Raw genomic sequence first — 55,333 nt, forward strand, 5'->3', positions numbered from 1 at the left:
CATCGTCGGCTACCAGGGCCCGGCCGGTACGGGCAAGGAAGCCTTCGTGGCGCGGGCGCGTGAGCTGGCGGCCAAGTACGGCGACCGCTTCCTGCCGCCGAAGTCGCTGACGTAGGGCCCACGACCAGACGCGGAATCGCATTGCAAAGGCCTTCGCAATGCGATTCCGCGTCTGCTCGCGCGCGTCGCGACAAAGAGCCGACCGCTCACGTGTGCCAGATCGTCCTCGGAGAACCCGCTGCGCAGCGGTCAAACGTCGGCTCCGGTGTAATCGGGCACCGGCATCGAGTCGTACAGTCGCACACCCTTGGTGTTCAGCTTCGCCACCGCCCGGGACAGCGAGCCGGGCATCAGTGAAACCAGCTGCGCCCCACGGGTCAACGCCCAGACCCCGGCTCTGGAACCGGGGATGATGCCCTTGGCGGCGCCGCGCGCAAACGCCCGGCTGAGATGCACGGGCTCGCGCATCTGCAGCTCGTAGGCGGCGAAGGCCCGCAGATGATCGCCGTCGGCCCGGGCCAGCTCCCCGGCCAACACGTAGGCGCCGAGGACCGCCAGGCTGGTGCTGCCGCCGACCGCGGGGCCGGGGCAGTACCCGGCGTCGCCGACGAGGGTGACCCGTCGGCGCGACCAGATGTCCAGCCGCAGTTGACTGATCGCATCGAAGTAGAACGCGGGCGTCCGGTCGATTTCCCCGATCCAGCGGTCCACCTGAGGGTGCATGCCCTCGAATGCGTTGCGCAGCAATCCCTTCTGACGCAACGAATCTCGATGATCATAATCGAGTTCCTGCTTGCTGCGAAAGAGGAACACGGCCCGCGCGTCATCCAGATGCCGCGCGGTGTAGATGGCCGCGACGCGTCCGACACCGACGTGGCCGACCATCTCGGCGTCGTTGACCAGCGCCTTGGGCGCGGACACCACCGCCAGGTATCCGCCGATGAAGCGGGTGAGTCCGGCCTCGTCGCCGAAGACGAGGCGCCGGACGTTGGAGTGCAGCCCGTCGGCGCCGACGATGACGTCGAACCGACGGGCCGGCGCGCGCTCGAATGTCACCTCGCCGCCGTGATCGATCGCCGTGATCGAATCGCCGAACAGGTACTCGACGTCGTCGCGGGCTGCGTCATAGTAGATCTCGCTGAGGTCGTCGCGCATGATCTCCACGTGCCGGTCAGAGCTGGCGCCGTAGATCTTGGTGAGGTCGATCTCGGTGGGCCGCGGCCGGCCTTCCCGGTACATCGTGAGGCGGCTGGTGCCGGTCGCGAGCGCCTCGATGCGCGGCAAGACGCCCATCTTCGCCGAGATTTCCATGGCCGGACGGAACAAGTCGACGGCGTGGCCCCCGGTTTTGCGCAGCGTCGGTGCGCGTTCGACGACGGTGACGTCGAAGCCGTGGCGGGTCAGCCAGTACGCCAGCACCGGCCCGGCGATGCTGGCGCCGGAGACGAGAATCCGCACGGCGACTCCCTCCTGCTTACTTAACGTTCGGTAAGCCTAACACGGGGTTTACCTATCGGTAAGTCAGTTAAACTCGGGGGGTGAGCCGGCCCCGGTCAGACACCCGACAGCGCATCCAAGAGGTCGCTCGGGACCTGTTTCTGCAGCAGGGCGTGCAGCGCACCAGCCTCCAGGACATCGCGGACAAACTGGGGATCACCAAACCCGCGCTGTACTACCACTTCGCCTCGCGGGAAGAATTGGTGCGCAGCATCCTGGTGCCGTTGATCGACGAGGGTGAGCAGTTCATCGACGACCAGGAAAGCCGCGGCGACACCGATGCCCGCGAATTGCTCGAGGGCTATTTCGATTTCCACTACCGGCACCGGCACGACCTGATGTTGGTGCTGGCCGAAATTGCGATGCTGGCCGACCTTGGCCTCATCGACAAGGTGCTGGCCTGGCGTGACCGGCTCGGCAAGCTGGTGTTCGGCCCGCGGCCGACGCTGGAGCAATCCACCCGCGCGGTCGTCGCGTTCGGCGGCCTGCAGGACTGCTGCCTGCAATTCCCCGACACCCCCTACGACGTGTTGCGCGCGACCTCGGTAAAGGCCGCGCTCGACGCGCTGGGTGTGTGAGGGTGAGCGGGCCCGCATCGCCGCCGGGCGTGGTCTGATCGCCCGGTTCCTCCTCGGCCCGTTCCGGCCCGCATCGTCGCCGGGCTAAAGTCCCAAGCTATGCGCTTTGGCCTCTTCATCCCGCAGGGCTGGCGGATGGATCTCGTCGACATCGAACCGGAGCAACACTGGGCGGTGATGCGCGACCTGGCCACCTACGCCGACGGCGGCGCGTGGGACTCGCTGTGGGTCTACGACCACTTCCACACCGTCCCGATGCCGACGGGCGAAGCCACCCACGAGGCGTGGTCGCTGATGGCCGCATACGCGGCGACCACGTCGCGGATCAAGCTCGGCCAGATGTGCACAGCGATGAGCTACCGCAATCCCGTCTACCTGGCCAAGGTCGCGGCCACCGCCGACATCATCTCGGGCGGCCGGATTCAGATGGGCATCGGGGGCGGCTGGTACGAACATGAGTGGCGCGCTTACGGTTACGGGTTTCCGTCGGCAGCGGTGCGGTTGGCGCGGCTGGACGAGGGCGTGCAGATCATGCGTGACGCCTGGCGCGACGGCAAAGTCAGCTTCGACGGCAAGCACTATCAGGTCGACGGCGCGATCGTCGCACCGAAGCCGTTACAGGACAAGGGGATTCCGCTGTGGATCGCCGGCGGCGGTGAAAAGGTGACGTTGCGCATCGCCGCGAAATACGCGCAATACACCAACTTCACATCGGAGCCCACGGCATTCGCGCACAAGTCGGAGGTGCTGGCGCGGCACTGTCGCGACGTGGGAACCGACTTCGACGCCATCGTGCGCTCGTCGAATTTCACCGCGATCGTTGGCGCGTCGGACGCCGACGTCAAGGACCGGCTGCAACGGGTGCGTGACCGCATGGTCCGCTATGTGCCTGAGGCCGTGGCCGATTCGATGATCGCCGGGGGCAGCGGGTCGGACTCGGCGACGGGCACGCCCCAACAGGTGATCGAGCGGATGGCCAAGCTGCGCGATCTCGGCTGCGAGTACGCGATCTGCTACTTCCCGGAGGCCGCCTACGACCGCTCCGGCATCGAGTTGTTCGAACGCGAAGTGATCCCCGCTTTGAGCTAGTGGTCTCGCCCGTACTGCCAGGTCGCCCACGGCGCAGGAAAGGCCCACAACCCCCGACGACGTGACGGGGTCTCTATGCACCCCAGTGCAAAACAATCCCCAACGGCTTTACCTGAAGGTCGAAACCACGCGCCGGGCTCTTGGCATCAGCTAAGGCGTGTCGCCCTATCAGGTTTCGGCGCCAAGAACGACCGCGTTGCCGACACGCTTTAGACGCGCACAATGATCAAACCGGCGACTCCGTCGAGCGCATCGAAGTCAGCGTCTTGCGTAACCACCGGCAGTCCCCGAGAAGCCGCGATGGCCGCGATCCAAAGGTCATTGATGCGGACTCGGTGGCCGGTCTCTGCCAGGTGGATTCGAAGTCGCGCCCACATACGCGCTGCGACGTCATCGACCGGAAATGCGAATATGTCGGCAATCGCGTCCAGGGTTGCCAGTCGTTGCGCACGAACGTCCGACGAGGCGGCTGCGAGTACGCCAAGGTTGAGTTCGGCCACTGTGACCACGGTGGTCGCCACTTCGTCAGGAAACCGTGATGCATTGAGGCGGCGACCGCTTTCCTGTGCGATGAATACTGATGTGTCGAGCACGCCGGTGGAGGTCACGGAAGCGGCCCAAGGTCGTCGGTGGTGTCGCCTGCCAGCTCAGCGAGTTCCTGACGCAACGCAGGATCCGCTTGCGCGCGGTCAAGCCTCCGTAGCAGTTCGTCTCGGCCTAGCCATCTGCACCGGGTCGGCTGCAGAGCGGTGAGAAGGGCGACCGCCTTGCCGTTGACGGTGACGGTGATGTCTTCGCCCGCCTGGACGCGCCGTAGTAGCCCGGCGGTGTCATTGCGCAGTTCTCGGGAAGCCGCTACAGCCATGCTACGACTGTAGCATGGCTGTAGCAACGCTGCTGCCGGTTAGCTGACAGCGGCTCGATTACCTGAGGTCGCCCGCGGCGGTGCGGGAGAGCGGCCCGTTGCCCGCGCGGTTGTCTATTGGGGGAGTGCTGGTGAGTACACGGGCGACGGCCCATAGGGGAGGTATAGCGCGCCAGCGATCAAGCAGTGACCACGCGGTCCTGATCCGCGACGAGCATTCGGCCGGGTGGGCGGTCAGCAGCCGCGACGGTGGTGCCGAGCGGCTCAGTTGGGGCCACGTTGCGCCTACCGTGGTCCGCAGCCAGGTAAGATTTGTTAGCTTTGATACCGCGCCGGCGTCCCAGCGCACGACTAGGCCGTCGGTGGCCAGGTGGCCCCACTGCGCGGTCGGCAAAATGTGGCGGCGCCGGCCGGTGGGCAGTACCACCGCGTGCGTGGTGGGCAGCTCGCCGACGGTCAACACGTCAGCAAGAGCGGCGCCATCGAGGTATGAGGTGACGCTGTGTGTGGTGATCAGCAGCGCGGGCTCGGTAGTGGGTTGGCGGCTGAAAGCCCAAGCGCACGGTATGCATAACCGGCGCGACCCAAACGACCAGGCTTCAAAGCCGGTGAATTTCTCGGAGATGATGCGCCCACTGCTGACCGTCGGTCCGTGCTCGCCGCAGCGCCCGCAGCGGCCATCAACCGGTGAGGGCGCGTGTACGCAGGGTCGGCCGGCGACGACCCACGCTGCGGCGGCGGGATCAGACAGCATCGAGCGCCACGATAGGTCCGAAACCACTGCCACCATTGGCTGAGAAAATCCGAAGAACGCGCGTAGACAGGGTAAGGGCTACCGAGCTAAGCGCGCTGATGGCAATGTTCTTCAATACCCCAATATAGGGTTTGACTAGGAACGAGCGAGCTGTGCAGGCACGTCTGCAATGATTTTCTTGCACTAAGAAGGGCCCTTGGCCGCGACTCGTGAAAGATTTTTCGTATTGAAACACAACCAACGACCAAATGTGTTTGCCATAATAGTCTATTATGCGGTATGATCAGTATTGTTGTATGTATGTCGGATTGCTCTATTCAATTACGATAGAACGATGTTTCAGTTATGGCGGCCAAAGCAGCCATTTCTTATGGTTTTCTCAGCTTGTGTTACCCGCGCCCGGAGCTGCGTCTTTTCGTGCGTCGAGATTGACGCCAGCGCGACGCCTTCTCGGGAGTTTCTCGCGCTAACGCCGATCTCGGCGCGCCGTGGGCGACAGGGCGGCCTCGAGTAACCCGCACAAACGCAACAATGGTCACACGAGAACCGGACGTATCGTTGGTCACGAGCCTCAGGGCAGTGATGCTGTCTGAGATTTGATGGCGTATGTGCCAGCACGTTGGGGATGAGGCATAAGGAAGTTTCGGCGGTGCTGGTGCGGTGCTGGTGTGGCCCCGGAGGGAAGATGGCCTTGCTAAGCGGCAGACTGACGTCGCAGGTGGCCAGAGGTGCTGACCATGCACATCAAAGACAGCGCGGTCGTTGACCTTCGGCTCTTGGGGCGCAGCGGTCACCGCGTGGAACTTCTGCGCGATCCGCCAGGCAAGGGGTCATGCAGGGCCAGGCCACATCCACAGGAACGCCTACGAGGCCGAGCGCGTCGGAGGTGAGAGTGTCGAAGTGGTCGGCGTTGCCCGCTTCGACGGTTGAGACCTCGATCGGAATGGACGCGAAGGGCTGGCCCCGGTAGCTCCGATGGCCGTGCGTAGCTCCGCCACCTTCCCGCGACGACGGGTTCTGGCAGTTCCGGCTCGATCGATCGCGGCTTGTAACTGATATGGATCGGTGTCCGCCAGTGCGTGGCGATGAACCTGGTACAGCTCACCGCCCGCCGCCCGCGGATGGTTGTCGCGCGGCACAGCCAGATGGATACGCGAAGGATTGACGTCCGGCAAGAGAGACGATAGCAATCTCATTAAATATGATAATATAGGTATTGAGCGCTGAAAACTACGCTGCATCTGTAGGTCTGCAACGATCTGGCTTCTCCGCGAACGGCCCCTCGGGACGACTTCGGAATAATTTTCGACTTGAACTAAAATCGCCGGTAAATGAGTTTGCTATCACTATCATGTAACCGATTTGAACAGCGCTTAGTTACATCTAGCGATTTGCGTTAATCGAATGCTATAGAACACGGTTGCACTCCGTTCGCCGAAAACGCCGGCACTCAGCTTCTTCTTAGGTAGGTTTTGCCTCGTCCGCATTGAGCGCCATAAAGGAGACGTCGTGCAGCTCACCGCTCGCCCCTACATCACCGCAGGTGTCGCCCTCGCCGGCGCCAGCATGATCGCCTTCACTCCGGTGACAGCATCCCCTCCAGACATCCACTTACCCAGCATCCAGGTGCCCGCCATCAACCTGACCAGCGCCGAGGACCTCGCCGCGGCAGCCTTCGACCCAACCTTCGGCTGGGGGTCGGTCGTCGAGAACACCTACAACAACCTGTCGACGCTTGGCCAGGAATTCTCCGCTGCCCCGTTTCCGCTCCTGCAGCAGGTGATCGCCAACCAGGAGGGCTACGTCAATACGTACCGCACCGCGATCCAGGGCGCCGCCACCGGCTTGTATAACTTCGTCACAGGGACGGGCTTGTATAACCTTCAGGGCCTATTCGCTACGGGGTTCCACGACCTGTTCGTGGGTAATCCCAACGGGACGTTCGGAGCCCTCGGGTCGATCTATTTCACTGGAGTGCTCTCGCTCCTCCAACCGCTGGAGGGTGCCATCGGCGTCCCTATCGACGAGGCAAAGAACTTTTCGAACCTGGTCGCTGAAGCATTCAGCTTTGGTGGGCCGGTGGAGTCACTCGCCCTGAACGTGTTAGGACTACCGACCAATATATTCGGTGTGTTGGGTAATAGCTCCCAGGCGTTCGTCAACGCGGTAGGCGACGGGAACCTGCTGGGGGCGCTCACCGCCGTTCTGGATACTCCTGCCGACCTGACGAACGCCCTGCTCAACTCATTCACAAATGGATTCGGCAGCGGTACTTACTTGGGCATTCTCGCTCCAAATGAACTTATGACAATGTTGTTGGTCACCGCACCCCAGGCGTTGGCGACGTCCATAGGTTGGCAAGGGCCGACCGCCGCCACGGCCGCTGCGGTGGGCAGCCTGCCAGGCCTGTCGGTCGATGTGCTCAAGGGCTTTGACCCGGCGATGGTGACCGGTATCGCCGGTGCGCTCGGTCCGTCGTTGGCGACCGACATCGGGGGAGCGCTGACAACCGTTGCGGCAACGTTGTCCGCCAAGATACCAACGATCGCGCTCAGCATCCTCGCTGCATTGTGAGCCCCAGCAAGGCCTGCCACTGCCGCAGGTGACAATATCGACAATCGGCCCCCTCACCTGAGGGGGCCGATTGTTTCTCGTGTGTGGCTTCGCCACGCGGGAAACTGGTGGGCGAGGCCTGTTGACGACGCAGCAGGCCGCGGGAATCGTGTTATGGATCCGACGTGGCGCGCGGGTTCATCTCCACCATCCGACACGCCTATGGAATTGCTCACCCCTTGCGCGATCAGCCGAACGAACCGCTCCTGCTTCTCCACGATCATCCCACCGCGCCGGGTCTTCCGCTTGGCTCCCACCACAACCTCCGCATAACCTCCTCCGCATAACCTCGGTGTTGCGACGTTCACTGGAATCCGCGCCCCCCGCGATATTCCAGTCCGACGTAGCACAGACGTGGCGGTAAGCGAATGAAGGATGGCTGTTTGTTAGCTAACAGCCGCTGATGTTGATCAATGTCGTGCCTGCGGGCACCGTCGTCGGCGAGGCCCACGCAGACACTCGGATCTCACGGCGGATGGGAACCGACGCCGCTGGTGCGATATGCATGATCATGATGCTCTGGCTAACTTGTCATCCGATGGAGGCCGATCGAATTGCGGGCTGGTTTTGGCGCCGCATTCGCTCGCTGGCAGACCCTGTCGCGTGAGGGGCGGCGGCGAACACGGCCACGGTAGACGCAGTAGATCGCGAGTTTGCCCGGGACTCGCCTGAGTGACGTCGATATGATCCCGATCGATCAGCACCGAGGTGTCGATCAGCGTGTCGCAGGCCGAGCATGGGGCGGCGATCACCGCAGAGACGTCATAGCCTCTGCACGCCCAGGCGTGCAGAGGCTATGACGTCTACTGGACTATCAGCCGGCGGGTGGGGTGTATGCCGCACCGTTGGCGCCGGGCGTACCCGGCTGCCCGGAGAGCCCGCCGATGCCGAAAGTACCGCCGGCACCGCCAGCGCCCCCGGCACCAGTGCTCACGGGGGGACCGCCGGTACCGCCGGCACCACCATTACCGCCGTTACCGATCAGTACCCCACCTATACCACCGGTACCGCCGGCACCACCGCGGCCGCCGTTATGGATAAATGTGCCGCCAGTACCACCGTTGCCGCCGGCACCACCGCTGCCGCCGTTACCGAACAGCCAGCCACCGAATCCGCCGTTACCGCCCGTACCGCCGGTACCAGCTGTGGCGGCGCCGCCGCCGACACCGCCGACACCGCCGGCACCACCGTTACCCATCAGCCAGCCGCCGCCGCCGCCAACACCGCCATCACCGCCGCCGCTGGTGGTACCGGCCGCACCGGCTCCGCCCAGACCGCCATTGCCGATCATCCCGGCGAACCCGCCGGCAAAACCGTTGGTGTGGGCGGAGGTACCGGCCGCACCGGCCCCACCATCGCCGAACAAGAACCCGCCATCGCCGAGGTTGCCGAAGAACCCGGAACTGCCTATCGGCGAGGTGTTGGTGCCGGTGAATCCGTTGACGCCGTTGCCGATCAGATCGCGCCCGAACAAGTCGACGAACGGCGCGTTGATCACCCCGTCCACCTGTTGCCCGATCGGACTGGCAATCCACGACTCACCGGCCATGTGAATCGTGTTATAGAAGGTTTCGTATACCCCGTAAATGAATTGATTCGTCGTGGCCGCGGGGTGAGTGAGGACAGCAGCACCTGCGCCGCCGATATTGGCGGCAACCGTGCTCACGTTGAGGGTCTGGAGGGCGGGCAGGCTCGCGTTAATGCCCGCGAAGGCGGCCGAGTGAATGCCTTCGAGGGTGGGCAGGCTCGCACCAAGGCCCCCGAGGGCGGGCAGGCTCACATTGATACCCGCGAAGGCAGCTGAATGAATGCCTTCGAGGGCCGGGAGGCCCGCACCAAGACCCCCGAGGGCAACCGTGCCCACATTAATGCCCTCGATGGCAGCGGTGCTGGCGGCCGAGATCACGGGCTGGATGATGGGGTCGATGATCATGTCGAGCACGCCGGCGTGGGCGGTGGGCGCGGTTGCCACCGGGGTCATCGCGGCAGCGAAAAAAGCGCCGGCGACCGTGCCCAGGCCGACCACACGGCCGCGACGGTGCGCCTTCGCGTTGCGCGACCGACGATCCCGCCTCATGCTGTGCTGCTTACGTTTCATCTGCACGCCCTCCTGCGCTGGCCTAATAGAACAATGTTTCAGAAACGTACCTGAGGAGAACCTGAGTGCTGGCGGCTTTTGGTGGACGCGTTAGGACCCGACCTAAGATCTCGACTGCCCGCAACTCTGCATCCCCGCAAAATCGCTGGAAACCGGCTGACGATCAACCCAGTAGCAAACGTTGCATCGCAGCGGGATATTTCAAGTCGAAATCATACCGGGAGCTGTTGAAACGCTTTCACCTTGGAGCAACGTTAGCCGCGGGAGCGGCTTAACAGCCGTTCTGGCGGCTGAAAGGCGGGAAGGTTTGTTTGCTGCAGAGCGCGGATTGAGTAACCAACGTCGCGAGCGTGACGTGGCTGCGAGTTCCGGCGCAACTTTTCGCAATGGCGTCACGCTCGCGGTTCCGCGTGGTTCCGGCGAGATGGCTGCTGGTCGATGCCGGTGCGAATGAAAATCGTTAGACCCCGGCCTCAAGCCGACTTGGCGAGGCCGAGGTCATTCGACTAGAGCACCGACCCGAAGGCCATCCCCAACGCTGGTCCCGAAGCCGTTTGTTTCACCGGCCGCATCGGAGTGCACTTCAGCGACTGTAAAGGATTTACCCGCAATCGAGCGGTGGCCACACGCCGCCGCTGAATACTGTCGACCCTGGAGCAAGCCGGCCCGAGACTTGGACAAGAAACCGCACGTGCCACGGAGCGAGTCGTCCATTGTTCTGCAGCAGATACACGCTGCCACCGCTAGCTCGCACCTGTCGCGCGTAGTCGATAAGGAGGTCCGGCACCCACCCAGTCGGTGCCCCGTGTTGTGAGCAGCAGCGCCCGCGCGTTGGCCTCATTGCTGTCGTCATCGACGAGTGTAAGTGTGTCGCGTGCGCCAAGTGCGTTCGCAGCGGTCTCGGTACCGAATTGCCTTGTCGCATAACTAGTTCCACGCGCACCGGTGTGTCAAACGCCCGCGGTACTTTCGCCGGACCGCTTAGGCGGCGTCGATCCGGATCGTGAGTCGCCCTCCGCATGCGCGGGCGAGTCTTTCGAGAAGTGCGACTGTCGGTGTGCGGGCGCCCGCTTCGATCGCGGCTATCGCCGACTGCGTTGTTCCCATTCGCCGTGCCAGCTCTGTTTGAGTTAATCCAGCGGATTCGCGTGCGCGATAAACTGTTTCGGCGAGTTGCATCGCCGGTCCCGCTGTCGCATAGGCCTTATCGAATACTTGTCGGTCGTCAGGGCTGAGTTCGTCGATCAGCTGCTGGCGCCGCTGGTTGTAATCGCTCATCGGCTATCTCCTCGGTGTCGCCGCAGTACGTTGCGTGCGCGCTGGACCTCTTTGCGTTTGTTGTTGCGCTGCTTGCCGAATGTGGTGAGGGTGATGATGCGCCGTTTCGGCTCGACTGTGGAGGTGATGCGTTGATTCACTCGCTCGCAGCGAAACCGCAGCTCCCACAGCCGATCGGCTAGCTTTCGGCTGTGCGGCATTCCCAATTCTGTGCCCCGCTCGGAGAGGAGGTCGAGCGCCCGCACGGCTTGCGCCTTCGCTTTGAGGGGCAGCGTGTCGAGCCACTGGTCCACCTCCTTGCTCAGTTCGATGCGCCAGGGCTGAGCATCGCGGTCCGCCACGAGCCATAGTATAGCGCATTAGCTATATAGCGGAAGCGCTATTTGCTTCGGGTGTCCGCTACTACTGAGCCGCAATCAGCAGGCGCACGTCCAGTGACGCCTGGACCAGCACCCCTCCCCGCGCAGCAAGCGCGTGCTGCGCCGACCTGTTCCGCGAGGGCTACACCGACGTCGCGCAATTCACCCTCGCCAAGAGCTGACGGCGATCCTGGCCTCCGACCCCACACCCCTCACACCGCGAAAGTGCCACTGGTAACACACTTCTCGAGTGAGGCCGTAGCCAGTGGCACTTTCGTGTTGTTGCGCCAAGGACGTGATGCGACAATCGGGTCGGTATCAGCACCGCCGAAAGTTCCCTACGACTCAATCGTCAACGTGATAGCACATACGTCATCAAATTTTCAGACAGCATCACTACCCCACACGAGTAACCGACGGTGCCCCCGGTTTAATGTGGCCACGCCATGCCGCTCACAACACCGAAATCTGCTTTACTGCAACAAATGTCGACTGAAATCCAGAACCAGGCATGCGACCTGGTGCGCCTGATCACCGTTAAGCACATCGACGTCGTCGAAACGACCGAACAGGATCTGTTGTCCAGCATCTTGGACTACTTACGGACCGCCGTGCGCGCCTCGTACGTTAGCCCCGAGATGACCGTATTGACGCTGCAATTGACGCTATCTACCGAGCCTGCGGCGAAGGTGGCGATGCACCGGATGCTACACACGAACGTCGAGTTTTACGTCGCCTCGTCGAGATTGTTGCACCAGAAGAGCTTCCGCACGTCGCTTTCGGTATCAGCGCTGCGTTGACGGGTTCGCTCATTGGGTTACTCAACGGCAGAATGACTTTGGAGGCTTCGCTACGCCATGTCGAGTGGGTCGCGCCTGTCCTGCTCGGCGATGTACAGCCGCGCACGCGGAAGTAGGTTCACATTGCTTTCGCGCAAACCGAGAAATCGATGGAGTCCGAATACCGACAGTCAAGACTCCTGACCCGGGCGATAGACGAACGCGCCGATCAATGTCGCCAAGTTCGAAGCCGGTTGGCCGACCCCGACGTGATCGGCGGTGCCGGGATGCAGACCTTGTCGGCTAACCGCCTCGAGAGGCCAGTGTGAGCGGTCGACGTCATCAGCAGCACCAACTAGCTGCAGTAACACTATGACATCCGACTAATCTGCCGTATGATTCGACAAGCATTAGGAAACCTTCGGAGGGTATCCCGGTACTGGTCGTCGGGTCCGAAGTGGAGGTCGCATCGTCAAAAAGTCACCTTCGCGCATCTCGCCGCCACGCGATGCACCGCGTGAACGTTCCGACCGGGCCCAATCCGCTCCCTTGACAGAGATGACCAGCAGTCAGCTGAAACGGCGAGCCAAGATCGTCGATGCGGTTATCGACATGGTCACCGAGGCCGGCGCCGATACAGTGCAGATGCGCGACGTAGCCCAGCGGTCAGGAATGGCACTGGCCACCGTCTATAAGTACTTCAGCTCCAAGGAAGACCTCTTAGCGGCGGCCCTGGACAGCTGGCAGAACCGGGAGGCTGAGCCGATCCTAAGCGGCGACGAACCGCCTGATCAGGACCCTGTGTCTGGCATCGTGGACTACTTGTGGCGCTCGCAGCGCTCCGCCCATGCCAACCCCGAGTTGACCGCACTGACGCTGCAGTTGACGATATCCACTGAGCGTGGGGCGAAAGCGGCGATCGACCACCTGATATACACGAACACCATGGTTTTCAAGCACTTCCTCGCCGATGTTGCGCCGGAAGATCTTCGGCGGGTCGGCTTTGGTCTCGGCAGCGCGTTTACCAGTTCGCTGATCTGGTTGCTCACCGGCAGAATGACTTTGGAGGAATCGCAAAGCCATGTCGAGTGGGTCGTGCGTGTCTTGCTCGGCGAAACACAGCAGCGCGTGCAAAAGCAGGTTGACATCGCTTCGCGCAAGCTGAGAGATCGATGAGCACTTCTCAAGTGTGCTCTCAAGGTGCCCACAAGGGCGCCTGCCCTGTGATTGGCAAATCGCACCTGCACTGATGCACGCTGGCAGAGACCGCCGCGGCCAAATGATCGAAGCCCACCTGTGACTTAGCCTGGTTGGACTTCACGATCATCGGGTAGCGCGACTTCAACGTGGCGCGGATCAGCGTCGCGGTCGCGGGTCTGGGTGTGTATCGCGTCGGTGGTGACGGTACCTGCCGTGGCAGGAGCTTCAGAATTGCCCGCACACAGGGTATTTCATTGCTCTTATCGGCGACGGCGAGCTGGTGCAGCACCAGCCAGGCACGGTGGGCGGACACCGACACCCGAGGAAGTGCGGCGGACCCTTAGCCGACGACTTCGCCCCAAGCCCCTGCAATTCGTTCTGCGCGTTTATTTGCTTTTCGCTTCGACAATTCTTCTGCTGTCAGGGAATTGCCGAATAATGCACTGGCATTGGAGTCTAGCGTCACTCTCGAGCAATGAATGTCGGCGACCATTACACGAGGGCTGCCATAGGGCTATCATTCCGGTATTAAGAGTAGAACACGGTTTTACTAACTTAAAGCCTCTATCCGAGCTAGCTGCGGAAATGCTACGATCAATCAATCCGAAATGTTTCACTTCGTCATCAATCGCCGGGGCGTTTCGGGGCTTACCAGGGGGACTCACACGTCAACCGGCCACAAGATTTAGTGTGTACTTTTCTGTTCAAGTCGCATAAATATGCAGGTCAAAGGTTTACATAGTCCCGTTCGACTGCGGCAACGTGACGCAAGTCAGGTTTTGAACCGCAATTCAAACACCATAATTCGATCTCCGTGTTCATATGATTTGTAGCTTTGGCGATTCTTCTACCGCCAGAAAATTGACAAGTCACGCGCGTCATTGGAACGCACCGTCTCACTCGAACAATGAATGTTGGTCGCGATTACACGCGGGCAGCGATGGCCGCGACAAAATTGAAACACTGTTCTAGGTACGGGCCCGCCACAGTCCTGGCAAAATTGAATCGCGGTTCTACGCATTGTCATGCGTATTATTCGGCGAGCATCAAGAAGAACCTTCTCAGAGCATCCCGGTCCTCGTCGTCGGGTCCGCGTTGGAGGTCGCATCGTCAAAAAGTCACCTTCACATGCCTCGCCGCACGGTGCACCGCGTGAACGCGCCCAGGTCGACCGGGCCCAATCCGCTCCCTTGAGGGAGATGACCAGCGGTCAGCTGAAACGGCGAGCCAAGATCATCGATGCGGTAATAGCCCTGATCGCCGACGGCGGCGCCGATGCGGTGCAGATGCGAGACGTGGCCCAGCGATCGGGAGTGGCACTGGCTACCGTCTATAAGTACTTCAGCTCCAAGGAGGACCTCTTAGCGGCGGCCCTGGACACCTGGCACAAGCGTGTGACCGAGCCTATCCTCGGCGCCGACGAACCGCCTGCTCAGGACCAGGTGTCCGGCATTCTGGACTACTTATGGAGCTCCCAGCACTCCGCCCACGCCAACCCCGAGATGACCGCACTGACACTGCAGTTGACGATATCCACCGAGCCCGGGGCGAAAGTGGCAATCGACCAGTTGCTACGCACGAACGCCGAGATTTTCAATCGTCTCGTCGACATTGTTGCGCCAGAAGATCTTCCGCACCTCAGTTTCGGTCTCAGCGGCGTGTTGACCGGTGCGCTGATCTGGTTGCTCACTGGCAGAATGACTTTGGAGGAATCGCTAAGTCATGTCGAGTGGGTCGCGCGTGTCTTGCTTGGCGGAACACAGCCGCGCGTGCGAAAGTAGCCGGCAATGCAAAACTCGCGGTAACCGTCGCGCGGTCTCCCAATGGGATCGGTCTTCACCACCAGGCAAGTGGCTTCACGACGCAACAACCCGGGAACCGTGATCCCGTCTTCTGCGGCTCGTCGCACCAGGCCGGCGTACACCTCGTCATCGATGTCGCGAATCTGCACAGGCTTAGGGCGCGCAGTAGGTTCGTCGGGGTAGGCCCCTGGAGCCACAGCAGCCACGCCAGCACCGCCAGAACTTGTCTGCGACTCGTCAACGTGCCAGCACATACGCCATCAAATTCCAGACAGCATCACTGCCTTGGGGCTCGTGACCAACGGTGCGCCTGGTTTTCGTGCGCTACACCCTCGATGAACTCCTGTCACAGTGCGATGCCTCAGCCGACCTCACGGCTGAGGATCGGGTTTGGCTCGATACCGACCAAGGCCAGATCGAGGGCAACCGGGCTCATCCCGAGCGCCGCCGGCCCAGGCCCCCGTGAGACGGCGCGTCCTGGGGCGCCATCGCTGGAAAACTGATTTCGTCGTTGGCGATGAAAGGTATACTTCTCCGCGCCTGTGGCTTCTGTTACCGGCGTGGCGTCTAAGCCACAAGAGCTGACCCGGGTGGTCGTGAACCACGGTTGGGCACAGGCGCGCGAATTGCTATGCGTGGTGCAAGAAGTCGTCGAGCCAGCGCGCAATCTGGCGCATACATTCTGGTTCGACGCCGCCAGCGCGACCGGTGATTCGTGCGTGGCTGTTCGGTCATCGCCCATGTCGCTCGCGGCAGCCGTAGTCGCGGCCCGGCGAGCCGGACATGGTGTGCCCAATCGCGATTGCGCGTTTTACCAGGGTTCAGGAGGCCAGTCCGAGGAACACCATCACCGACCGTTCGATGTCGTCCATAACCATGGTGGATACCCGACCGACCCGCACCCCGAGGTTCGACCGCCGGACCGTCGTAATCTTGTCGATCATGGCGAAGCTGGGCTGAGCAATTCCGGTGGTCGTCGGTATCGCGACCCGCGCTATCGGCGCATCCGCCACCGTCGTGGTCAGCGGGATGACCACGACGGACTCCGTTGCGGAGAACAAATCATCCTGAATGATGAGCGTCGGACGAGGATGGACGCCTGAAACGGTCCATAGCTCGTCGCGGCTCACTCGTGGTCGACCAGTTCCGAGATCGCCTCCACAAAGTCCATGTCATCGTTGTGCCGGTCGGCTTCGACAAGCGCCAGCGCTTCGCGATGCGCTTCTGTGGCAAACCGCTCCGAGCGGACGTCGGGCACCCACACTTGGTCTAGCGGTCTCGCCCGGAGTTCGTCGGGGCGCTGTTCGCTGGGCGTCGAGTCTGCGGTGGTAGCGGCGCCTAAGGCGAAAAGCCAGCCGTGACCGCAGGCTCGATGCCTCCAGCGCAGACTCGGCGCCAGCGGCGCCTGGTCACAACCCTCGACGGACGTACGGGCCAGACCGCTAGATATCGGAAGTGATGTACCGCGTCTTGACGGGAGGCGCGGCCAGCAGCGGCGGGAGCTCGGTCAGTTTTCCCTCGCCGGCCCGAAACGCGCGGTAGGCCTCGTCGTGCTCGACCGTGTCCCACAGTTCGTAGATGATCCAGTGCGCTTCGTCGTCCTCGTCGACGAGCACGTCGGTTCGCAGGTTCCCGTCGAACGCGCGGGTGACTTGCAGCGCCCGGCCCATCACCTCGCGCGCCGCGGGCACCGATTCGGGCTTGAGTTTCAGTTCGAGTATCACCGTGACTGGCATAGTCGTCTCCTCGATTGCGACGGCGATCCCAAGATAGCCGCCATCGGGCCGGGAGGGCCGGGCGGATTCCCACTACACGATCTGCGAAGGTGATAGCACTTTGGAAGGTCGCCTTTCGGCCGGCGCGCGGCCAGCAGGCAGCGAGAACGCAATTTCCACTTTTATCGAACGCTGTTGTACCTTTCAGTGAGCGCATTATTGCGTTGCGGACTGTGATGATCGCTGGAGGACACCTATGCAGAAGGCACTCGCCCCCGACATCTGCACCTGGCCCGACGAAAACCCACAGCTGATCGGCAGTCGATGCGGCGACTGCGATGCCACGACGTTCCCGGCGCAGCAATGGTGTCCGCGCTGCAGCGGCGGTGAGATGGCCGAGCTGCTGTTGCCGCGGCGCGGCACCCTCGTGGCATGGACCACCCAGGGCTTCCCGCCCGGAGCCCCCTATGCCGGTCCGACCGGCAAGGATTTCGTGCCGTTCGGCGTGGGCCTGGTCCAGCTTGGCGACCTCATCCGAGTCGAGGGGCGGCTGACCGAAAACGACCCGGCCAAGCTGCAATTCGGTCAGGAGGTCGAGCTGACCATGGTGCCGTTGACCACCGACGAGGAGGGCGCCGAGGTCATGACCTTCGCGTTCCGCCCGGTCTAAGGGAGGGGCCTCAGATGACTAACGACGTGGCCATCATCGGCGTCGGCCTGCATCCGTTCGGCAGGTTCGAGAAGACCGCGATGCAAATGGGGGCCGAGGCCATCCAGTCCGCTTTGAATGACGCCGGCCTGGGTTGGAAGGACATCCAGTTCGGCTTCGGCGGCAGCCACGAGGTGTCCAACCCCGACGCGGTCACCCGCCTCGTCGGGCTGACCGGCATCACGTTCACCAACGTGTTCAACGCCTGCGCCACGGCGGCCAGCGCCATTCAGCAGACCGCCGACACCATCCGGCTGGGCAAGTACGACGTCGGCATCGCCATCGGCTTGGACAAGCACCCGCGCGGCGCCTTCACCGACGACCCCGCCAAGCTGGCGCTGCCGCAGTGGTACGCGCAGAACGGGCAGTTCGTCACCACCAAGTTCTTCGGCATGAAGGCCAACAAGTACCTGCACGACCACAACATCTCGCAGGCCACCTTGGCCAAGGTGGCGGCCAAGAACTTCCGCAACGGTGCGCTGAACCCGAATGCGTTCCGCCGCAAGCCGATTCCTGAGGAAGAGATTCTCAACTCACCGGTGCTCAACTACCCGCTGACGCAGTACATGTTCTGCGCGCCCGACGAGGGCGCCGCCGCCGTGATCATGTGCCGCGCCGACATGGCGCACAAGTACACCGACAAGCCGGTTTATGTGCGCGCCTGCGAAATCCGTACCCGGCGTTACGGCGCCTACGAAGTGCACGCCACCTTCGCTCCGCTGGATGAAGACGTCTCCCCGACGGTGTACGCGGCCAAGGCGGCCTACGAGGCCGCGGGCATCGGACCCGAGGACGTGGACATCGCCCAACTCCAGGACACCGACGCCGGCAACGAGGTCATCCACATGGCCGAGACGGGCCTGTGCGCCGACGGTGAGCAGGAGAAGCTGCTGGCCGACGGCGCCACCGAGATCCACGGTTCGATGCCCGTCAACACCGACGGCGGGTTGATCGCCAACGGCGAGCCGATCGGCGCGTCGGGCCTGCGCCAGATGCACGAGCTGGTGCGTCAGCTGCGCGGCGAGGCGGGCGAGCGCCAGGTGCCCGGCGACCCGCGCGTCGGTCTGGCCCAGGTGTATGGTGCACCCGGCACGGCCTCGGCGACGATCCTGTCGACCTAGCGCGAGTCCCCCGCGCGAGCAGACGCAGAATCGCACTCACGCAAGGCGATTCGTGCGATTCTGCGTCTGCTCGCGGCACGACGCCACGCGGCGCTATGCCATACCTAAATCGCCGGGCCGAGAAGGTCGTCCGCGTCGCGGATGATGTAGCCGTAGCCCTGCTCGGCCAGGAAGCGCTGCCGGTGCGCGGCATACTCGGCGTCCAGGCTGTCGCGGGCGACCACGGAGTAGAAGATGGCGCCGCCGCCGTCGGACTTGGGCCGCAGTAGCCGGCCCAGCCGCTGGGCCTCCTCCTGGCGCGAGCCGAACGTCCCCGAAACCTGTACCGCCACAGACGCTTCCGGCAGGTCGATGGAGAAGTTGGCGACCTTGGACACCACCAGGGTGGGCACCTCGCCGCGGCGGAAGGCGTCGAAAAGCGCTTCCCGCTCCGTGGTTCGGGTCGAGCCCTGGATCACCGGGGCGTTCAGTTCGGCGCCGAGCTCGTCGAGCTGATCGAGGTAGGCGCCGATCACCAGGGTCTGCTCACCGGGATGCCGGCTCAGCACCGACTTGACCACGGCGACCTTCGAATGCGCCGTCGAGCAAAGGCGGTAGCGCTCTTCGGGTTCGGCGGTGGCGTACATCATTCGCTCGTTGTCGGTCATGGTGACCCGGACCTCGACACACTCGGCCGGCGCGATCCAGCCCTGCGCCTCGATGTCCTTCCAGGGCGCGTCATAGCGCTTCGGGCCGATCAGGGAAAAGACGTCGCCCTCGCGGCCGTCCTCACGGATCAGCGTGGCGGTCAGGCCGAGCCGCCGCTTGGATTGCAGGTCGGCGGTCATCCGGAACACCGGCGCCGGCAACAGGTGCACCTCGTCGTAGATGATCAGCCCCCAGTCGCGGCTGTCGAAGAGCTCCAGATGCCGGTACTCGCCCTTGGTTCGGCGGGTGATCATCTGGTACGTCGAGATGGTGACGGGGCGAATCTCCTTGCGCTCTCCGGAGTATTCGCCGATCTCGTCCTCGGTCAGCGAGGTGCGCGCCATCAGCTCGCGCTTCCATTGCCGGGCGGCGACGATGTTGGTGACCAGAATGAGCGTCGTCGCACCGGCCTTGGCCATCGCGGCCGCACCGACCAGCGTCTTGCCGGCACCGCAGGGAAGCACCACCACCCCGGAGCCGCCGGCCCAGAACGAATCCGCGGCCAGCTGCTGGTAGTCGCGCAGGTGCCAGCCGTCCTCCCGCAGACTGATCGGGTGCGCCTCGCCGTCGACGTAGCCGGCGAGATCCTCGGCGGGCCAACCGATCTTGAGCAGCATCTGCTTGACCCGGCCGCGTTCGCTGTTGTGGACGACGACGGTGTCCTCGTCGATCCGGGCGCCCAGCATCGGCGCGATCTTCTTGTTGCGGAGCACCTCCTCGAGCACCGCGCGGTCCAGGCTCACCAGGGTGAGGCCGTGCGCCGGGTGCTTGACGAGTTGCAGCCGGCCGTAGCGGGCCATGGTGTCGACGATGTCGACCAGCAGCGGCTGGGGCACCGCGTAGCGCGAGTAACTGACGAGCGCGTCGACGACCTGCTCGGCGTCGTGACCGGCGGCGCGCGCATTCCACAGCGCCAGCGGCGTGATGCGGTAGGTGTGCACGTGCTCGGGTGCGCGTTCCAGTTCGGCGAACGGCGCGATGGCGGCGCGCGCGGCGCCCGCCAGCTCGTGGTCCACTTCCAGCAGCACCGTCTTGTCGGACTGCACGATCAATGGTCCTTCAGTCATATGGTCCATTATTCAGTCGTCGGCCGACACCACCGATGTGATGCGGTGGATGGCGAAGTCGCGCAGCCGCCCGGACGCGGAATCGAAGGCCACCAGCTGCCCGCCCCGTATGGTGATCGGCGACACCACCCGCTGGGTTGCCACGCCGGCGGCGTCGAGGTAACCGATCACCAAGGTGTCCTGGTTCTTGGCCGCGCGCTGCAGCAGCGACATGGTGACCGCGGGGTCGACGCGGATGTTGCCGAACGGCGCGGCGGTCACCTTTCGCAGCACCGAGACGACGGCGTTCAGCGTCTCGCGGCCTGGGCGTGGCGGCGGGCGGTAAGGCCGGCGGCGCTGCGGCGTGGGCACTCGCGCTCCGCGAGGCCGGATGTCGACGATGGAGCCGGTCGAATCTTCAGCGGCCGGGGCGAAACCCGCGCCCCGCAACGCGACGAGCACCTCGGCGATCGGCGCGGGCGACACGGCCACCGTCGGCGCCAGGGCGCGCAGCTGCAGCTCGTCGGCGGCCGCCACCGCCTGGGCCAGCAGCGCCGGGTCCTCGCAGCGCACAAACGAGGCCGCCACGCCGATCCGCAGCTGACCGTGCCGACGCGCGACGTCGTCGATGAGGTAGGTGAGCCCTTGCGGCACAGGAGTTTTAGAGTGCCTACCGAAAAGCTCGTGCATCCAGTCGCGGGTCTTGCCGATGTCGAGGGCGTGCCGGATCGACTGCTCGCTGATCCGGTACACCATCGCCGTGCCGGCCGACTCGACGGTGGCGACCGTGGCCAGGTCGTCGGCGAGATCGCGTTCTAGTGGCCCGGGCACCACGACCGTCAGATCGGCCTGCACCAGGAAGTGGTCGATCGGTGGGGGCATCGCCCGGGCCATCGCCTGGGTCGCGGCGTCCGGGTCGCCGGCTTCGTCCAGCAGCGCGCGGCCGGGCGAGCTGATCGCGCCCCGCCCCACCAGTCCCAGCGCGTGGCTCTCGGCGAGCAGATCGGCCACGGGCGGCGGCTGCAGCCGCCTGGCCCAGCGCGGACGGCGCCAGATCAGCGCCGCCGACGCCGTGGTCGCGTCCACACCGGCGCCGGGCGGCAGCTCGGAGAGCATGCCCAGCAGCAGGCGGCGATCCAGCGGTGCGGCGGTCGAGTACAGCGAATCCGTCAGGGCGCCATATGGTTTGGCGTCAGGCCCGCGACTGCCGATCAACGCGGGGCGGCCCGGAAGGTCAAGCCAGGTGCTGGCCAACAGGTGCCAACGCTCGGCGGCGGACATCGCGGTGAACCGCTCGGTGGCCGGCGTCGGCGCCCAAAAGGGTCCGTCACCGCCCGCGGGCTCCGGATCGGGCATGCCGCTGGCGATCAATCCGGCCGCGGCCGCGAGTTCCAGGAGCAGGCCCAGCCGCGGCTCCGCGATGCCGGTCGCCTTAACCAGCCGCTTGACGTCGCGGACGCCCAGCCCGCCGCTGCGGAGCTCGGAAATCGGTGCGCCGCCCAGCGTTTGAAGCAGCAGGTCGAGCTCGCGCAGCAGGTCGATGACCGCCCCGGCGGCCACGGCGTCGACATCGTCGGCGGTGGTGGTCGATGCCACGGGGTCGGGTGCGGTCAGCTGCATGGGGCCGGGTCGCTCGCCGCGGAGCACCTGGCCGACGTGACGCGGCAGGATCACCGTTTCGGCGTCGATGCGCCGCAGCAGGCCCATCGCCAACAGCTGGGGCACCGGCCGGTCCGCCGGCGCACCGGGCGCGGCGTCACGCGTGCGGCCCATCGGCGAGCCCGCGAGCAGTTTGTCGAGCACGTCGGCCTGTGCCTCGTCGAGGCCGTCGATGAGGCCGGCGATCTCGTCGCCGGAGCGTGAGGCGTCCTCGAGCGTGGCTTGCCCCGGATGCCATGGCAATGCCGTGCCGGCGTCGGCGGCCACCCGGACCGCGGATTCGCCCCAGACCAGGGCGCGCTGCCTGAGGTCGTCGAGCGCACCGACCACGTCGGCTTCCGGAGCGCGGTCGCCGATGAGCGCCAGCAGCTTTGCGGTCGGCACCGGGTTTGCGTCGGCCTGCAGCACCAGCAGCGCGTCCAGCACCGCCAGCCGGAGGAAGTCGAGTTCGTCGGTGTCGGCCTTGACCGACTGTCGGGCCTGCGCCCGCGCGGCCAGCGCGGCGATGCTGCCGGGCGGGGGCTGGGCGAGGTCCGGCCGTAGTTCGAGCAGTCGGATCAGCCGCTCGTCGGGCAAGTCGGCCAGCCAGGACCCCAGCGGGATATCCGGGGTGTTGTCGGTCATTGCTGACCAGCGTAAAGCAGTCGGCGAGGCCGAACGTCACGCTCAGCTGGCCTTGCGCCACGTACGCCCGCGCGACCTGTCAGAATGGACCTCGTGGCTGATACTGCTGAGGGCAATGCGCGGAAACCCAGGTACGTCGACAACGGCTGGCCGGCGACGGACCCCGATGACCACGCGGTGAGCGAACTGGTGAGCGATCGGACCGGTGCGTTATCACCCTTCGGTGAGCTGGTGTTCCCGCTGCCCGCGACCGACCTGCCTTACCTGCACCCGGTTACCGTCGTCAACCGGTAGGTCGCCCGATGGCTAGGGCCTCTGAGGCCTCCAAGGCCTCGCCAACCCGGGCGTCGCAGGAATCCCGCTCGGACACGCTGTCGCACGTGGATGAGCGGGGGGCGGCGCGCATGGTCGATGTCAGCGCCAAGGGGGCCACCAAGCGCACCGCCGTTGCCGCGGGCGCCCTGCGCACCTCGCCCCAGGTGGCGGCGCTCATCTCGGCGGGCGGTTTACCCAAGGGCGATGCGTTGGCCACCGCACGGGTGGCGGGCATCCTGGCGGCGAAGCGCACCAGCGACCTGATTCCGCTGTGCCACCAGCTCGCCCTCACCGGGGTCGACGTTGACTTCGCCGTCGGTGAGTCGGATGTGGAGATCACCGCGACCGTGCGCAGCACCGACCGCACGGGTGTGGAGATGGAGGCGCTGACCGCCGTCAGCGTCGCCGGCCTCGCGCTGTACGACATGATCAAGGCGGTCGACCCGGCCGCCCGCATCGACGACATTCGGGTGCTCCGCAAAGAGGGCGGCAAGACCGGAAGCTGGGTGCGGTGATGAGCGCCCGATCCGCACGAGTCATCATCGCCTCGACCCGCGCATCGGCCGGTGAGTACGACGATCGGTGCGGGCCAATCATCGCGGAATGGCTTGAGCAGCAAGGGTTTTCGCCCGTGCAGCCCGAGGTGGTCGCCGACGGCGAGCCGGTCGGCCAGGCGCTGCGCAGGGGTCTCGACGCCGAGGTCGACCTGATCGTCACCTCGGGCGGCACCGGCATCTCGCCCAGCGACACCACCCCGGACCACACCGTGGCGGTGCTGGACTACATGATTCCCGGGCTCGCCGACGCCATTCGCCGTTCCGGGCTGCCGAAGGTGCCGACGTCGGTGTTGTCGCGCGGGGTCTGCGGTGTGGCCGGTCAGACACTGATTGTCAATCTGCCGGGCTCGCCGGGCGGCGTGCGCGACGGCCTCGGGGTGCTCGCCGATGTGCTCGACCACGCGCTCGATCAAATCGCCGGCGGGGATCACCAGCGATGACGCGCGTCCTGCGCGCCGCCATGACCGAGGAACCGATCTTTCTGGCCGAGCATGAAGAATTGGTGAGCCACCAGTCGGCCGGCGCGATCGTCGGGTTCGTCGGCATGATTCGCGATCACGATGGCGGCCGCCGAGTGGTGCGGCTGGAGTATTCCGCGCACCCGTCGGCGGCACAGGTCATGGAGCAGGTGGCGGCCGAGGTCGCCGAGCAGTCGGGCGGGGTGCGCGCCATCGCGGCCAGCCACCGGATCGGTGTGCTGCACGTCGGCGAGGCGGCGCTGGTGGCCGCGGTCGCCGCCGACCATCGACGGGCGGCGTTTGACACCTGCGCCCGCCTGGTCGACACGATTAAGGCGCGGCTGCCGGTGTGGAAGCACCAGTTCTTCGACGACGGGACCGAAGAATGGGTGGGCTCGGCGTAGAGCGTGCCGACGCTATCCCGGACTGACTACGGGCTCAGCTGATGGCCGACGGCGGCTGGGCGAGAGCGTCCAGCGCATCGTTTCCGTGGATATCGACGTCCCGGATCGCGTCCCACAGTTGCTTGGTGTAGCCGACTTTCGAAGCCCGCTGCGGTGCAGCCGGTGCCGAGTCGGGGTCGCCGGGAGGCGGCGGCGCGGCGTCCGCGGGGGGCATGGCGTCCGCCGGGGGCGCGGGAGGGATGGCGTCCGCGGGAGGGATGGCGTCCGCGGGAGGGATGGCGTCCGCCGGGGGCATGGCGTCCGCGGGAGGTGCGGGGGGCATGGCGTCCGGGGGAGGCGCCGGGAACGCAGCCTCCGGGGGAGGCGCCGGCGGCAGGTCTGCCGGAGGTGCGGGCGGCGCGTCCACGGGAGGCGCCGGTTGGTCGAAGGAGGCCAGCTGGACCGGCGGGGCCGGGTCCGCGGGCGGCGGGGGAGGCGGCGGCGGAGGGGCGTCCGGTGGCGGCGGTGCCACGGGCGCACCGTCGAGCCCGGGCGCATCCAGGCCGGCCGGTGCGGGCGCGGGGACCTCGCGCGGGGTGGGACCCGATAGCGGACCACCACACACGGGCCAGGCGCCACGACCCTGGGTCGCCAGCACACGCTCGGCGACCGCGATCTGCTGTTCCCTGGTGGCCAGCTGGGCCGACGGGGCGTACTCGCCACCGCCGTGCGCGGCCCAGGTGCCGGCGCTGAATTGCAGGCCGCCCTGGTAGCCGTTGCCGGTATTGATGCCCCAGTTGCCGCCGGACTCGCAGCGGGCTACTTGATCCCATTCGCCGTCGGTGGCCGCGGCTGCCTGGCCGGCGAGGGCGATGCTTCCGCCACCAAGTACTGCCCCCGTAAAGGCGATCTTGGCGACGCTGATGCTCGATGTCGTGGGCTTGCGGTGACGTCCACTCATACGCGCCGGAGTATTCCTCTCTCGTAACGCGCCTGCGAGGTCAGCTGTCGGGTTCGGGTTGGAGAGGCTACCCGGCCGGCGTCGCCCTCCCATGGGAGACGGCGCCGGCTTCACCCCGAGGAGCCGCAAGCGACTCCAGTCCGATCGCGGTGGACCGGTGGGTCCCCCGCCTCCATCCACTTTCGGTTTCCCCCGCCTATTGGATGGAGCTCGGCGCGATAGGGAGGGGAGGAACGCCATTGGCAGCTTGGCGAGCCTTCGGAGACGGTAGCGGTTTCTGTTGGTCTCGTCACGTCCTGGGAAGCCCGGCGTTTCGCTCGCCGCCAGCTGCGAAAAACCCGGAAACGCTCGCGATTTGCGCAGGTCACGGCCCCGAGACCGAAGCGTGTCCGCGTCGTTATCTTTCCGTTACGTGAGATATGTCACAGTTCCGGTTCTAGCCGCCGGCGAAGGGCGGCAGAACGTCGATCGTGTCGCCGGGGCGCAGCGGTGCGGTCTCGTCGCGGACGGCGATTCCGTCGCACAGATAGGAACACCGGCTCAGCACCGTGGCGAGGCGGGTTCCCCGGACGGCGAGCCGATCGACCAGCTCGGCGACCGTGGTGCCGGGTCGCACCACCAGCGTTTCTGATTCGGTTCTCGCGGCCGCGCGCGCGGCCGCGAAGTAGCGGACCGTCACCTGGATCCCGTCTGCTTCAACGGGGGCTTGACCCCTGGGGCTAGCCACCGATCGCGCTCATCGGGCGGGTGGGCTGGATGAAGTTGGGGTCGTTGATGCCGTGGCCGGCGGGCTTACCCCACATCGCGATCCGCCACGCCGCCTCGATCGCGTCGTCGTCCGCGCCGCTGCGCAGCAGGCCACGCAGGTCCGTCTCCTCGGTGGAAAACAGGCAGCTGCGGATTTGACCGTCGGCCGTCAGCCGCGTGCGATCACAGGTCGAGCAGAAGGCATGCGAAACCGACGCGATGACACCGAACTTTCCGCTCAACGTGCCCGGGCCGGTGTCGATCAGCCACAGCTCGGCCGGGGCCGACCCGCGCGGCGCCGGGTCCGGGCGCAGCCGAAAGTGCGGGCGCAGCGCCGCCAGCACATCCTCGGCGGTCAGCGCGACCCCCCGGCGCCATTGATGGCCCGCGTCGAGCGGCATCTGCTCGATGACCCGCAATTGGTAGCCGTGCGCGAGGCAGAACCGCAACAGGTCGACGACATCCTCGCGCCCGGTCGTCGGGTCGAGCACGGCGTTCACCTTGACCGGTGTCAGGGCTGCGTCTTTGACGGCCGCCAGGCCGGCCAGCACGTCGGCGAGTCGGTCCCGACGGGTGATGGCGGCGAAGTGCTCGCGGTCCACGCTGTCCAACGACACGTTGACGCGGTCCAGGCCCGCCTTGGCGAGCGCGGCAGCGCGCCGCGACAGTCCCACGCCATTGGTGGTCAGCGAGATCTCGGGGCGGGGCCGCAGGCTGGCCGCCTCCGCGATCACCTGCTCGAGGTGGCGGGACAACAAGGGCTCACCACCGGTGAACCTGATGCTGGTGATACCCAGCCGAGTGACGGCGATACGCATCAGCCTGGCCAGTTCGTCGGGTCGCAGCAGTTGCTCCCCGGGCAGCCAGTCCAGTCCGTCGGCGGGCATGCAGTAGCTGCAGCGCAGGTTGCAGCGATCGGTCAGCGAAACCCGCAGATCCGTGGCGACCCGCCCGTAGGTGTCCAGCAGCGGGCCTGCGGTTGGTGCTTCGAGGGCTCGCCCGTCGGCGTGCTCGTCCGCCGAGCCCGCCATCCGGCTGGGCACCGTCGGCACACCCAATGCGGTCAGCGTCATGCGGGCACCGCCGCTACTCGGGTCGGTGTGCCGACCGGAACGATCTCCTTGCCCAGCGGCATCAGCGACACCGGGATCAATTTCAGGTTGGCAAGCGCCAACGGAATGCCGATGATCGTGATCGCCATCGCCACCGCGCTCACCAAATGGCCGATCGCCAGCCATAGCCCAAATAGCAGCACCCAGATGACGTTTCCGATCAGGGCGCCGGTCCCGGCGGTCGGCTTGTCGACGATCGTCCGGCCGAACGGCCACAACGCGTACGAGGCAATGCGCAGCGATGCGAAGCCGAACGGGATGGTGACGATGAGCAGGAAACTGATGAGCGCCGCGAGCAGGTATCCGGCGGCCATCCACAGGCCTCCGAAAACAAGCCAGATAACGTTCAGGATCAGGCGCATATCTCCTCCATCGGTACTGCCAGACTACCCAGTAACGGGTAACGGGGGTGCTCGTCAGGCGGGCATCCGAGTAGGATCAGAATCCAACATGCGTCCTGCGCAGGCGGGACGCTTCTTGTGTTGCCCATCCTAGTGATCCGTCAGACAAGCAGGTGAGACCAGTGCCGACCGGCAAGGTTAAGTGGTACGACGCCGAAAAGGGGTTTGGCTTCCTGTCGCAGGAGGACGGTGAAGACGTCTACGTCCGCTCGTCGGCGTTGCCCGCCGGGGTCGAGGGGCTCAAAGCGGGACAGCGGGTGGAATTCGGCGTGGCGTCCGGCCGGCGCGGGCCGCAGGCGTTGAGCCTCAAGCTGATCGACCCGCCGCCCAGCCTTACCAAGACGCGCCGCGAGGTGTCCGTCGAGCACAAGCACAGCCCCGATGAACTGCACGGCATGGTCGAGGACATGATCACCCTGCTGGAGAGCACGGTGCAGCCCGAGTTGCGCAAAGGTCGCTACCCCGACCGCAAGACCGCTCGCCGCGTCTCCGAAGTCGTCAAGGCGGTGGCCCGGGAGCTCGACGCCTAACCCCGTCACTTTTTGTGACGGTTCGCCGTGGTGTCCGCTCACAAGAGCGGAGACTCAAGCCTCGACGTGAGTTGTTGGCGAGGAGGAATCCCGCGAAAGCGGTTGCCACAGCTGGGTTTCGACCGAGGCCAAGCCGGCTCGGTGGTTTCTGACGGTGTCCCTTTTGCGCCCAACGTCGACGCGATGGCGCGAAGTCCCGGCGTGGGCGGCCCGACAAGTCGACGTTGGGCGTTAGGGCAGAATCGTCGTCATGGCCACTTATGTTGCCGGGGCGGGCGAATTCACCCGCGACACCAACTACATCACCACCCGCATCACCGCCGACGGGCGCGACGGCTATCCGGTAGAGCCCGGCCGGTATCGGCTCATCGTTGCCCGCGCCTGCCCCTGGGCCAACCGCGCGATCATTGTCCGGCGATTGCTGGGGCTGGAAAGCGCGCTCTCCATTGGGTTTTGCGGTCCCACCCACGACGAGCGCAGTTGGACGTTCGACCTCGACCCGGGCGGCGTCGACCCGGTGCTGAAGATCCCGCGGCTGCGGGACGCCTACTTCAAGCGCTTCCCGGACTACCCCAAGGGCATCACGGTCCCCGCGATCGTCGATGTGCCGACCGGCGCGGTGGTCACCAACGACTTCGCGCAGATGACCCTGGATTTCTCCACCGAGTGGACCGCCTACCATCGCGACGGCGCACCCGAGCTCTACCCCGAACCGCTGCGCGCCGAGATCGACGAGGTGAGCAAGAGGGTCTACACCGAGATCAACAACGGCGTGTACCGCTGCGGGTTCGCCGGTACGCAGCAGGCCTACGAAGCGGCCTACGACCGGCTGTTCACCGCGTTGGATTGGGTAAGCGATCGCCTGACCAACCGGCGATACCTGGTGGGCGACACCATCACCGAGGCGGACGTGCGGCTGTTCACCACGCTGGCCCGCTTCGACCCCGTCTATCACGGGCACTTCAAGTGCAATCGATGCAAACTCAGCGAAATGCCGGTGCTGTGGGCCTATGCCCGCGACCTGTTCCAGACACCGGGTTTCGGCGACACCGTCGACTTCGTCCAGATCAAACAGCACTACTATATCGTGCACGCCGACATCAACCCCACCGGCATCGTGCCCAAGGGCCCGGACCTGGCCGGTTGGCCGACCCCGCATGGGCGAGAAGCGTTGGGGGGCAGGCCGTTCGGGGATGGAACCCCTCCCGGGCCGCCCGTCGACGGCGAGCGAGTGCCGGCGGGCCACGGCGCGTAGCGTCGCGCCGCCGAAGCTCAAAAGCTCAGCTGCACCGACCATTCCGCGTGCGGGACGGCGCGCACCGTCGCGCTGTCATTCGGTCGGCTGCCGTCGACCACCAACGTCAGCAACTGCACGACGATTCCGGTCAGCCGCCCCCGCTGGGGGTCGACCGACGGAATGGTGACCGCGAGCCGGCTGCCGGGCCGAAAGATGGTGGCGGTGGTGTTGGACGGGTCCTCGTACACCTGCAGCAGCCGCCAGGGAGCCCGGGAAATGGCTTCGGGAACCGAAAGTTGCACAGGATAGTGCTCGTTGAACGGTAGCTCGCCCTGGGTCTGTGGTGTCTGGCAGTCGTCGAGGTTGAGCACGTTGCAGTACAGGTACGGCCCGACCCGCGTCAGGTGCCCGTGCGAATACGCGCTGATCTCGGGTCGCTGCGGACCGGGCTGGCGCACGAGCAGCCACGTTCCGACGCCGGCCCCCACGCACAGGAGCGTCACCAGGGCCGCGAGCAGCGCGGCCGGGCCGCGCTTCACTCCGGCACCGCCGCCGGCCTGCCGCCGCCGCGGCGCGTCCCCTCCTGCTCGACCATGACGGGCCGATTGCCGCCGAGGCCGGGGATAAGGGAGTCGCCGCGGAAGCTGACGAGGGTCTGCGCCAGCCCAAGGATGAGCAGGGAAGTGACCGCGGTGAAGCCGACCCACAATTCGGTGTACACCAAGACGCCCAGCGCGCCGCCGAGCACCCACGCCAGCTGCAGCGTCGATTCCGAGCGCCCGAACCCGGATGCCCGCGATTCCTCGGGCAGGTCGTGCTGCAGGGAAGCGTCCAGCGAGGCCTTCGCGATCGCGCTGGACCCCGAGGTGACCAGGGTGGCAATCGCGGCCACCAGCAGGTTGCCCGCCACCGAGGCGGCGAAGGCGACGGCGCATACCGCCACCGTGCAGCGCACCACCAGGACGGCCGGCCTGCCCAGCTTCAGGCGCGCGCTGGTGAAGTTGCCCGCGAAGTTGCCGATCCCGGCGGCGGCGCCGATCATGCCCAGCATGCCCAGTTGGACCCAGCCGTTGGCTTGGTGCGCCTTGGCGACGAACGCCGGATACAAGAACAGAAAGCCCACCATCACCTTGATGGTGCAGTTGCCCCACAACGAGGTAATGATGTTGCGGCCCAGGGGTTGTCGAAGTGTCCCGCCGACCTTCTTGACTTCTTCCGGCCAGTCGCCCACAGGTGGGAGGGGCCCCCATCGGTGCGGCTGGCCGTCGTCCCGGCGGTAGCTCAGGGTGGCCGGGACCTCGCCCGCGGTCACCTCGACCCAGCGCGGAATCCGCATCGACAGCATGGCGCCGGCGACCGTGATCGCGACGACGACGAACAACGCGCCGGGCAGCTTGAACAGGTGGGTGCAGACGAACTCGACACCGGCCGCTATCGCGCCGCCGGCGATGGTGCCGCCAAGCAGTCCGAACACGGTCAGCCGCGAGTTCACCCGCACCAGGTCGATGGTCGGCGGCATCACCCTCGGTGTCACCGCGCTGCGCAACACACTGAACGACTTGGAGAACACCATCATGGCCAGCGCGCACGGATAGAGCACCATCGACGGGTAGCTGCCGGTGGCGCCGTCGTAGTTCATGATCAGCATCACCGCCAGCGCGGTACGCAGCGCGAACGACAGCGCGAGCGCGACACGCCGGCCGTGCTGCAACCGGTCGAGCGCCGGGCCGATGAGCGGCGCGATCACCGCGAAGGGCGCGATGGTGATCAACAGGTACAGCGCCACTTTGGACTTGCTCTCCCCGGTCGCCGCGGCGAAGAACAGCGTGTTGGCCAACGCAACGGCCATCGCCGCGTCCACCGCAAAGTTCGCGACCACCGGCCACGTCAGCGCCGTCAGGCCCGACTTGTCGGCGCCGTCGGCGGTGGCGGCCCGCTGCACCATCCAATACATCCGGGAACCCATTTCGCGGCTTCGCTGGGCCGCGGCGCGGGTGACGGTGATGCGTTCGCCCGCGGCGGGTCCGCGTGGCGGCGCGCCGCTACCGGGGTCCGGCTCCGACTGCTGGCCCAGTGGCGGGAGATAGCGGTTGGCGCTGGGCATCGGCGGCGGACGGCGCGTCCGGCGCCGATCAGGGTTGTCGGCCGGGTAGTTGGCCATGCCCGGATGCTGGTTGGCCGATCCGTTGCGGGTCCGGCGGCCCGGGGTGGAGGCCACGCGGCCCGGATCGTCACGCCGCCGTCCAGACACGAATCAATTCTGGCCTATGCCGACTCCGTGCGTCGGCAGGTCACCGGGTGTGGCTCATCAACCTAGTATTGGAGACGCACTGCAGAGAGGGGACAGCGTGACCGGACCCATCGAGGAACCCGCCGCGACGACCGTGGCCGAGTGGTCCGACGGATTGGCGGCGGTGCTCACGGCCGCGGCGGACCAGGCCAGGGCCGCCGTCGAGGAATTCGCCGGCCCGGAGGCGGTCGGCGACTACCTGGGTGTCAGCCACGAAGATCCGAACGCCGCCACCCACCGGTTCCTGGCGCATCTGCCCGGTTACCAGGGCTGGCAGTGGGCCGCCGTCGTGGCCGCTTATCCCGGTGCCGACCATGCCACGATCAGCGAAGTTGTGCTGATCCCCGGGCCGACGGCGCTGCTGGCACCCGAGTGGGTGCCCTGGGATCAGCGGGTACGGCCGGGGGATCTGAGCCCCGGGGACCTGCTGGCGCCGTCGGCGGACGACCCACGGTTGGTTCCCGGCTACACCGCCAGCGGTGACCCACAGGTCGACGAGACCGCCGCCGAAGTCGGGTTGGGCCGGCGCTGGGTGATGAGCGCCTGGGGTCGTTCGGAGGCTGCCGAGCGGTGGCGCACCGGGGACTACGGTCCCGACTCGGCGATGGCCCGTTCGACCAAACGCGTGTGTCGTGATTGCGGTTTCTTCCTGCCGCTGACGGGATCGCTGGGCGCGATGTTCGGGGTATGCGGTAACGAGCTGTCCGCCGACGGCCATGTGGTGGACAGGCAGTACGGCTGCGGCGCCCATTCGGACACCCCAGCCCCTGCGGGCGGCGGCTCGCCGACGTATGAGCCATACGACGACGGCGTCCTCGACATCGTGCAGGAGCCGCCGGAATCGCCGGCGGAGGTGCCCGAGCTGGCGGCAGAGGTGCCCGAGCCGGCGGCAGAGGTGCCCGAGCCGGCGGCGGAATCACCGGACTCTTCGGCGGACTCGCCGTAACAATTCCCGGCAAACACTTCTCTGCCCGCCTCACCGCGACAAAAGCGGTGGCTGTCGCGCGTAGGTGGACACATCGTCGTGTGCCGGCCGGCGAGTTACCGATGTGACAAACGGGGAGTGACGCGCGACCTTTGGCCCAACCGCTAGCCGGTCTCGGCGGCGGCTTTTATGTTTGCCAGCGACGCGTTCATGCCCTCGAGCAGCTCGCGTTCGAAGTTCGAGGTGCCGCCGAGGAGCGTGTTCACCGACATGTTCGAAAACGCGGTGACGCCGTTTTCGGCGTGCCGGCTCTCAATTACCCTGGTGCCCTGGCTGTTTGGCTCGAGCTCGTAGCTCCAGATGGTGCGGTTGGTGTTGACCCGGAACGCCAGCTTCTTCTCAGGGATGACCTCGACGACCGTGCACGTGGTGGTCCAGAACATGCGGTTGCGGCGGTTGAGGTTGAGGGTGCGGGTGCCTGGGCGCAGCGGGCCGAACGCCTTCATCCAGCGGCACTGTGGGCTCCACTCCGGCATGCGCCGAAAGTCCGATATCAACGCCCAGACTTTCGAGGCCGGCGCGTTGATATCGACCTGCGCTTGCAGTAACGGGGCTACCATTGCTCCTCCCGGCTGCGATCGAGGTAGGTTTCCAGCCCCGACTGAGCGCCACGCGCGCCGCGGCGGGCGGCGGCAAGCTGCGACACGAAGATGCCCGTTCCGATCAGCCCCACGCCCAGCCCGCCCAGCGTCACCGGGCGCCAACTCTGCAGGGCGGGTACGACGAACGCGAGGGCCGCGGCGATCAGCCAGCCGAGGAAGCCGACCGCGACGACGGGCCACACCTCGAGCAGCGCGGGCGGCAGCGGTGGCGCCTCGGGGCCCTGGCCGGGTTGGACTGACATCGCGATTAACGATAGCCCGGGCCGCGTAGCGGCGTGAGGACGAAACTCCACCATTTCGTGTCCCGAGCTTCCTGGGTTCCGTGTAACCTCGCGCCATGCCTGACAGCGACGCCCGGCTGGCCAGTGACTTGTCGCTGGCTGTCATGCGGCTGGCCCGCCAACTGAGGTTTCGCAACCCGTCGTCGCCGGTGTCGCTGTCCCAGCTGTCGGCCCTGGCGACGCTGGTCAACGAGGGCGCGATGACCCCCGGCGCGCTGGCGATTCGCGAGCGCGTCCGCCCCCCATCGATGACCCGGGTGATCGCCTCGCTGGCCGAGATGGGTCTCGTCGACCGAGCCCCGCACCCCGTCGACGGCCGGCAGGTGCTCGTCTCGGTGTCCGAGTCCGGAGCCGAGCTGGTCAAGGAGGCCCGTCGCGCTCGCCAGGAATGGCTGGCCAAGCGCCTCGCGACGCTGGGCAGCGACAAACGTGACATCCTGCGCAACGCGGCTGATCTGATGTTGGCCCTGGTCGACGAAAGCCCGTGAGCGACGGCCTGGATGTTCAGGACGTCAACGATCCCGAGGACCCGCGGCTCGACGATTTCCGCGACCTGAACAGCGTCGATCGTCGCCCCGATCTCCCCACCGGCAAAGGGCTGGTGATCGCCGAGGGCGTGCTGGTCGTGCAGCGCATGCTCGCGTCCCGGTTCAGCCCGCACGCCCTGCTGGGCACCGACCGCCGGCTGACCGAACTCAAGGCCGATCTGGTCGGGGCCGACGCGCCGTTCTACCGGGCGTCGGCCGACGTGATGGCGCGGGTGGTCGGCTTCCACCTCAATCGCGGCGTGCTGGCCGCCGCAAGGCGGGTTCCGGAGCCCAGCGTCGCGCAGGCGGTCGACGGCGCCCGTACCGTCGCGGTGCTCGAAGGCGTCAACGACCACGAGAACCTCGGCTCGATCTTTCGCAACGCGGCGGGGCTGGGTGTGGACGCCGTCGTGTTCGGCAGCGGCTGCGCCGACCCGCTCTACCGTCGCGCAGTCCGGGTGTCCATGGGTCACGCGTTGCTGGTTCCGTATGCGCGGGCAACCGACTGGCCCGCCGACCTCGCGCTGTTGCAGGAAAGCGGATTCCGGCTGCTGGCAATGACGCCGAGCCGCGAAGCGTGCGCGCTGCCGGAGGCGATGGCCGCGGCGCGTGACCATCGTGTCGCGGTGCTCGTTGGCGCCGAGGGCCCGGGGCTGACGGCCGCCACCCTGCGGCGAAGCGACGCGCGGGTGCGCATCCCGATGTCGCGCGGCACGGACTCGCTCAACGTCGCGACCGCGGCCGCTTTGGCGTTCTACGAACGGGTTAGGCTCGGGCCGTGAGCGACGGGTCTGTGCCCTGGGCAACGGGTTTGACGGTCTCCGGCTTCGTCGCCGCGGTGACCGGAGTCGGCATCGTGGTGCTCACCCTCGGGCTGATCCGGGTGCATCCGCTGTTGGCGGTCGGCCTCAACGTTGTGGCGGCGGGTGGGCTGGCGCCGACGCTGTGGGGCTGGCGGCGGACCTTGGTGCTGCGCTGGTTTGTGCTGGGTGCGGCCGTAGGCGTGGCCGGCGCGTGGCTGACGCTGCTCGCGATGACGGCGTCGGGCAGCGCCTAGCGGCGCCCGCCCGAGCGCACCCCGAGCAGTACATCCTCCCAGGCCGGAATGACCGGCTTGCCGCGCCTGGTGTGCACCGGCTGTTCTGGCGGCGCGGTGACCGCCGGCTTCGCCTCTCCTCCGGAAGCGGGCGGTGCCCCCGCGTCGAAGTCGAGGTGGGCCACCCGCGCGACCGGCCGCAACGGACGCTCGAAGTCCGGGTCGATGAGCTCACTGGCCGCATCGTCGATCGCCGTGACCGTTCCGCCGTGGGCACCGGGAGTGAAGCAGAAGTGCGCGATGTTGTCCGAACGGCCGACCTTCCAGGCAAGCTGCACCGTCCAGCGGCTGTCCTCGTTGCGCCAGGCGTCCCAGCTGAGTCTGTCGGGTTCCAGGCCGCGTGCCACCAATGCGGCGCTGACGGTCTCCAGCAGGGTCAGCACCGCGGGGCCGTCGGCGAGCATCGGGTGCGCGGCGGTTGCCAGCTCGGCGGCGCGCGCGCGTTCCAGCAACACCGGATGGGCAAACCTGCGGATCCGCACGATGTCGGAACCCGACGCCGCGGCCACCTGCTCGACGGACGCGCCAGCGCGGATCTTGGCTTGAATTTCTTTGGGGCTCAACATGTTAGTGACCTCGATGTCGAGCTGCGGTTGCTCCGGCAGTACCGGATCGCCGCGAAGGGCGGCCCGTAGCCGGTCGTCGGTCGCCAGCTTGAACTGTTCGGCGGGTTCCCCGCCCCCACAGATGACGTATTTGCCGTCGTGATCGAGCCCAACCACTTTGAGTTCCCGCATGACTTCTCCTCGCAGGCTCCGTGCCGGTCAGCGACGGACCCGTCAGGTGCGCACTCTAGTGCAGCTAACGCCGATAACCCGCTCTGACACGCTGGCGGCGTGCGGGCTGATGACGGTGCCCCCAGCGTGGCCGAGGGCGCCCCCAAGGCGGGCCATTGCGGCCCGCACCGCCGCCGCGCTAGAGCCGCTCGACCACCCAGTCGACGCATTGGGTGAGGGCGCTGACGTCATCGGGATCGACGGCGGGGAACATCGCGACCCGTAACTGGTTGCGGCCGAGTTTGCGGTACGGCTCGGTGTCGACGATGCCGTTGGCCCGCAGGGTCTTCGCGACGGCGGCGGCGTCGACGTCGTCGACGAAGTCGATCGTGCCCACCACCTGCGACCGCAACGCGGAATCGGCGACGAACGGCGTGGTGTAGGGCCGGTCCTGCGCCCAGGAGTAGAGCCGCTGCGACGAGTCCGCCGTGCGCTTGACCGCCCACTCCAGCCCGCCGTTGCCCAGCAGCCAGTCGAGCTGTTCGGCCATCAGCGCCAGGGTGCCGATCGCCGGGGTGTTGTACGTCTGGTTCTTCAGGCTGTTTTCCACGGCGATCGGCAGCGACAAGAAGTCGGGAACCCAGCGCCCGGACGCGGCGATCGACTTGACGCGGGCCAGCGCGGCAGGGCTCATGACGGCCAGCCACAGCCCGCCGTCGCTGGCAAAGTTCTTCTGGGGCGAGAAGTAGTACGCGTCCGCCTCGGTGATGTCCACCGGCAGTCCGCCGGCGCCGGAGGTCGCGTCGATGACGACCAGGGCGCCGTCCGAGCCGGCGGGGCGGTGGACCGGCACCGCGACCCCGGTCGAGGTCTCATTGTGTGCCCAAGCGATCACATCGACCGACGGGTCGGACTGCGGCTCGGGAGCGCTGCCGGCATCCGCCTTGATGACGACGGGATCGCCGACGAACGGGTTCTTGGTGACCGCGGAGGCGAACTTGGAGCTGAATTCGCCGTAGGACAGGTGCAGCGAGCGCTTGTCGATCAGCCCGAAAGCCGCGGCATCCCAGAACGCCGTCGCGCCGCCGTTGCCCAGAATTACCTCATAACCGTCCGGCACGGCGAACAGCTCGGTCACCCCCGACCGGACCCGGCCCACCAGGTCCTTGACGGGCGCTTGCCGGTGCGAGGTGCCAAACAACGCCGCCGCGGTGGTGGTCAACGCCGTCAATTGTTCGGGCCGCACCTTGGAGGGACCGCACCCGAAGCGGCCGTCGCGGGGTTTGATGGCGCTGGGAATTTCCAGGGGAGTGTCGAGCTGGTCAGCCATATCGACCAGCGTAGTGAGCGGTCCCGACACGGCGACGTCGCGGGCCGATTGTGCGTGGTTGCGCCGCCCTGATGGGGGCCTGGCTTACCGCCCGCGGTGCGTTACGCGATGTGAGTCGGGCCACACCTGATGCCTGACCACCGGTCAGCCCACAGCGCATTCGGCGGGTCTGGAAAATATCCGGTACCTCCGGTACTGTCTAGACATAGCACGTCCAAATGTAAACCTTGCTGGGGAGGCTCGGAATGGCCAGGACGCGAATGGTCCGGCGCTGGCGCCGCAATATGGAGGTGCGCGACGACGCCGAGTACGTCAACATGCTTGCCACACTGTCCGAAGGGTCGGTGCGGCGAAACTTTAATCCCTACACCGACATCGACTGGGAGGCACCGGAATTCGCTGTCACGGAAAATGATCCCCGGTGGATCCTGCCGCTGACGGACCCCCTGGGGCGGCATCCCTGGTATCAGGCGCAGCCCGAGGAACGCAGGATCAAGATCGGCATGTGGCGCCAGGCGAACGTCGCCAAGGTCGGATTGCACTTCGAGTCGATCCTGATCCGGGGCCTGATGAACTACACGTTCTGGGTGCCCAACGGGTCGCCGGAATACCGGTACTGCTTGCACGAATCGGTCGAAGAGTGCAACCACACCATGATGTTCCAGGAGATGGTCAACCGCGTGGGCGCCGACGTCCCGGGCATGCCGCGGATGCTGCGCTGGATCTCGCCGTTGGTTCCGCTGGTGGCCGGACCGTTGCCGGTGGCGTTCTTCATCGGGGTGCTGGCCGGCGAGGAGCCCATCGACCACACGCAGAAAAACGTGCTGCGCGAAGGGAAGTCGCTGCACCCGATCATGGAGCGGGTGATGGCGATCCACGTGGCCGAGGAGGCCCGGCACATCTCGTTCGCACACGAGTTCCTGCGCCGGCGGTTGCCGGAATTGACCGAGCGGCAGCGGTTCTGGACGGCGCTGTACTTCCCGGTGACCATGAAGATGTTGTGCCGCGCCATCGTGGTGCCGCCCAAGGCGTTCTGGCGGGAGTTCGACATCCCGCGCGAGGTCAAGAAGGAACTGTTCTTCCGGTCGCCGGAGTCGCGAAAGTGGTTGAGCGACATGTTCGCTGACGTCCGGATGCTCGCCTGCGACACCGGGTTGATGGAAACCCGCTCCGCGCGGCTGATGTGGCGGCTCTGCAAGATCAACGGCAAGCCGTCGCGCTACCGCAGCGAACCGCAGCGCCAGCATCTGGCGGCGGTGCCGGCCGCCTAGGACTGTACGGGTTCGGTCTTTATGCCGCACGTAATTACCCAGTCGTGCTGCAACGACGGGTCCTGTGTGTTCGCGTGTCCGGTGAATTGCATTCACCCGACACCGGACGAGCCGGGCTTCGCGACATCGGAGATGCTGTATATCGATCCGGTGGCCTGCGTGGATTGCGGTGCCTGCGTGAGCGCTTGCCCGGTCGGCGCCATCGCGCCGGACACCCGGCTGGAGCCCAAACAGCTGCCCTTCGTCGAGATCAATGCGTCGTTCTATCCGGAGCGGCCCCCGGGTGTGAAGCTGCCGCCCACATCGAAGCTGGCACCGGTGATTCCGGCCGCCGAGGTGCGCGCCCACCGCCCGCCGCTGACCGTGGCCATCGTGGGGTCCGGGCCGGCGGCGATGTATGCCGCCGACGAGCTGCTCACCCAACACGGGGTGCGGGTCAACGTCTTTGAGAAGCTGCCGACGCCCTACGGGTTGGTGCGCGCCGGGGTGGCGCCCGATCACCAGAGCACCAAGCGGGTCACCCGGCTCTTCGACCGGGTAGCCGGCCATCGCCGGTTCCGGTTTTTCCTCAACGTCGAGATCGGCAAGCATCTGAGCCACGCCGAGCTGTTGGACCACCATCACGGCGTCCTGTACGCGGTGGGTGCGCCCGATGATCGCCGGCTCGACATCGACGGGGTGGGTCTGCCCGGCACCGGAACCGCCACCGAGCTGGTCGCGTGGATCAACGGGCACCCCGACTTCGCTGACCTGCCAGTCGATCTCGGCCACGAGCGGGTGGTGATCATCGGCAACGGCAATGTCGCCCTCGACGTGGCCCGGGTGCTCACCGCGGACCCTGACGACCTGGCCCGCACGGACATCTCAGACCATGCATTGGAAGCGCTCCGCTGCTCGGCGGTGCGCGAAGTGGTGATCGCGGCCCGGCGCGGCCCCGCTGATTCGGCCTTCACCTTGCCCGAATTGATCGGGCTCACCGGCGCATCCGAGGTCGTGCTCGACGCGGGCGACCACCAACGCGTGGCCGCCGACCTCGCGACCGTTTCCGACACGCTGACCCGGAACAAGCTGGAGATCTTGAGCAAGCTCGGCGACGGTTCGGCACCGCTTGGCGGGCGCCCACGCATCCGGCTGGCCTATCAACTCACGCCCAAACGCGTGCTGGGTCCGCAGCGTGCCACCGGCGTGGAGTTCTCGGTCACCGGCACCGACGAGCCGCGCCGCCTCGAGGCGGGGCTCGTGCTGACGTCGATTGGCTACCGCGGCAAGGCGATTCGCGGCCTTCCGTTTGACGAGTCGGCGGCCGTCGTGCCGAACGACGGCGGTCGCGTCGTCGACCCCTCCGGCCGGCCGGTGTTCGGCGCCTACGTCGCGGGCTGGATCAAGCGCGGACCGACGGGATTCATCGGGACCAACAAGTCCTGCTCTTTCCAAACCGTCCAGGCCCTGGTGGCCGATTTCAATGCCGGCAGGTTGACCGACCCCGTGGCCAAGCCGGAGGCGCTGACCAAGCTCGTGCGCGAGCGGCAGCCCGACGCCGTCGACTCCGCGGGGTGGCGTGCGATCGACGCCGCGGAGATCGCGCGCGGCGGCCAGGACGGGCGGCCGCGCAGCAAGTTCACCGGCGTCGGCGAGATGCTCGCGGCCGCGGGTGGCCCACCGGCGCCGCCGCTGCGACGCCGGTGGGCGGCCCGGCTGCGTGACCTGGCCTAGTTGGTTGCCTGCCCGGACATGGCCGCGGCGATCTCGTCCATGCTGACTTCGCGCACCGGCTGTCCCAGCGACCAGTGGTGGCCGAACGGGTCGGCGACCACGCCGTAGCGGTCTCCCCAGAACTGGTCCTGCAACGGGGCGACCACGGTGGCCCCCGCGTCCAGCGCCTGCTGGAACTTGGTGTCGACGTCGGTGACCGTCAGGTGGATGGTGACCGGAGTTCCGCCCAGCGACTTCGGCGTCATCGACTTGCCGCCACATGTTTCCGGGAAGTCGTCGTTGAGCATCACCGTGAAGCCGTTGATGCGCAGGGCGGCGTGGACCAGCCTGCCGTCGGGACCGGGCACTCGCCCCAGCTCGACGGCACCAAAAGCCTTCACGTAGAAGTCGATCGCCGCGGCGGCGTCGTCAACCACGAGGTGCGGGGACAGTGCGGGTTCGATGTTGATGGCCATAGGGTTCTCCTCGTTGTCGGGTTGGTCTACCCCCATATTGACTCCGCGCGGCGGGAAATCTCATCGCGAGGGTGCGCAGTTGTACGCCCGCGCGCGGCGTGTCGTGTGCAAACACGCACGCTCGCGGCAGACGGCAGACGGCAGGCGGCAGGCGGGAGGCGGGGTCAGGCGTTGGTGAGGATCCGGTCCCAGCCCTCGACGGATTCCGGGCTGCGCGGGCCCGGTCCCACGTAGATGGCCGACGGGCGGACCAGCTTGCCGAGGCGCTTCTGTTCGAGGATGTGGGCGCACCACCCCGCGGTGCGCCCACAGGTGAACATCGCCGGCATCATGTTCGCCGGCACCCGGGCGAAGTCGAGGATGACCGCGGCCCAGAACTCGACGTTGGTCTCGATGGCCCGGTCCGGGCGCCGCTCCCGCAGCTCGGCCAGCGCCGCCTGCTCGACCGCCACCGCGACCTCGTGGCGCGGCGCGCCCAGCCGCTCGGCGGCCGCCCGCAGCACCCGCGCCCGCGGGTCCTCCGCGCGGTACACGCGGTGCCCGAATCCCATCAGCTTGTCGCCGCGGTCCAGGATCGACTTGACCAGGCCGCGGGCGTCGCCGGTGCGCTCGACCTCTTCGAGCATCGGCAGCACCCGGGCCGGCGCCCCGCCGTGCAGCGGGCCGCTCATCGCCCCGATCGCGCCCGACAGGGCGGCGGCCACATCCGCGCCGGTCGAAGCGATCACCCGCGCGGTGAACGTCGACGCATTCATGCCGTGCTCGGCGGCCGACACCCAGTAGGCGTCGATGGCCTCGACGTGCCTGGGGTCCGGCTCGCCCTGCCAACGGGTCATGAATCGCGCTGTAACCGTGGGGCATTCGTCGATGACGCGCTGCGGGACGGCCGGCTGGTAGATGCCGCGTGCGGACTGCGCGACGTAGGACAGGGCCATCACCGACGCCCGGGCCAGCTGATCACGGGCGGTGGCGTCGTCGGTGTCGAGCAGGGGCCTGTACCCCCAGATGGGCGCCAGCATCGCCAGGCCCGCCTGCACGTCGACGCGCACGTCGCCGGTGTGGATCGGCAGTGGGAACGGCTCGGCGGGTGGCAGCCCGTGGCCGAACTTGCCGTCGACCAGCAGCGCCCACACGTCGCCGAACGTGACCTGCTGGTTCACCAGGTCCTGGATGTCGACGCCGCGGTAGCGCAGCGCACCGCCGTCTTTATCCGGTTCGGCAATTTCGGTGGTGAAGGCCACCACGCCTTCCAGGCCGGGGACGAAGTTTTCGGGGACCACAGTCATGGGAAAATTCTTGCACCCCGCCCTCCGGCCGACGCTACCGGCCGGTAGCAAGCGCCGGTAGCGTGGGCGCAATGGCGGGACCGGGCAAAGAGCACCTGCAGGCTATGCGCGTGGAATACGGGTCCATCGAGAAGGATGGCAGCCCCGATCTCGACGTGGACTGGTTGGCCAATGGTTGGCTTGCGTTGTTCCGCAAGTGGATTGACGACGCCGAATGCGCCGGGGTGGCCGAGCCCAACGCCATGGTGCTGGCCACCGTCGCGGACGGGCGGCCGGTCAGCCGGTCGGTGTTGTGTAAGAGCGCGGACGAGACCGGAATCACTTTTTTCACCAACTATGACTCGGCCAAGGGTGTCGAGTTGGCGGCGACGCCGTACGCGTCGGCGACCTTCCCGTGGTACCAGCTGGGACGGCAGGTCCACATCCGCGGCCCGGTGAGCAAGGTCGATCCGGAGGTCACGCGGGACTACTGGTCGAAGCGGCCGCGCGGCTCGCAGCTGGGTGCGTGGGCGTCGCACCAGTCGCGGCCGATCGCGTCGCGCGCGGCGCTGCTGGACCAATTGGCGGAGGTGACCGCGCGCTTCGCCGACTATGAGCGCGTCCCGGTGCCGCCGGGCTGGGGCGGCTACCTCATCGCGCCCGAGGAGGTCGAATTCTGGCAGGGGCGGGAAAACCGGGTGCACAACCGGATTCGGATCGTCGGCGATCGGGTCGAACGCCTGCAGCCGTGAGCCCCCGTCCGTAAGGACGCGCGCCATGCTGTGGCGAGTGAGGGCCGATCCGTAGCGAGGGCTGCCGGCAACAGGCTTCCGCGAGCCCCAACACCACGAGATAAGGCGGGGTTTACCCGGCGGAAAGCCGCAAGTTCGGGCGACCTGACCCCGGGCAGGCGCGTCGTCGCGATAACGACTACCTTCAGCTATACGCACCTAGCCATATCAGCCAGAGCGCAAAGGGGTTCTCGTGGCCGACACCGACGACACCGCAACTCTGAAGTACCCGGGGGGTGAGATTGACCTGCAGATCGTCCGCGCCACCGAAGGAAATGACGGGATAGCCCTCGGCTCGCTGTTGGCCAAGACCGGGTACACCACGTTCGACGTTGGCTACGGCAACACCGCATCCACCAAGAGCTCCATCACCTACATCGACGGCGATGCCGGCATTCTGCGCTACCGCGGCTATCCGATCGAGCAGCTCGCCGAGAAATCGACCTTCCTCGAGGTCAGCTACCTGCTGATCTATGGCGAGCTGCCCGACGCCGACCAGTTGGCCGAGTTCACCGACCGGATCCAGCGGCACACGATGTTGCACGAGGACCTCAAGCGGTTCTTCGACGGCTTTCCCCGCAACGCGCACCCGATGCCGGTGTTGTCCAGCGTGGTCAACGCCCTGTCGGCGTACTACCAGGACGCGCTGGACCCGATGGACAGCGGCCAGGTGGACCTGTCGACCATTCGGCTGCTGGCCAAGCTGCCCACCATCGCCGCCTATGCGTACAAGAAGTCGGTCGGCCAGCCGTTCCTGTACCCGGACAACTCGTTGACGCTGGTGGAGAACTTCCTGCGGATGACCTTCGGGTTCCCGGCCGAGCCGTATGAGGCCGACCCCGAGATCGTGCGGGCCCTGGACATGTTGTTCATCCTGCACGCCGACCACGAGCAGAACTGCTCGACGTCGACGGTTCGGCTGGTGGGCTCGTCGCGGGCCAACCTGTTCACCTCCATCTCCGGCGGCATCAACGCGCTGTGGGGCCCGCTGCACGGCGGCGCCAACCAGGCGGTGCTCGAGATGCTCGAGAGCATCCGCGATAGCGGCGACGACGTCGGGGAATTCGTCCGGAAGGTGAAGAACCGCGAGGCCGGCGTCAAGCTGATGGGCTTCGGCCATCGGGTCTACAAGAACTACGACCCCCGGGCCCGGATCGTCAAGGAACAGGCCGACAAGATCCTCGCCAAGCTCGGCGGCGACGACCACCTGTTGAGCATCGCCAAGGATCTCGAAGAGGCGGCGCTGACCGACGACTACTTCATCGAGCGCAAGCTCTACCCCAACGTCGACTTCTACACCGGCCTGATCTACCGGGCCCTCGGATTCCCGACCCGCATGTTCACCGTGCTCTTCGCGTTGGGCCGGCTGCCCGGCTGGATCGCGCACTGGCGTGAGATGCACGACGAGGGCGACAGCAAGATCGGGCGGCCCCGCCAGATCTACACCGGCTACACCGAACGCGATTACGTCACCATCGACGCGCGCTAGCGCGCCCGGGAGTTCGTCGGGGCGCTGTTCGCTGCGGGCGCGTCGAGACTGCGGTGGTTGCGGCGCTCGAGCCTCAAAGCTAGCCGTGAGCGCAGACTCGATGCCACCAGCGCAGACTCGGCGGCGTTGAACGCCGTCGGGTCCTGGGCGTCTGCGGATCAGGGCGAAATGGGCTGGTGTGCTGCGTCATTGAGAGAATGTGGACCGCCGGACGTGTCGTGGTGGTCACATGTGTCACTCGTGTCTCGGCTTCGGAGGCACATGCTTCTTTGTCCACCTAACAGCGACAAGTGCGGTGGGCTGTCGCGCGTAGGTGGGCACGTCGGTGTATGCCGGCCAGCCAGTGACCGATGTGACACCTGGGGATTGGCGCGCGATCTTGGGCTCACCGCGCCCCGGCCGGGGCGCCGAGACTGCGGTGGGAGCGGCACTCGAGGCGAAAATCTAGCCGTGGACGCAGGCTCGATGCCACCAGCGCAGACTCGGCGCCAGTGGCATCTGGTAGCAGCCCCCGACGAACGTACGGACCAGACCACCAGTTACACCGACGCGAGGACGGCCATCGCGGCGTTGTGACCGCCGATGCCCGACACCGCCCCGCCGCGGCGGGCACCGGAGCCACACAACATGATTCGATCGTGGGCAGTGGCGACCCCCCATTGCCGCGCCGGGGTGTCCAGTGGGTCGTCGTCGTTGGCGAACGGCCACGACAGCCCGCCGTGGAAGATGTTGCCCGCGGTCATCCCCAATGCGTGGTCCAGATCGGCAGTAGTCGTCGTCTCGAGGCACGGCCGGCCGTGCGCGTCGCGCATCAACACGTCCTGAATCGGTTCGGCCAGAACGGAATTCAGCGACGCCAGCACCGAATCGGTCAGCCGGTCGCGCACGGTGTCGGGGTCGGCGCCGTCGAACAGCGAGTGCGGCGTGTGCAGGCCGAACACCGTCATCGTGTGAGCGCCCGAGTCGCGCAGCCCGTCCGACAGGATGCTCGGGTCGGTCAGCGAATGGCAGTAGGCTTCGCACGGCAATGGGTTCGGCAGCTGCCCGCCGGCCGCCCTCGAATGCGCCGTGCCCAGTTGGGTCCAGGTCTCGTTGACGTGGAACGTCCCCGCGAATGCCTGTTCGGGTGTGACGACGTCGTCGCGCAATCGCGGCAGCCGCCGCAACACCATGTTCACCTTGACCTGCGCGCCCTGGTCCAGTGGCGCCGGTCGTTCGCCGAGCAGGCCGGACAGGACCGCGGGTGTGACGCCGGCCAGGACGAACCGGCCCCGGATCAGGTGCTCGTCGCCGCCGCTGCGGTAGCGCACCAGGCCGTCCGGTTCGACACCGAAAACGTCTGCGCCGGTGATTATTTCGGCGCCGTGGCCGACGGCCGCCGTCGCCAGGGCGGCGGTCACCGAGCCCATCCCGCCGACGGGCACGTCCCAGTCCCCGGTGCCCCCGCCGAGCACGTGATAGAGGAAGCAGACGTTCTGCCGCAGCGACGGGTCGTCGAGGCCGGCGAAGGTGCCGATCAGCGCGTCGGTCGCGATCACGCCGCGCACCAGGTCGTTATCCACCGCGCCGGCGATGGCGTGCCCGATCGGCTCGTCGATCATGGCCCGCCATGCGGCCGCCGCGCCGGGATCGCCGGCCTCGACGACGTGCCGGCGGGCCTGTTCGCGGGTGCGCAACGGCTCGAGCAGCGTCGGCCAGAGTCGTTCGGTCACCAGCCGGCAGCGCCGGTAGAACGCGGCGAAGCCGCGCTCGTCTTGGGCGGCGCCGATCGCGGCGAAGGTGTCACCGGGCGCCCCGATGAGTAGCCCACCGCGGCCGCCGGTGGCGGGGTCGGGCGTGTACGACGAATATCGCCGCCTGGCCAGCCGCACCGCGGCGCCCAGGTCGTCGACGATGCGCGACGGCAGCAGGCTGACCAGGTACGAGTAGCGCGACACCCGCACCCCGACGCCGTCGAAGGCCTGCGCCGAAACGGCGGCCCCGCCGACGTGTCCCAGCCGCTCCAGCAACCGCACCCTCAGGCCCGCCCGGGCCAGGTAGCCGGCCGCGACCAGCCCGTTGTGGCCCCCGCCGATGACTATGGCGTCTATGGCGTCGACTTCCGTCGTGCGTTCGCTCAGTTCAGGTAGCCCTCGACCTGGTCGGGCGGACGGACCTCCGCCTCGCGCGGGTCGCCGCCGGTTTCGCGCAGTGCCCGGCGCTGCCGGAGCAGGTCCCAGCATTGGTCGAGTTCGACCTCCACCCGGCGCAGGCGATCGTGTTCCTCGGAAACGGTGACGTCGCGGTGCTGCAGCCGCTCTCGCAGGGTTTTCTCCTCGGCGACCAGCTCGCGGATGTACGCCAGGGTTTCATTGTCGGTCGGTTTTCTGCCGTTGCCCATCGCTCCAGTGTGCCCGAGTTGCGAGGTGTCGCGGCGTCGACTCGGTAGGCTGCATATCGCCTGCAGGACCGACAAGTCCCGGGAGACGACATGAGGGGAGGGCAGCAGTGGGGATAGGCGCGGGTTTGCGGCAAGCGGCCGCAAGCACCAATTCCGGGCGGGCTCCGGGGTTTCACCGGAGGTCGCCTGGCCTGCTCTGGCTGATTGCCCTGGTGGTTATCCCGTTGTTGATAGCGGCAATAGGCTACGGCGCCTTCGATCGATCCCGGCCCGCGGCCGGGCTACCGGCACCGGCGTCGTCGAGCAGCTCCGGCACCCCCAAGCTGTCGTTGGCGCCGCTGTCAATCACCCGCAACGGCAACGGCTTTACGCTTAGCGGCGATTTTCCCGACGACTCCGCCAAAGCGGCGTTGATGAAGGCGCTCAACGGCTCACTGCCGCCGGGCGTCAACATCGTCGACCAAATCCATATCAACCCCAGCGTCGACGCGCTCGATTTCTCGAAGGCCGCACCGATTTTCAAGGACAGCGCCTCGATTCCCGACTTCAGTCTCACCGTCAACGGAGACACCATCACCCTGGCGGGCACCGCCGCATCGCAAGACCAGAAGAACACCGTCGAACAGGAGGCGACACACACCTGGTCAAATCTGAATGTCGTTGACAAGCTTGTGGTTAACGGGCCCGTGCCGCCACCGCCGCCACCGCCGCCGGCTCCTCCCGGCCCGCCGGCACCGCCCAATCCTGGGCCGTGCGCTGACCTACAGTCGGTCATCAATACCGTGACGGGCGGGCCGATTACGTTCGGGAACGACGGGTTCAGCTTGACCCCCGCCGACGAGCAGATTCTGACCCAGGTGGCCGACAAGCTCAAGGCATGTCCGAGCGCGCACGCGGCCATCAACGGCTACACCGATAATTCCGGCACCGAGGCCATCAACATTCCGCTGAGTAACCAGCGAGCCCAAACGGTCGCCGACTTCCTTGTCGCCCATGGCGTGGCCGGCGCTCAGCTGGTGGTCAAGGGTCTCGGTTCGGTCAACCCGGTCGCACCCAACGACACGGTCGAGGGCCGCGCCAAGAATCGCCGCGTCGAAATCGTTGTGAGCTAAGGAGACCCAGCATGGATTTCGTGATCCAGTGGTTGTGGTACCTGCTCGCTTTCGTGGCGGGCTCGGCCGTTGCCCGGGTGATCGCCAATATTTTGAACAAGCGCGCCGGTACTGAAGCGGTCCCCGCCGATTCGAGCGGGGCCGGGACGGGTGGGCAGCGATGAGCCACGTGCACTGGTGGCTTTTCGTCCTGTCCTTTGCGACGGGCCTGGTGTTGACGCTCGCGCTGACCGTCCGCCCCGTCAAACGCCGAGTGCCGGTGGGGGCGCCGGCGAATGAGCCAGACACGGAGCCAGACACCGAGTCGGAGCTCCCGACGACAAAGATTCCGGTCGGGCAGGAGTTCCCGACCACGAGGATTCCGGTTGGGCAAGAACTCCCCACCACCAGGATTCCGGTCGCGCAAGAGTCGCCGGCGACCAAGCCCCCGTTCGCCAAGAGGTTCCTGCCTAAGAAGGCTCCGAGCGCCAAAGGGGCGGCGACGAAAGCGATTTCGTTCGTCAAGAGGTTGCTGCCAGAGGGGGATTCGGCCGCCGAGGAGTCGCCCACCACGAAGATCCGGGTCGCGAAGAAGGCGCCGCCAAGGAAGGCTCGCCCGGTCGCGAAAAGGGTGCCGCCGGGGAAGGTTCCTGCCAAGGCGGCGCCGCGGAAGAAAGCTCCAGCCGCCAAGGCGGTGCCGGCGAAGAGGCGCCCGGTCCCCACGGAATCGCCGACGACGAAGATTCCGGTCGCCCCCGAGTCGCCGACCACGAAGATCCCCGTGCTGCCCTATGCGCCCTACGGCCCGGGTTCCGCTCGCGCCACCCCCGATGGCGGCGGACCGGCGGGATGGCTGGTGAAGGGCCGCTCGGATACCCGGCTTTACTACACCCCCGACGATCCGGCATACGACCCGACCGTCGCGCAGGTCTGGTTCAAGGACGAGGAATCCGCCGTGCGGGCCTGCTTCACGCCGTGGCGCAAGAGCTCGCGAAAGTGACCGCCCGGCGCTAACGGGGCGCCGGGATGCGCAGCAACAGCCGCGCGCCGCCCAGCGGGCTGTCCTCCAGCGACGCCGTCCCGCCGTGCAGCTGCGCCTGCTGGGCCACCAATGCCAGCCCCAGGCCAGACCCCGAATGCGAGGCCGTCGACCCGCGGGAGAACCGCTCGAACACCACGTGGCGCTCGGCTTCGGGAACGCCGCTGCCGTTGTCGTCGACGGCTATCTCCACGCCGGCTCGCGAGCTGACCGCCGAGAGCTGGACGCGGGTGGCGCCGCCGTGTTTGACGGCGTTGGCGATCGCGTTGTCGACGGCCAGGCGCAACCCGGCCGGCAATCCCACGATGATGCAGGTCGGCGACGGCACCAGCGAGACGTCGAGGTCGGCATAGATCCGCATCGCATCGTGCGCCGCGCGGTCCAGCAGCTCGGTGATGTCGACCGGCACATGGTCGTCCGAGGTCGACAGCTCGCCCTGGGCCAACCGCTCCAGGGCGCTGAGGGTGGCCTCGATCCGCGACTGGGTGCGGATGACGTCGCCCAGCACCTCTTTGCGTTGGTCGTCCGGCAGGTCCAGCGTGGACAGCACCTCGAGGTTGGTGCGCATCGCGGTCAGCGGGGTGCGCAGCTCGTGGGAAGACACCGCCGCGAAGTCGCGGGCCGAGGCGAGCGCCTCTTTGGTCCGGTTCTGCTCGTTCCAGATGCGCTGCAGCATGCCCCTCATCGCCTCGGCGATCTCGACGGCCTCGCTGGCGCCGTGCACCTCCACCCGCGGCGCCTCGTCTCCGGCGTCGATCAATCGGGTCTGCTGAGCGAGCTGTTTGAACGGCCGCACCGCGAACGCGGCCAGCAGCCAGGCGAACACGGACGCCGCGCCGATGGCGAATCCACAGATCAGCAACACCCTGCGGTGCAGGTTGTTGGTCTCGGCGATGGTGGCGTCGTACGTCGCGCCGACGGCGAGCGACGTCGGGACCGGCCCCGGAATCTCTACCGTCCGCACCCGGTAGCGCACCCCGCGCACATAGGTGTCGGCGTAGTCGGCGTTCAGCTGGGGCAGCGTGACATCGGAATTCGACTTGACCAGGTTGCCGCGGCGGACCGTGATGATGGCGTCCTGGTCATTGGGCGAACGCGGGATCTCGTCCAGGCCGCGCGGGACGAAGGGCAGCGCGAAACCCGCGGCCTCGTCGAGGCGGCGGTCCAGCCGCTCCTTGCGATCGTTGGTGATTCCGACCCAGACGACGGTGCCGACGATGAGCACCGGGATCGCGGCGCCGATGGCCGTCGCGACCACCACCCGGGTCCGCAACGAGGGCGTACGGGCGAAGATCCGCGACAGGATATTCATGGCCCCTTCATCCGGTCACTGCATGCGCAGCACGAACCCGACTCCGCGGACGGTGTGCAGCAGCCGGGGACCGCCGTTGGCCTCCAGCTTGCGGCGCAGGTACCCGATGAACACGTCGACGACGTTGGTGTCGGCGGCGAAGTCATACCCCCATACCAGCTCCAGCAGCTGGGCGCGGGACAGCACCGCGGTCTTGTGCTCGGCCAGCACGGCCAGCAGGTCGAATTCGCGCTTGGTCAGGTCGACGTCGACGCCGTTGACCCGGGCCCGGCGGCCGGGGATGTCCACTTCCAGCGGGCCCACCGTGATGGTTTCCGAGGACGACGTCGCGGTGGCGCCGCGGCGGCGCAACAGCGCCTTCACCCGCGCGACCAGCTCGGCCAGCACGAACGGCTTGACCAGGTAGTCGTCGGCGCCGGCCTCCAGGCCCGCCACCCGGTCGTCGACCGAGCTGCGTGCCGACAGCACACAGACCGGGACGTCGTTGTCCATGGCTCTCAGCGCGGTGACGACGCTGACGCCGTCCAGCACGGGCATGTTGATGTCGAGCACGATCGCATCCGGCCGCGTCTCGGTGGCGCTGCGCAACGCCTCGGCGCCGTCGACCGCCGTCGACACCTCGAAACCCGACAAGCGCAGGCCGCGTTCCAGCGAGGCGAGCACGTCGGAGTCGTCGTCAACGACCAAGACCCGAGGTGGAGTCGCACCAGTGTCCATGCCGCCCATTTTGCCGGATTGTGGCCCCCGGCGGTGGGAGGTCACCCGCCGGGTCGCCGAGACCGGTTAAGCGTCGCGGGGCAACCCGATGCGCCGGTAGCGCCGCAAGCGCGCGGCCATCCGCTCGGGAGCCGGCATCTCGCGCAGCGCGTGCACCTCGGCGGCTATCGCACGCGACAGGCGTCGGGAGAACTCGACCGGCTCGTCGGCGGCGTCGGGATGCTCCGGTACGACGGCATCGACGATTCCGGACGCGAGCAGGTCGGCCGACCGAATGCCTTGGGCTGCAGCGAGTTCGGGGGCGTGCGACGTGTCGCGGAACACGATCGCGCTGGCGCCCTCCGGGGGCAGCGGCGCCAGCCAGCCGTGCAGCGCGGCCAGCACCCGGTCGGCCGGGACCATCGCCAGCGCCGGTCCGCCGCTGCCCTGGCCCAGCAGGACCGACACCGTCGGCGTGTCCAGCGTCACGAGCTCGGCCAGGCACTGGGCGATCTGGCCGGCCAGCCCGCCCTCCTCGGCTTCGGCCGACAGCGCGGGGCCGGCGGCGTCGATGAGCAGCACCAGCGGCAGGCGCAGCTCGGCGGCCAGCGCCATGCCGCGCCGCGCCTCGCGCAGGGAGGCGGGCCCGACGAGCCCTCCCGCGACCCGCTGCTGACCGAGGACCACCGCGGGCTGGCCGTCGAAGCGGGCCAACGCCAGCAGCGTGGTCGCCGCCTCCCCGCCACCGGCGCCGGACAACAACACCCGGTCGGTGGCGCCGTGTCGCAACAGGTGTCCGACACCGGGCCGGTCCGGACGCCGGGACGCCAGCACCGAGTCCCACGCCGGCACGTCGGGTATCGGTTTGGCCGGCCGCCGCGCGGTCAGCGGCTCGGGAGGGTCGGCGATCACCCTCAGCGCGCGATCCAGCGTCGCCCGCAGCTCGTCGAGGGCAACGACGCCGTCGATCACCCCGTGCCGCTGCAAATTCTCCGCGGTTTGGATGCCGGCCGGGAACGGTTCGCCGTAGAGCAGCTGGTACACCCGGGGCCCGAGGAACCCGATCAGGGCGCCGGGTTCGGCGACGGTGACATGGCCCAGCGAACCCCACGACGCGAACACCCCGCCGGTGGTCGGATTGCGCAAATAGACCAGGTAGGGCAGGTGCGCGCGTTTGTGCAGCCTGACCGCCGCGGCGATCTTCACCATCTGCAGAAACGCGACCGTGCCCTCCTGCATGCGGGTGCCGCCGGAGCTCGGCGAGGCCAGCAGCGGCAGCCGCTCGGCGGTCGCCCGCTCCACGGCGGCGGTGATCCGTTCGGCCGCGGCCACCCCGATCGAGCCGCCGAGGAAGCCGAACTCGCAGACCACCACCGCCACCCGCCGGCCGGCGATGCGCCCCTCGCCGGTCAGCACCGCTTCGTCCCGGCCGGTGGCGGCTCGGGCGTCGGCCAGCTCTCGCGCGTAGGACTCGGACACCGGCAGTGTCAGCGGGTCGCGGTCCCAGCTGACGAAGGAGCCCTCGTCGAGCGCCGCGCCCCGCAGCTGCGCGGTCGTGATACGAGTCACCCGACGAGGCTATATAGGCTGGGTTTCATGATCGGTGTCACCCAGGCCGAAGCCGTTGTGACCATTGAGCTACAGCGCCCCGAGCGCCGCAATGCCTTGAATTCCCAGCTCGTCGACGAGCTGCGCGAGGCCATACAGAAGGCCGGCGACGACGGATCGACCCGCGTGATCGTGCTGACCGGCCAAGGTACCGCGTTCTGCGCCGGCGCGGACCTCAGCGGAGACGCGTTCGCCGCCGACTACCCCGACCGGCTCATCGAGCTGCACAAGGTGTTGGACGGGGTCCCCATTCCGGTCATCGGGGCCATCAACGGCCCGGCCATCGGCGCCGGTCTGCAGCTGGCCATGCAATGTGACCTTCGGGTCGCCGCGGCCGACGCGTTCTTCCAGTTCCCCACGTCGAAATATGGTCTTGCCCTTGACAATTGGAGTATCCGCCGACTGTCTTCGCTGGTGGGTCACGGACGGGCCCGCGCCATGCTGCTGGCCGCGGAGAAGCTCACCGCCGAGGTGGCGCTGCAAACCGGGATGGCCAACCGCATCGGAACGCTGGCCGACGCGCAGGCCTGGGCCGCCGAGGTCGCCGGCCTGGCGCCGCTGGCGATCCGGCACGCCAAGCGGGTGCTCAACGACGACGGCGCCATCGAGGAGGCCGGGCCGGTGCACAAGGAGCTCTTCGATAAGGCCTGGTCCAGCCAGGACGTCATCGAGGCGCAGGTCGCCCGCATAGAGAAGCGGCCACCCAGGTTCCGGGGGGCCTGACCGGCATGCTCCGGGGGGCGCTGCGACTGGCCGCCGGCACGGCCTGGCTGGCGGCGGTGAGCTGGTTGTTGCGCGCGCTACACGGCGCGCCGGCCGCCCTGGGTGCCTCCCCCGCGTCGATCCGGGCGGTGACGGAGCGCTCGCCACACCATTCCGACGGCAAGTTCGTCAACCTCGACCCCGCCTCGATCTACCGGATGGATCGCGAGCAATTGCGGCTCATCGCGTGGGAACTCGTGGGTGGACGCGGCGGGAGCCGGCCGTCGGCGCCAATCCCGTTGGCGGCGCCGGAAATCGCCGACGGTGATCCCGACCGCCTGGCCGTCAGCTGGTTCGGCCACTCGACGGCGCTGCTGGAAATCGACGGCTACCGCGTGCTCACCGACCCCGTGTGGAGCGACCGATGCTCGCCGTCGGACATCGTGGGACCGCAACGGCTGCATCCGCCGCCGGTGCAACTGGAAGGCCTGCCCGCCGTGGATGCGGTGGTGATCAGCCATGACCATTACGACCACCTCGATATCGACACCGTCATCGCGCTGGCCCGCACCCAGCGGGCCCCGTTCGTCGTGCCGCTGGGAGTCGGTGCCCACCTGCGGGCGTGGGGAATACCCGAGGATCGCATCGTCGAACTCGACTGGCACCAGGCCACCAGGCTCGGCGAGCTCACCGTGGTCTGCGTGCCGGCGCGGCACTTTTCGGGCCGCTTCTTCGATCGCAACAACACGCTCTGGGCGTCCTGGGTCTTTCGTGGTCCCAGCCATCGCGCTTACTTCGGCGGCGACACCGGCTACACCAAGAGCTTCACGCAGATCGGCGCCGACCACGGGCCGTTCGACCTGACCCTGCTGCCCATCGGGGCCTACAACACGGCATGGCCCGACGTCCACATGAATCCCGAGGAGGCGGTTCGGGCGCATCTTGACGTCACCGATCCCGGGTCGGGACTGCTGGTGCCGGTCCACTGGGGCACGTTCCGGTTGGCCCCCCACCCGTGGGCCGAGCCGGTCGAGCGCCTGCTCGCGGCCGCCACGCCTGCTCAGGTCGATGTGGCGGTGCCCGCGCCCGGTCAACGCATCGATCCCGGCGCGCCGCGCGGATTCAACCCGTGGTGGCGGCTCTGATTTCCGCTGGCCGGATGCCCCGCCACGTTACAGTTCCGCCATGACCAAACGCGCGGCGACGGCCGCTGTCGCGGTGGCCCTGCTCGCGTTGACGGGATGTGGGCCCGTGGCCGGCCCGTCGTCCGGGCTATCTGACGCACCGCCGAACGAGTTCTCCGGCCTGGAGATCCCCGCCGGCCGCATCGACGAGGCCATAGCCAAGGTCGACGGCCTCGTCGGTGACCTGATGAAAAGCACCGGCATCCCGGGGATGGCGGTGGCGATTGTCCACGGCGGAAAGACGGTGTATGCCAAGGGCTTCGGTGTCAGGGACGCAACCAAGGGCGGCGCACAGGACAACAAGGTCGACGCCGACACCGTCTTCCAGTTGGCCTCGGTGTCGAAATCGATCGGCGCGACGGTGGTGGCGCACGAGGTCAGCGACAACGTCATCGCCTGGGACGGTGACACCTTCACGTTCACCGTGACCGACGAAAACGCACCGCCCGGAACGATTTCCAAGGCCGTGTTCTCCGGGTTCCCCGGCGCCACGCTGAACCTGGAGTACTTCGACTCCGACAAGCTGGGAACCTTCACCCGATGAACCGGGGACTGGCCGACGCCGAGGTGGCACAGCGGGTCGCCGAAGGCAAGGGCAACGCCGTTCCGGACCGCGCCACCCGTAGCACCGCGGCGATCGTCCGGGCCAACGTCTTCACCCGCATCAACGCGATCCTGGGCGTGTTGCTGATGATCGTGCTGGCGACCGGCTCGGTGATCAACGGGTTGTTCGGCCTGCTCATCGTCGCCAACAGCGTCATCGGCATGGTCCAGGAGATCCGGGCCAAGCAGACGCTGGACAAGCTGGCGATCGTCGGGCAGGCGAAACCCTTGGTGCGCAGGCAATCCGGAACTCGCACGTTGTTGCCCGGCGAGGTCGTGCTCGACGACATCATCGAGCTCGGCCCAGGGGACCAGGTCGTCGTCGACGGCGAGATCGTCGAGGGGGAGAACCTAGAGGTCGACGAATCGCTGCTGACCGGCGAGGCCGACCCCATCGCCAAGGCCCCCGGCGACGCGGTGATGTCGGGAAGCTTCGTCGTCGCGGGCATCGGCGCCTATCGCGCCACCAAGGTCGGCCCGCAGGCCTACGCCGCCCAGCTCGCCGCGGAGGCCAGCAAGTTCACCCTGGTGAAATCCGAACTGCGGAATGGGATTAACCGAATCCTTCAGTTCGTCACCTACCTGTTGGTGCCGGCCGGCCTGCTGACGATCTACACGCAGTTGTTCACCACGCACGCGGGGTGGCGGCAGTCCGTGCTGCGGACGGTGGGCGCGCTGGTGCCCATGGTGCCCGAAGGGCTGGTCCTGCTGACGTCGGTCGCGTTCGCTGTCG

The 55,333-nt window shown here is 67.0% G+C and carries 57 protein-coding genes, 4 pseudogenes and 1 riboswitch (2 of these 62 only partly in view); of the genes and pseudogenes, 31 read left to right on the forward strand and 30 right to left on the reverse strand.

The window, feature by feature from the left end:
• Positions 1-115: the end of a 3-hydroxyacyl-CoA dehydrogenase NAD-binding domain-containing protein gene (locus tag G6N25_RS14060; protein WP_083075599.1), read on the forward strand. It extends 2,030 nt beyond the left edge of the window; 115 of the gene's 2,145 nt are visible here — the last part of the coding sequence; the start codon falls outside the window, past its left edge; its stop codon occupies positions 113-115.
• Between the two features lie 134 nt (positions 116-249).
• Here G6N25_RS14060 and G6N25_RS14065 read toward each other — a convergent pair whose 3' ends face one another.
• Positions 250-1,458, reverse strand: a complete 1,209-nt coding sequence (locus G6N25_RS14065) for an FAD-dependent monooxygenase (RefSeq protein ID WP_083075600.1) — start codon at positions 1,456-1,458, stop codon at positions 250-252.
• Between the two features lie 80 nt (positions 1,459-1,538).
• Here G6N25_RS14065 and G6N25_RS14070 point away from each other — a divergent pair, with 80 nt between their 5' ends.
• Both G6N25_RS14070 and G6N25_RS14075 read left to right on the forward strand, forming a co-directional pair.
• Positions 1,539-2,075: a TetR/AcrR family transcriptional regulator gene (locus G6N25_RS14070; protein WP_083075602.1), complete on the forward strand. Its 537-nt coding sequence runs from the start codon at positions 1,539-1,541 to the stop codon at positions 2,073-2,075.
• A 99-nt stretch (positions 2,076-2,174) separates the two neighbouring features.
• Positions 2,175-3,164 carry an LLM class F420-dependent oxidoreductase gene (locus G6N25_RS14075; RefSeq protein ID WP_083075603.1) on the forward strand — a complete coding sequence of 330 codons (990 nt, stop codon included), beginning with the start codon at positions 2,175-2,177 and terminating at the stop codon, positions 3,162-3,164.
• Positions 3,165-3,373: 209 nt separating this feature from the next.
• Here the strand turns inward: G6N25_RS14075 and G6N25_RS14080 are convergent, their stop codons facing one another.
• The 3 genes from G6N25_RS14080 to G6N25_RS23855 are packed head-to-tail and all read right to left on the reverse strand — an operon-like array spanning position 3,374 to position 4,492.
• Positions 3,374-3,772, reverse strand: a complete 399-nt coding sequence (locus G6N25_RS14080; RefSeq protein ID WP_179961672.1) for a type II toxin-antitoxin system VapC family toxin — start codon at positions 3,770-3,772, stop codon at positions 3,374-3,376.
• Entirely contained in the window at positions 3,769-4,029 is a 261-nt protein-coding gene (locus G6N25_RS14085; protein WP_083075605.1) for a type II toxin-antitoxin system Phd/YefM family antitoxin, read from the reverse strand. Before G6N25_RS14085 ends, G6N25_RS14080 begins: the two co-directional genes overlap by 4 nt.
• Before the next feature lie 58 nt (positions 4,030-4,087).
• On the reverse strand, positions 4,088-4,492 hold the full coding sequence (locus G6N25_RS23855; protein ID WP_232065800.1) for a hypothetical protein: 405 nt from the start codon (positions 4,490-4,492) through the stop codon (positions 4,088-4,090).
• 1,800 nt (positions 4,493-6,292) lie between these two features.
• Here G6N25_RS23855 and G6N25_RS14095 point away from each other — a divergent pair.
• Positions 6,293-7,357 (forward strand): hypothetical protein, encoded by a 1,065-nt coding sequence (locus tag G6N25_RS14095; protein ID WP_083075606.1) that lies wholly within the window; start codon positions 6,293-6,295, stop codon positions 7,355-7,357.
• An 853-nt stretch (positions 7,358-8,210) separates the two neighbouring features.
• Here G6N25_RS14095 and G6N25_RS24485 read toward each other — a convergent pair.
• From G6N25_RS24485 to G6N25_RS14110, 3 genes and pseudogenes are all read right to left on the reverse strand, one after another.
• Positions 8,211-8,855, reverse strand: a pseudogene (locus G6N25_RS24485) (hypothetical protein); the annotation flags it as partial.
• Positions 8,856-10,475: 1,620 nt separating this feature from the next.
• Positions 10,476-10,772: a helix-turn-helix domain-containing protein gene (locus G6N25_RS14105; RefSeq protein WP_083075609.1), complete on the reverse strand. Its 297-nt coding sequence runs from the start codon at positions 10,770-10,772 to the stop codon at positions 10,476-10,478.
• Positions 10,769-11,113: a type II toxin-antitoxin system RelE/ParE family toxin gene (locus G6N25_RS14110; RefSeq protein WP_083075611.1), complete on the reverse strand. Its 345-nt coding sequence runs from the start codon at positions 11,111-11,113 to the stop codon at positions 10,769-10,771. Before G6N25_RS14110 ends, G6N25_RS14105 begins: the two co-directional genes overlap by 4 nt.
• Positions 11,114-11,577: 464 nt before the next feature.
• Between G6N25_RS14110 and G6N25_RS14115 the strand changes: the two genes are divergently transcribed.
• Entirely contained in the window at positions 11,578-11,931 is a 354-nt protein-coding gene (locus tag G6N25_RS14115) for a hypothetical protein (RefSeq protein WP_142272760.1), read from the forward strand.
• 537 nt (positions 11,932-12,468) lie between these two features.
• On the forward strand, positions 12,469-13,086 hold the full coding sequence (locus tag G6N25_RS14120; protein ID WP_083075614.1) for a TetR/AcrR family transcriptional regulator: 618 nt from the start codon (positions 12,469-12,471) through the stop codon (positions 13,084-13,086).
• 124 nt (positions 13,087-13,210) lie between these two features.
• Here G6N25_RS14120 and G6N25_RS23860 read toward each other — a convergent pair.
• Positions 13,211-13,429: pseudogene (locus G6N25_RS23860) on the reverse strand (ISAs1-like element ISMul1 family transposase); the annotation flags it as partial.
• A gap of 880 nt (positions 13,430-14,309) precedes the next feature.
• Between G6N25_RS23860 and G6N25_RS14125 the strand changes: the two are divergent.
• Positions 14,310-14,891, forward strand: a complete 582-nt coding sequence (locus G6N25_RS14125) for a TetR/AcrR family transcriptional regulator (RefSeq protein ID WP_083075616.1) — start codon at positions 14,310-14,312, stop codon at positions 14,889-14,891.
• Positions 14,892-15,733: 842 nt separating this feature from the next.
• Here G6N25_RS14125 and G6N25_RS14130 read toward each other — a convergent pair.
• Genes G6N25_RS14130 through G6N25_RS14140 form a run of 3 tightly spaced genes read right to left on the reverse strand, consistent with a single transcriptional unit; the run spans position 15,734 to position 16,648 of the window.
• The gene (locus tag G6N25_RS14130) at positions 15,734-16,042 is read right to left on the reverse strand and encodes a type II toxin-antitoxin system PemK/MazF family toxin (protein WP_083075617.1); all 309 of its coding nucleotides are present in this window, start codon (positions 16,040-16,042) and stop codon (positions 15,734-15,736) included.
• Entirely contained in the window at positions 16,039-16,362 is a 324-nt protein-coding gene (locus tag G6N25_RS24200; RefSeq protein WP_308204527.1) for an antitoxin MazE-like protein, read from the reverse strand. Before G6N25_RS24200 ends, G6N25_RS14130 begins: the two co-directional genes overlap by 4 nt.
• The gene (locus G6N25_RS14140) at positions 16,355-16,648 is read right to left on the reverse strand and encodes a putative quinol monooxygenase (RefSeq protein WP_083075621.1); all 294 of its coding nucleotides are present in this window, start codon (positions 16,646-16,648) and stop codon (positions 16,355-16,357) included. Before G6N25_RS14140 ends, G6N25_RS24200 begins: the two co-directional genes overlap by 8 nt.
• A 235-nt stretch (positions 16,649-16,883) precedes the next feature.
• Here G6N25_RS14140 and G6N25_RS14145 point away from each other — a divergent pair, with 235 nt between their 5' ends.
• On the forward strand, positions 16,884-17,297 hold the full coding sequence (locus G6N25_RS14145) for a Zn-ribbon domain-containing OB-fold protein (protein WP_083075622.1): 414 nt from the start codon (positions 16,884-16,886) through the stop codon (positions 17,295-17,297).
• A gap of 14 nt (positions 17,298-17,311) precedes the next feature.
• Entirely contained in the window at positions 17,312-18,457 is a 1,146-nt protein-coding gene (locus G6N25_RS14150) for a thiolase family protein (RefSeq protein WP_083075624.1), read from the forward strand.
• Between the two features lie 104 nt (positions 18,458-18,561).
• Here G6N25_RS14150 and G6N25_RS14155 read toward each other — a convergent pair whose 3' ends face one another.
• Together G6N25_RS14155 and G6N25_RS14160 are read right to left on the reverse strand one after the other, a co-directional pair.
• A complete protein-coding gene (locus G6N25_RS14155) occupies positions 18,562-20,211 on the reverse strand; it encodes a DNA repair helicase XPB (RefSeq protein WP_083075625.1) in 1,650 nt (549 codons plus the stop codon).
• 12 nt (positions 20,212-20,223) lie between these two features.
• Positions 20,224-22,473 carry a helicase-associated domain-containing protein gene (locus tag G6N25_RS14160; RefSeq protein ID WP_083075627.1) on the reverse strand — a complete coding sequence of 750 codons (2,250 nt, stop codon included), beginning with the start codon at positions 22,471-22,473 and terminating at the stop codon, positions 20,224-20,226.
• A 93-nt stretch (positions 22,474-22,566) separates the two neighbouring features.
• Between G6N25_RS14160 and G6N25_RS14165 the strand changes: the two genes are divergently transcribed.
• Genes G6N25_RS14165 through G6N25_RS14180 form a run of 4 tightly spaced genes read left to right on the forward strand, consistent with a single transcriptional unit; the run spans position 22,567 to position 24,207 of the window.
• Entirely contained in the window at positions 22,567-22,767 is a 201-nt protein-coding gene (locus G6N25_RS14165; protein WP_179961673.1) for a hypothetical protein, read from the forward strand.
• A gap of 8 nt (positions 22,768-22,775) precedes the next feature.
• Positions 22,776-23,303: a cyclic pyranopterin monophosphate synthase MoaC gene (moaC, locus tag G6N25_RS14170; RefSeq protein WP_083075629.1), complete on the forward strand. Its 528-nt coding sequence runs from the start codon at positions 22,776-22,778 to the stop codon at positions 23,301-23,303.
• Complete coding sequence (locus tag G6N25_RS14175; RefSeq protein ID WP_083075630.1) at positions 23,303-23,785, forward strand: MogA/MoaB family molybdenum cofactor biosynthesis protein; 483 nt, start codon at positions 23,303-23,305, stop codon at positions 23,783-23,785. The genes moaC and G6N25_RS14175 overlap by 1 nt, the downstream gene beginning before the upstream one ends.
• Complete coding sequence (locus G6N25_RS14180; protein WP_083075631.1) at positions 23,782-24,207, forward strand: molybdenum cofactor biosynthesis protein MoaE; 426 nt, start codon at positions 23,782-23,784, stop codon at positions 24,205-24,207. The genes G6N25_RS14175 and G6N25_RS14180 overlap by 4 nt, the downstream gene beginning before the upstream one ends.
• Before the next feature lie 34 nt (positions 24,208-24,241).
• Here the strand turns inward: G6N25_RS14180 and G6N25_RS14185 are convergent, their stop codons facing one another.
• The 4 genes from G6N25_RS14185 to G6N25_RS14200 all read right to left on the reverse strand — a co-directional run bounded on the left by G6N25_RS14185 (position 24,242) and on the right by G6N25_RS14200 (position 27,368).
• Complete coding sequence (locus tag G6N25_RS14185; RefSeq protein WP_163672454.1) at positions 24,242-25,147, reverse strand: transglycosylase family protein; 906 nt, start codon at positions 25,145-25,147, stop codon at positions 24,242-24,244.
• A gap of 13 nt (positions 25,148-25,160) precedes the next feature.
• A riboswitch (cyclic di-AMP (ydaO/yuaA leader) is annotated at positions 25,161-25,373 on the reverse strand.
• A 210-nt stretch (positions 25,374-25,583) separates the two neighbouring features.
• Entirely contained in the window at positions 25,584-25,874 is a 291-nt protein-coding gene (locus tag G6N25_RS14190; protein WP_083075997.1) for a MoaD/ThiS family protein, read from the reverse strand.
• Complete coding sequence (gene moaA, locus G6N25_RS14195; protein ID WP_083075996.1) at positions 25,867-26,967, reverse strand: GTP 3',8-cyclase MoaA; 1,101 nt, start codon at positions 26,965-26,967, stop codon at positions 25,867-25,869. Before moaA ends, G6N25_RS14190 begins: the two co-directional genes overlap by 8 nt.
• On the reverse strand, positions 26,964-27,368 hold the full coding sequence (locus G6N25_RS14200; protein WP_083075994.1) for a YccF domain-containing protein: 405 nt from the start codon (positions 27,366-27,368) through the stop codon (positions 26,964-26,966). Before G6N25_RS14200 ends, moaA begins: the two co-directional genes overlap by 4 nt.
• Before the next feature lie 161 nt (positions 27,369-27,529).
• Between G6N25_RS14200 and G6N25_RS14205 the strand changes: the two genes are divergently transcribed.
• Both G6N25_RS14205 and G6N25_RS14210 read left to right on the forward strand, forming a co-directional pair.
• Complete coding sequence (locus tag G6N25_RS14205) at positions 27,530-27,937, forward strand: cold-shock protein (protein ID WP_083075992.1); 408 nt, start codon at positions 27,530-27,532, stop codon at positions 27,935-27,937.
• Positions 27,938-28,187: 250 nt separating this feature from the next.
• The gene (locus tag G6N25_RS14210; protein WP_083075991.1) at positions 28,188-29,192 is read left to right on the forward strand and encodes a glutathione S-transferase family protein; all 1,005 of its coding nucleotides are present in this window, start codon (positions 28,188-28,190) and stop codon (positions 29,190-29,192) included.
• Positions 29,193-29,209: 17 nt separating this feature from the next.
• Here G6N25_RS14210 and G6N25_RS14215 read toward each other — a convergent pair whose 3' ends face one another.
• Together G6N25_RS14215 and G6N25_RS14220 are read right to left on the reverse strand one after the other, a co-directional pair.
• A complete protein-coding gene (locus tag G6N25_RS14215) occupies positions 29,210-29,713 on the reverse strand; it encodes a DUF2771 domain-containing protein (RefSeq protein WP_083075989.1) in 504 nt (167 codons plus the stop codon).
• Positions 29,710-31,392: an MFS transporter gene (locus G6N25_RS14220; RefSeq protein ID WP_142272797.1), complete on the reverse strand. Its 1,683-nt coding sequence runs from the start codon at positions 31,390-31,392 to the stop codon at positions 29,710-29,712. Before G6N25_RS14220 ends, G6N25_RS14215 begins: the two co-directional genes overlap by 4 nt.
• Positions 31,393-31,522: 130 nt before the next feature.
• On the opposite strand from G6N25_RS14220, the gene G6N25_RS14225 reads away from it, so the two are divergent.
• Entirely contained in the window at positions 31,523-32,410 is an 888-nt protein-coding gene (locus G6N25_RS14225; protein ID WP_142272794.1) for a DUF3027 domain-containing protein, read from the forward strand.
• Between the two features lie 143 nt (positions 32,411-32,553).
• Here the strand turns inward: G6N25_RS14225 and G6N25_RS14230 are convergent, their stop codons facing one another.
• Together G6N25_RS14230 and G6N25_RS14235 are read right to left on the reverse strand one after the other, a co-directional pair.
• Positions 32,554-33,009, reverse strand: coding sequence for an SRPBCC family protein (locus G6N25_RS14230; protein WP_083075986.1), 456 nt, complete (start codon positions 33,007-33,009; stop codon positions 32,554-32,556).
• Positions 33,003-33,293 carry a DUF2530 domain-containing protein gene (locus G6N25_RS14235; protein WP_083075985.1) on the reverse strand — a complete coding sequence of 97 codons (291 nt, stop codon included), beginning with the start codon at positions 33,291-33,293 and terminating at the stop codon, positions 33,003-33,005. Before G6N25_RS14235 ends, G6N25_RS14230 begins: the two co-directional genes overlap by 7 nt.
• Positions 33,294-33,388: 95 nt before the next feature.
• Between G6N25_RS14235 and G6N25_RS14240 the strand changes: the two genes are divergently transcribed.
• The 3 genes from G6N25_RS14240 to G6N25_RS14250 are packed head-to-tail and all read left to right on the forward strand — an operon-like array spanning position 33,389 to position 34,916.
• Entirely contained in the window at positions 33,389-33,820 is a 432-nt protein-coding gene (locus G6N25_RS14240) for an Rv0880 family HTH-type transcriptional regulator (protein ID WP_083075984.1), read from the forward strand.
• Positions 33,817-34,641 (forward strand): TrmH family RNA methyltransferase, encoded by an 825-nt coding sequence (locus G6N25_RS14245; RefSeq protein WP_083075983.1) that lies wholly within the window; start codon positions 33,817-33,819, stop codon positions 34,639-34,641. The genes G6N25_RS14240 and G6N25_RS14245 overlap by 4 nt, the downstream gene beginning before the upstream one ends.
• Complete coding sequence (locus tag G6N25_RS14250) at positions 34,638-34,916, forward strand: DUF2537 domain-containing protein (RefSeq protein WP_083075982.1); 279 nt, start codon at positions 34,638-34,640, stop codon at positions 34,914-34,916. The genes G6N25_RS14245 and G6N25_RS14250 overlap by 4 nt, the downstream gene beginning before the upstream one ends.
• Here the strand turns inward: G6N25_RS14250 and sepH are convergent.
• Positions 34,913-35,692: a septation protein SepH gene (sepH, locus tag G6N25_RS14255; RefSeq protein WP_083075981.1), complete on the reverse strand. Its 780-nt coding sequence runs from the start codon at positions 35,690-35,692 to the stop codon at positions 34,913-34,915. The genes G6N25_RS14250 and sepH overlap by 4 nt on opposite strands.
• Before the next feature lie 178 nt (positions 35,693-35,870).
• Positions 35,871-37,001, reverse strand: coding sequence for a phosphoserine transaminase (gene serC / locus G6N25_RS14260; RefSeq protein WP_083075980.1), 1,131 nt, complete (start codon positions 36,999-37,001; stop codon positions 35,871-35,873).
• A 245-nt stretch (positions 37,002-37,246) separates the two neighbouring features.
• Between serC and G6N25_RS14265 the strand changes: the two genes are divergently transcribed.
• Together G6N25_RS14265 and G6N25_RS14270 are read left to right on the forward strand one after the other, a co-directional pair.
• On the forward strand, positions 37,247-38,272 hold the full coding sequence (locus G6N25_RS14265) for an AurF N-oxygenase family protein (protein WP_083075979.1): 1,026 nt from the start codon (positions 37,247-37,249) through the stop codon (positions 38,270-38,272).
• A gap of 21 nt (positions 38,273-38,293) precedes the next feature.
• Positions 38,294-39,985 (forward strand): FAD-dependent oxidoreductase, encoded by a 1,692-nt coding sequence (locus G6N25_RS14270; protein WP_083075978.1) that lies wholly within the window; start codon positions 38,294-38,296, stop codon positions 39,983-39,985.
• On the opposite strand, the gene G6N25_RS14275 is transcribed toward G6N25_RS14270, so the two are convergent.
• Complete coding sequence (locus G6N25_RS14275; protein WP_083075977.1) at positions 39,982-40,440, reverse strand: VOC family protein; 459 nt, start codon at positions 40,438-40,440, stop codon at positions 39,982-39,984. The two genes, G6N25_RS14270 and G6N25_RS14275, sit on opposite strands and share 4 nt — an antisense overlap.
• A 164-nt stretch (positions 40,441-40,604) precedes the next feature.
• The gene (locus tag G6N25_RS14280; RefSeq protein WP_083075976.1) at positions 40,605-41,726 is read right to left on the reverse strand and encodes a citrate synthase 2; all 1,122 of its coding nucleotides are present in this window, start codon (positions 41,724-41,726) and stop codon (positions 40,605-40,607) included.
• A 71-nt stretch (positions 41,727-41,797) separates the two neighbouring features.
• Between G6N25_RS14280 and pdxH the strand changes: the two genes are divergently transcribed.
• Entirely contained in the window at positions 41,798-42,457 is a 660-nt protein-coding gene (gene pdxH / locus G6N25_RS14285) for a pyridoxamine 5'-phosphate oxidase (protein ID WP_083075975.1), read from the forward strand.
• Between the two features lie 232 nt (positions 42,458-42,689).
• Positions 42,690-43,985 carry a citrate synthase gene (locus G6N25_RS14290; RefSeq protein ID WP_083075974.1) on the forward strand — a complete coding sequence of 432 codons (1,296 nt, stop codon included), beginning with the start codon at positions 42,690-42,692 and terminating at the stop codon, positions 43,983-43,985.
• Between the two features lie 539 nt (positions 43,986-44,524).
• On the opposite strand, the gene G6N25_RS14295 is transcribed toward G6N25_RS14290, so the two are convergent.
• Together G6N25_RS14295 and G6N25_RS14300 are read right to left on the reverse strand one after the other, a co-directional pair.
• Positions 44,525-46,075 (reverse strand): phytoene desaturase family protein, encoded by a 1,551-nt coding sequence (locus tag G6N25_RS14295; protein WP_232065951.1) that lies wholly within the window; start codon positions 46,073-46,075, stop codon positions 44,525-44,527.
• Positions 46,076-46,101: 26 nt separating this feature from the next.
• On the reverse strand, positions 46,102-46,365 hold the full coding sequence (locus G6N25_RS14300; RefSeq protein ID WP_083076004.1) for a DUF2630 family protein: 264 nt from the start codon (positions 46,363-46,365) through the stop codon (positions 46,102-46,104).
• 107 nt (positions 46,366-46,472) lie between these two features.
• Between G6N25_RS14300 and arfA the strand changes: the two genes are divergently transcribed.
• The 4 genes and pseudogenes from arfA (at position 46,473) to arfC (ending at position 48,456) form a co-directional block, all read left to right on the forward strand.
• A complete protein-coding gene (arfA, locus tag G6N25_RS14305; RefSeq protein ID WP_083075971.1) occupies positions 46,473-47,477 on the forward strand; it encodes a channel-forming protein ArfA/OmpATb in 1,005 nt (334 codons plus the stop codon).
• 11 nt (positions 47,478-47,488) lie between these two features.
• On the forward strand, positions 47,489-47,641 hold the full coding sequence (arfB, locus tag G6N25_RS23525; protein WP_169924625.1) for a channel accessory protein ArfB: 153 nt from the start codon (positions 47,489-47,491) through the stop codon (positions 47,639-47,641).
• Positions 47,638-47,697: pseudogene (locus tag G6N25_RS24595) on the forward strand (hypothetical protein); the annotation flags it as partial. The gene arfB and the pseudogene G6N25_RS24595, both read left to right, overlap by 4 nt.
• A gap of 39 nt (positions 47,698-47,736) precedes the next feature.
• Positions 47,737-48,456, forward strand: a complete 720-nt coding sequence (gene arfC, locus G6N25_RS24600; protein WP_443677511.1) for a channel accessory protein ArfC, sunset domain variant — start codon at positions 47,737-47,739, stop codon at positions 48,454-48,456.
• A 10-nt stretch (positions 48,457-48,466) separates the two neighbouring features.
• On the opposite strand, the gene G6N25_RS14315 is transcribed toward arfC, so the two are convergent.
• From G6N25_RS14315 to G6N25_RS14325, 3 genes are read right to left on the reverse strand one after another with little or no spacing between them, the layout of a single operon-like run.
• Positions 48,467-49,807, reverse strand: coding sequence for a HAMP domain-containing sensor histidine kinase (locus tag G6N25_RS14315; RefSeq protein WP_083075970.1), 1,341 nt, complete (start codon positions 49,805-49,807; stop codon positions 48,467-48,469).
• 15 nt (positions 49,808-49,822) lie between these two features.
• Positions 49,823-50,533, reverse strand: a complete 711-nt coding sequence (gene prrA, locus G6N25_RS14320; protein ID WP_142272793.1) for a two-component system response regulator PrrA — start codon at positions 50,531-50,533, stop codon at positions 49,823-49,825.
• A 57-nt stretch (positions 50,534-50,590) separates the two neighbouring features.
• Complete coding sequence (locus tag G6N25_RS14325; RefSeq protein WP_083075969.1) at positions 50,591-52,072, reverse strand: acetyl-coenzyme A carboxylase carboxyl transferase subunits beta/alpha; 1,482 nt, start codon at positions 52,070-52,072, stop codon at positions 50,591-50,593.
• 27 nt (positions 52,073-52,099) lie between these two features.
• Here G6N25_RS14325 and G6N25_RS14330 point away from each other — a divergent pair, with 27 nt between their 5' ends.
• From G6N25_RS14330 to G6N25_RS14345, 4 genes and pseudogenes are all read left to right on the forward strand, one after another.
• Positions 52,100-52,834 (forward strand): enoyl-CoA hydratase, encoded by a 735-nt coding sequence (locus G6N25_RS14330; RefSeq protein ID WP_083075968.1) that lies wholly within the window; start codon positions 52,100-52,102, stop codon positions 52,832-52,834.
• Positions 52,835-52,839: 5 nt separating this feature from the next.
• Positions 52,840-53,958: an MBL fold metallo-hydrolase gene (locus G6N25_RS14335; RefSeq protein WP_083075967.1), complete on the forward strand. Its 1,119-nt coding sequence runs from the start codon at positions 52,840-52,842 to the stop codon at positions 53,956-53,958.
• A 40-nt stretch (positions 53,959-53,998) separates the two neighbouring features.
• Positions 53,999-54,400, forward strand: a pseudogene (locus G6N25_RS14340) (serine hydrolase domain-containing protein); the annotation flags it as partial.
• Positions 54,401-54,537: 137 nt separating this feature from the next.
• A protein-coding gene (locus tag G6N25_RS14345; protein ID WP_083075966.1) for a cation-translocating P-type ATPase crosses the window boundary here: on the forward strand, positions 54,538-55,333 show its 5' portion. The gene runs 1,604 nt beyond the window's last position; 796 of the gene's 2,400 nt are visible here — the first part of the coding sequence; the start codon lies at positions 54,538-54,540; its stop codon lies beyond the right edge, outside the window.

The sequence above is a fragment of the Mycobacterium heidelbergense genome (assembly GCF_010730745.1).
GTDB lineage: Bacteria > Actinomycetota > Actinomycetes > Mycobacteriales > Mycobacteriaceae > Mycobacterium > Mycobacterium heidelbergense.

What these genes read in the sequence shown, in the direction of transcription:
- G6N25_RS14075 (WP_083075603.1), top strand. Translation starts at nt 2,175, where the DNA reads ATGCGCTTTGGCCTCTTCATCCCGCAGGGCTGGCGGATGGATCTCGTC.
- G6N25_RS14085 (WP_083075605.1), bottom strand. Translation starts at nt 4,029, where the DNA reads ATGGCTGTAGCGGCTTCCCGAGAACTGCGCAATGACACCGCCGGGCTA.
- G6N25_RS14105 (WP_083075609.1), bottom strand. Translation starts at nt 10,772, where the DNA reads ATGAGCGATTACAACCAGCGGCGCCAGCAGCTGATCGACGAACTCAGC.
- G6N25_RS14115 (WP_142272760.1), top strand. Translation starts at nt 11,578, where the DNA reads ATGCCGCTCACAACACCGAAATCTGCTTTACTGCAACAAATGTCGACT.
- G6N25_RS14120 (WP_083075614.1), top strand. Translation starts at nt 12,469, where the DNA reads ATGACCAGCAGTCAGCTGAAACGGCGAGCCAAGATCGTCGATGCGGTT.
- G6N25_RS14125 (WP_083075616.1), top strand. Translation starts at nt 14,310, where the DNA reads ATGACCAGCGGTCAGCTGAAACGGCGAGCCAAGATCATCGATGCGGTA.
- G6N25_RS14140 (WP_083075621.1), bottom strand. Translation starts at nt 16,648, where the DNA reads ATGCCAGTCACGGTGATACTCGAACTGAAACTCAAGCCCGAATCGGTG.
- G6N25_RS14145 (WP_083075622.1), top strand. Translation starts at nt 16,884, where the DNA reads ATGCAGAAGGCACTCGCCCCCGACATCTGCACCTGGCCCGACGAAAAC.
- G6N25_RS14150 (WP_083075624.1), top strand. Translation starts at nt 17,312, where the DNA reads ATGACTAACGACGTGGCCATCATCGGCGTCGGCCTGCATCCGTTCGGC.
- G6N25_RS14155 (WP_083075625.1), bottom strand. Translation starts at nt 20,211, where the DNA reads ATGACTGAAGGACCATTGATCGTGCAGTCCGACAAGACGGTGCTGCTG.
- G6N25_RS14160 (WP_083075627.1), bottom strand. Translation starts at nt 22,473, where the DNA reads ATGACCGACAACACCCCGGATATCCCGCTGGGGTCCTGGCTGGCCGAC.
- moaC (WP_083075629.1), top strand. Translation starts at nt 22,776, where the DNA reads ATGGCTAGGGCCTCTGAGGCCTCCAAGGCCTCGCCAACCCGGGCGTCG.
- G6N25_RS14175 (WP_083075630.1), top strand. Translation starts at nt 23,303, where the DNA reads ATGAGCGCCCGATCCGCACGAGTCATCATCGCCTCGACCCGCGCATCG.
- G6N25_RS14180 (WP_083075631.1), top strand. Translation starts at nt 23,782, where the DNA reads ATGACGCGCGTCCTGCGCGCCGCCATGACCGAGGAACCGATCTTTCTG.
- G6N25_RS14185 (WP_163672454.1), bottom strand. Translation starts at nt 25,147, where the DNA reads ATGAGTGGACGTCACCGCAAGCCCACGACATCGAGCATCAGCGTCGCC.
- moaA (WP_083075996.1), bottom strand. Translation starts at nt 26,967, where the DNA reads ATGACGCTGACCGCATTGGGTGTGCCGACGGTGCCCAGCCGGATGGCG.
- G6N25_RS14200 (WP_083075994.1), bottom strand. Translation starts at nt 27,368, where the DNA reads ATGCGCCTGATCCTGAACGTTATCTGGCTTGTTTTCGGAGGCCTGTGG.
- G6N25_RS14210 (WP_083075991.1), top strand. Translation starts at nt 28,188, where the DNA reads ATGGCCACTTATGTTGCCGGGGCGGGCGAATTCACCCGCGACACCAAC.
- G6N25_RS14230 (WP_083075986.1), bottom strand. Translation starts at nt 33,009, where the DNA reads ATGGTAGCCCCGTTACTGCAAGCGCAGGTCGATATCAACGCGCCGGCC.
- G6N25_RS14235 (WP_083075985.1), bottom strand. Translation starts at nt 33,293, where the DNA reads ATGTCAGTCCAACCCGGCCAGGGCCCCGAGGCGCCACCGCTGCCGCCC.
- G6N25_RS14240 (WP_083075984.1), top strand. Translation starts at nt 33,389, where the DNA reads ATGCCTGACAGCGACGCCCGGCTGGCCAGTGACTTGTCGCTGGCTGTC.
- sepH (WP_083075981.1), bottom strand. Translation starts at nt 35,692, where the DNA reads ATGCGGGAACTCAAAGTGGTTGGGCTCGATCACGACGGCAAATACGTC.
- serC (WP_083075980.1), bottom strand. Translation starts at nt 37,001, where the DNA reads ATGGCTGACCAGCTCGACACTCCCCTGGAAATTCCCAGCGCCATCAAA.
- G6N25_RS14265 (WP_083075979.1), top strand. Translation starts at nt 37,247, where the DNA reads ATGGCCAGGACGCGAATGGTCCGGCGCTGGCGCCGCAATATGGAGGTG.
- G6N25_RS14270 (WP_083075978.1), top strand. Translation starts at nt 38,294, where the DNA reads ATGCCGCACGTAATTACCCAGTCGTGCTGCAACGACGGGTCCTGTGTG.
- G6N25_RS14275 (WP_083075977.1), bottom strand. Translation starts at nt 40,440, where the DNA reads ATGGCCATCAACATCGAACCCGCACTGTCCCCGCACCTCGTGGTTGAC.
- G6N25_RS14280 (WP_083075976.1), bottom strand. Translation starts at nt 41,726, where the DNA reads ATGACTGTGGTCCCCGAAAACTTCGTCCCCGGCCTGGAAGGCGTGGTG.
- pdxH (WP_083075975.1), top strand. Translation starts at nt 41,798, where the DNA reads ATGGCGGGACCGGGCAAAGAGCACCTGCAGGCTATGCGCGTGGAATAC.
- G6N25_RS14300 (WP_083076004.1), bottom strand. Translation starts at nt 46,365, where the DNA reads ATGGGCAACGGCAGAAAACCGACCGACAATGAAACCCTGGCGTACATC.
- arfB (WP_169924625.1), top strand. Translation starts at nt 47,489, where the DNA reads ATGGATTTCGTGATCCAGTGGTTGTGGTACCTGCTCGCTTTCGTGGCG.
- G6N25_RS14315 (WP_083075970.1), bottom strand. Translation starts at nt 49,807, where the DNA reads ATGAATATCCTGTCGCGGATCTTCGCCCGTACGCCCTCGTTGCGGACC.
- prrA (WP_142272793.1), bottom strand. Translation starts at nt 50,533, where the DNA reads ATGGGCGGCATGGACACTGGTGCGACTCCACCTCGGGTCTTGGTCGTT.
- G6N25_RS14330 (WP_083075968.1), top strand. Translation starts at nt 52,100, where the DNA reads ATGATCGGTGTCACCCAGGCCGAAGCCGTTGTGACCATTGAGCTACAG.
- G6N25_RS14335 (WP_083075967.1), top strand. Translation starts at nt 52,840, where the DNA reads ATGCTCCGGGGGGCGCTGCGACTGGCCGCCGGCACGGCCTGGCTGGCG.